The organism is Kribbella qitaiheensis, assembly GCF_042657745.1.
GTDB lineage: Bacteria > Actinomycetota > Actinomycetes > Propionibacteriales > Kribbellaceae > Kribbella > Kribbella qitaiheensis.
The window spans coordinates 56,663-111,299 of record NZ_JBHSKE010000059.1; the positions used below are offsets into that span (position 1 = coordinate 56,663).

A 54,637-nucleotide genomic window follows, 5' to 3' on the forward strand; every position below is an offset into this window, starting at 1 on the left:
TGAACGGGCTCTACGCGACGATCAGAAGCCGCGCGTCGGTGGCGAAGGTCGTCACGGTCGGCTACCCGCGGCTGTTCAACGGCACCGACTGCAACGCGGGCACCTTCTTCAGCGCCGCTGAGATGACCCGGCTGAACCAGACCGCCGACCTGCTCAACGCGAAGGTGGCGGCCTCGGCGAGCGCCGCCGGCTTCACCTTCGTCAACCCGACCTCGGCCTTCACGGGGCACGCGGTCTGCGGCAGCCCGGAGTGGATCAACGGTCTGTCCAACCCGGTTACAGAGTCGTACCACCCGAACACGACTGGGCAGCAAGGCTTCGCGAATCTGGTCGACGACCACCTGAACTGAGGATTTCGACCCCTTCGACCTGCGCGGCGCCCCTGAACGTGATGTTATGCAGGGGTGCCGCACAGGTCAGTCCGCTGGCTTCTGGCGGCTCGGGTCCAGGCCAACGGCCTAGATCGTCCGGTGTCCGAGGCCGGCCCCGGAGGGGTGGCCGACGTCGTACGCCGGACGGCGGGGCTCCAAGCGCAGAGCTGGCGCGGAGCCGCATACGCCGTCCGAGCGCGATCCACCGCGACCACCTGGTCCGACGTCATCCACGCGCAGCAGACAGATCGATCGGTACTGCGCGGCTGGTTCATGCGCGGCACCCTGCAACTGGTGGCCGCCGAGGACGCCGGTCCGTTGCTAGGGCTCCTCAGCCCCAAACTGATCAAGGACACCCACCGCCGGTACGGCGAACTCGGCCTGGCCGGGGATCTCCCCGATCGAGCGGCTGAGGTGCTCGAGACCTACCTGCTGGACAACGGCCCGACCGGCCGCGCCAGGCTCGGCGCAGTACTCGTCGAGGCCGGGATGATCCAGGAGCCGACCGGACAGGCCGTGTACGCGTGCATCAGGCACGCCGGGTTGCTCGGGAAGGTCTGTTACGGCCCCGGGCATGATGCCAACGAGACCTGGGTCGCCGTTCGGGACTGGCTCGGTGAACCACTGACACTCGAGGGCTCCGCGGACGACCTCGCCCGGCGCTACCTCACGGCGTACGGGCCTGCCACTGTTCAGGACTTCGCGACCTGGTCCGGTCTGCCGATCCCGTCGGCCCGGAAGGCACTGAACGCGGTGGCCACCACCGAGTTCGTGGTGGAGGGAGAGTCGCTGGCGGCGGTCGAGGATCTGCCCGGTTCCGACGATCTCCGGCTGGTAGGGGAGTTCGACGCTTACCTGCTCGGCTACAAGGACCGGCACTACGCGTTGGCCGAGGAACACCGCAAGCACATCCATCCCGGCGGCGGCATGTTGCGCCCCGCGGTCATCCACGGCGGCGTCGTGATCGGCTCGTGGAAGCACGATGGAGCACAGGTCGAGCTGTTCGACGAGTCCGCTGAGCCGGAGGGACTGGGGGCAGAGCTCAGGGATCTCGCCCGCTTCCGTTAGTGGTCCGCCGGGCCTTGTTCTTGCGTCGTATATGCTCAGAACGGTATATATGGAGCCATGAGTGAAACGCTGACCAGCGAGCACGGCCGGACCGTACTGCGGATGGAGCGGCGGCTGACACATCCGCCGGAGAAGGTCTGGCGGGCGCTGACCGATCCGTCCGAACTGGCCGCGTGGTTCCCGACCGCGGTCGAGCTGGATCTGCGGCTCGACGGGAAGATCTCGTTCACGTTCGAGCAGGGTGAGGACGACTTCGTCGAGGACCCCGACAACAGCGGCGTGATCCGCGCCTACGACCCACCCCGGCTGCTCGAATACACCTGGGGCGCCGAGATCCAGCGCTGGGAACTCGCCCCGACCGACGGGGGCTGCCTCCTCACCCTCACCGCCACGTACGACGACCGCCCGGGCTCGGCAAGCTTCACCAGCGGCTGGATCCTCTGCCTCGACGCGCTGGACAAGGCCCTCGGCGGGGCCACCATCCAACGCGAGACCTACCCAGCCCTCCACGAACACTTCATCAAGCAGTACTCCCTGGACCAAGGCACCCTCCACCCCGACGGCTCAATCCACTACGAACGCCAACTGGTCGCCCCCAAACAAGACGTCTGGGCAAAGCTGGCGGACGCCACTCCGGCGGGGTTCGTCGACAACCCACCCCCTCCCGGATTCGTTGCTGAAGGCATCGAAGCCGGGAGGGTGCTGACGGCTGAGGCGCAGGTGGAGTTGAGTTACCCGTGGCAGCACGGTGTGGTCACCTGGCGGCTTCGTGATGGGAACGGGGGAGCGCGCCTGGTGGTCACCCAGACGGGTCCGGCCGAGGACTACCTGCCCGCGTGGCGCGACCTGATCGAATCGCTGGCCGCCGACCTACTCGTCGGCGGCGACTGAACCGACATACTGGTCGGCCGCTACTGCACCGACGTACTGGCGGAGGTGGTCGGCGGTCAGGGAGGCGCTGCTTTCGACCAGGTCAGCGGGGATGCCCGTGAAGACGATCTGGCCGCCGTCGTGGCCGGCGCCCGGGCCGAGGTCGATCAGCCAGTCCGCGTGCGCCATCACGGCTTGATGGTGCTCGATCACGATCACCGTGTTGCCGTCATCAACGAGCTTGTCCAGCAGACCCAGCAGCTGGTCGATGTCGGCAAGATGCAGTCCGGTGGTCGGCTCGTCCAGGATGTAGGTGGTCCCGTTCTTGCCCATGTGGATGGCCAGCTTCAACCGCTGCCGCTCGCCACCCGACAAGGTGGTGAGCGGGCTGACCGAGCCCGAGATACCCCAATCCCACCGCGGACAACCGATCGAGAGTCGCCCGCGCCGGCCCTTTGGCGAAGAACTCCCGCGCCTCCGTCACCGACAGCCCCAGTACTTCGCTGATGTTCTTGCCACGCAACCGATACGCGAGCACTTCCGACGTGAACCGTGCCCCGTTGCAGTCCTCGCACACCGACGCCACCTCGGCCATCATCGCCAGGTCCGTGTAGATCAGTCCGAGGCCCTTGCAAGTCGAGCACGCGCCGACCGAGTTGGCGCTGAACAATCCCGGCTTCACTTTGTTCGCCTTCGCGAACTCGGCCCGGATCGGATCCAGCAACCCGGAGTACGTCGCGGGGTTGCTCCGCCGTGACCCGCGGATCGGCTCCTGCCCGGCGACGATCACTCCTTCACGCCCGGCCAGCGATCCGTGAATCAGCGAGCTCTTGCCCGAGCCGGCGACACCGGTGACGACAGTCAGCACCCCGAGCGGAACGTCGACACTCACGTCCTGCAGATTGTGCAACGTGGCACCGTCGATCCTCAGACTGCCGATGGGTTGCCTGACCTCGTCGCGCAGCCGCACCCGGTGATCGAGGTACCGCCCGGTGAGAGTGCCGGACTTCTTCAACCCCTTCAGATCGCCCACATAGCAGAGCCGCCCACCCGCCATCCCGGCACCGGGCCCGAGGTCGACCACGTAGTCGGCGATCCGGATCGTCTCCGGCTTGTGCTCCACGACGAGCACGGTGTTGCCCTTGTCGCGCAGTTGCAGCAGCAGTTCGTTCATCCGCTGGATGTCGTGCGGGTGGAGTCCGACCGTGGGCTCGTCGAACACGTAGGTGACGTCGGTCAGCGAGGAGCCGAGGTGCCGGACCAGCTTGACCCGCTGCGCCTCACCCCCGGACAGCGTCGACGACTCCCGATCGAGGCTGAGGTAGCCGAGCCCGATGTCCACCATCGAGTCGAGAGTCTCCCGCAGCCCTTCGAGCATCGGCCCGACCGACGCGTCCTTCAGGCCGCGGATGAACTCGGCCAGGTCGCTGATCTGCATCCCCGAGCACTCGGCGATGCCGTAGCCGTCGATCCGTGCGGCCAGCGCCGCCTGGTTGAGCCGCGCGCCGTCGCACTCCGGGCAGACGGTCAGCTTCACCGCCCGATCCGCGAATGCTCGGATGTGACTCTGCATCGACTCGCGATCCTTCGCAAGGTATAGCCGCTTCACCTTCGTGACGAGTCCCTCGAAGGTGAGGTTGCTCCTGCCGATCCTCACCTTCATGGCCGGCTGGTTGAGGAACTGCTCCCACTGGTCGGCCGGATAGTCCGTCAGCGGCAGGTCCGGGTCGAACAACCCGGACTTCGCCATCAGTTGCCAGTACCACGTGTCGACGCCGAACCCGGGCACCTTGATCGCGTCCTGGTTGAGCGACCTGTCCCGGTCGACGAGTTCGTCGACGTCGATCTCGGTCGCCCTGCCGAGGCCCTCGCAAGTCGGGCACATGCCCTCGGCCCGGTTGAAGCTGAACGCGAACGGCGGCCCGGCGTACGGCGTACCGATCCGGCTGAAGAGGATCCGCAGCATCGTGTACGCGTCGGTCGCGGTGCCCACGGTGGAGCGGGCGTTCGCGCCGATCCGCTCCTGGTCCACGATGATCGCCGCGCTGAGGTTGCGCAGCGAGTCGACGTCCGGCCGGGCCAGGCTGGGCATGAAGTTCTGGATGAAGGCGGTGTAGGTCTCGTTGATCAGCCGCTGCGACTCTGCGGCGATGGTGTCGAAGACGAGGGACGACTTGCCGGAGCCGGAGACTCCGGTGAAGACCGTCAACCGTCGCTTCGGGATGTCGAGGGAGACGCCGCTGAGGTTGTTCTCGCGGGCTCCCCGGACCTGGATGACGTCGTGACTGTCGGCGGCTTCGTGGCCGGAATTGTCCGGCAGAATCGTGGCAGGCATACGTTCAATTTTCTCATTGACACCGGCGTTGAGACTTTGCCCGAGCTGCTCAGGCTGAGGGACGCGCCAAACGTCTCACTAGCGGTTGAAGCTAGCGGTGCACGCGTCCGCGAACGTCGTCGAGCAGCGACTGCAGCTTCCCGGCCAGCAGATCGCGTTCCCGGGGCGACAGCGACGAGACGAGGTCCGACTCCCGGGTGAGCACCTGGTCGACCGTCCTCTCGACCAGTTCGTGCCCGGCCTCGGTGAGGGAGACGACCACCGCCCGCGAGCCGTCGGTCTCCGTACGCCGAACGACCAGTCCGGCTTGTTCGGCACGGGCCACCCGCTGGGAGATCGCTCCGGCGGTGACCAGCGTGCGCTCGGCGAGCTTCCTCGTGCTCAGCTCGTACGGCGTACCGGCGCGGCGCAGCACACTCAGCAGGTCCAAGGTGGCGGGGTCCACGCCGAGCTCGGTGAGCAGGCGGCGCCTGTCGTCGGCGAAGAGCTTGGCCAGCCGCCACAGGGGAGTGACGATGCCGATCGAGTCCGTCGGCGTGCCCGGGCGCTCCCGCTGCCAGGCACTGGCGATCTCCGCGGCGGGATAAGGACTGGGCGCATCCAGGGGATACGCATCGGCCGGCTTCCCAGTCGGCCGCGTGGCCGGCTTCTTGGTCGGCTTCTTGGCTGGCACGGGACCCATGCTACGTTTAGAGCTAAACATTTAGACCTAAACGAGGAGTACGGCGTGTCCAGAACGATCGTGGTGACCGGTGGCGCGACGGGGATCGGCCGGGCCGTGGCCGAGCGGTTCCGTGCCGACGGCGAGACCGTCGTGATCACCGGCCGGCGACCCGAAGTACTCGAGAAGGCTGCGGCGGAGATCGGGGCGCGAGCGGTGGTGGGCGACGCCGCGGATCCTGTGCAGGTGGAGGCGTTGTTGCGTGAACTCCCCGACTCTGTCGACGTGCTGGTGAACAGTGCCGGAGGCAACACCGACTTCGCTTCTCCCGACGCCGAGGGCGATCTGGGACGGCTCAAGGACAACTGGCGAGCCAACTTCGACGCCAACGTGCTCACCGCAGTGTTGACGACGACCGCCCTTGCGCCAAGGCTCGCTGCGAATGGGGCGGTCGTGCACCTGGGCTCCATCGCGGGGGCGAGGGGAGCGGGGTCCTACGGTGCGGCGAAAGCAGCGCTCGCCACCTGGAACCAGGACATCGCCGCCGACCTTGGCGCTCGCGGGATCACCTCGAACGTGGTCGCGCCGGGGTTCACCGCCGAGACCGAGTTCTTCCAGGGCAGGTTGTCGGGAGAGCGGCGGCAGAGGTTGCTGGAGGCAACGATGACCAGGCGGGAAGGTGAGCCCGCCGACATCGCCGCGGCGATCCACTTCCTCGCCTCGCCGGCCGCCAGCCACATCACGGCCCAGGTCCTGCACGTCAACGGAGGCGCCCTCACCACCCGATAGACGAGCGCGTTGACAACGTGGGTCTGCGTCGGCTCCGACCGGCTTCGGTGAGAATGGCCCCATGCGTGCCACCGTCAAGGACGTCGCCAAGTTGGCCGGGGTGTCCCCGAAGACGGTGTCGAATGTCATCAACGGGGCCGTCTTCGTCCGGCCGGAGACCCGGGAACGGGTCGAGCAGGCGGTGCAGGAGCTGGACTACGTCCCGAACCTGAGCGCCCGCGGACTGCGCAACGGCCGCTCCGGGATGATCGGCCTGGCACTGCCCGACCTGCTGCGGCCGTACTCGGCGGAGATCACGCACTTGGTCGTCGAACTCGCCCACCAACGCGGATGGGGTGTCCAGATCGAGCAGACCGCCGCCCAGCCGGACCGCGAGTTCGAATTGCTCTCGAAGGCACGCGCCAACCTCGTGGACGGCCTGATCCTGAACCCGGTGAACCTCGACGACAGCGCGGTGACCACCGCCGGACCATTGCCGGCCGTGGTCCTGATCGGCGACGTCGACCAGGACCGGGTCAGCCAGGTCGCGATCGACAACGTCGGCGCGGCGCGCGAGATGACGAAGCACCTGCTCGACCAGGGTTTCCGCCGGATCGCGGTCGTCGGTACCCCGGAGATCCCGTGCGGATCGAGCGGCAGGGGTCGCGTCGGCGGCTCCACCGACGCCGCCGGTACTGCGGCCGCACGGCTGCGCACGATCGGGTACCGCGAAGCGCTCGAGGCTGCGGGCGTCCCGCACGACCCGGACCTCGAGATCGCGCTGGACCGGTGGAGTCCGGAGGGCGCCGCCATCGTGGTCGGCCGGTATCTGGAGACCCACGAACCTCCCGACGCGCTCTTCTGCTTCACCGACACGATCGCCTTCGGCGCGCTGTCGGCGCTGTGGTCGGCCGAGGTCGCAGTACCGCGGCAGTGTGCGGTCGCGGGGTTCGACAACATCGTGGACAGCCGGTTCACCGTGCCGCCGCTGACCACGATCGATTTCGACCGGCGCCACTTCGTCGAGGCGGCGCTGGACCTGCTGGCCGAACGGATGGCCGACAAGGACGCGAAGCCCCGCCGGGTCGTCGTACCGCACCGGATCATCTCTCGCGCCAGCACCGCTCGCTAGACCACCGAATCCCACAAGATTCAGCCAGATTCCGATCGAGCTCGAGGACGCCGCGCGAGTGGACGGCGCTCGTTTTCCTCCTTTTCCAAAGGCAGATCGTCAAGGGCATCGCGACTACCGGTTTCGGTGGGCAGTAGCGGAGCGGACAACAGTTCCGGCAGGCGGGATTCCCCCTACGATCCCTTGAAAACGTCGTTACTCTGAGCGAGGCTGCTGTGATCACTCCGTAGCAGTGAGGAGTACGGGGTGATGTGATTGCCACCTGGTCCGGCGCAGCGAGGTCGTTGCGCCGTACTGGCAGTTGTGCAGCAAACCAACCGTTCCTCGGGGGAACGAAAGGGAAAGGGGGATCTGTGTCATCGATGCAAAGGCTCGCCGAGCAGTGCCGTGGTGTGAGGAGTCACGGCACCTCGCGGCTCGGTCGGGCTTCGATCCAACCAGCGGTCTGTACCGGCATCCACGAGGTGAGCTCGTCGATCCCGTCCGGTCAGCCGCGTCGCGTGGCGGTCCTGAGACTGAGCAACGGTCTGACCACCACACTGCGTCTGGGAGACGGCGTTCAGGCGCCGGACCGGGGCGCGACAGTGTTCGTCCGGGGTGGCCGGGGGATGGGCGATCAGCCCGCCTCAGGTGGGGTCACCCTCGCGCCGAGCTTCCCGAGCTGAACAACCGGCGGTAGCGCACCGGCTGTACACCCGGCTGAATCAGTGGCTCGCCGGTCTCAGGTCAAACGCCGAGCTGAGACCGGCAAGCTCCTGGATCGCCACCGCACTCATGACTCCGGGATCGGGTCCGCCAGCGCGCGGACCTCGATCGGGGAGTACGGGGCCTCGGGCAGTCGCGAGGCCAGCTCCGTCGCGCGCTCCAGGCTGCACTCGAACAGGTAGTACCCGGCGAGCACCTCCTTGGATTCGGTGAACGGCCCGTCCGTCACCGCCGGCACCCCGTCGCGGACCTGCACGACCCGCGCCTTCTCCGTGGTCAACCCCGAGGAGCCGAGCAGCTCCCCGCTCGCGCGTGTCTCGTCCAGCACTGCCCGGTGGGCCGCATACACGGCCTCCATCCCGTCGGCCGCCAACGCCTTCCAGGTGTCGGCGTTCCCGTAGATCAGCAACATGTACTTCATCCGGTCTCCTCTGTCGGGTCTGACACCTGTGACGTCGGAGCGCCCCACCCCACCTCGACACACCTCGTCACTTCTTCGCCATGATGGCCTCCCGCCAGATCAGCTTGGCGATATTCGGCCGCACCTGCGTGGTGATCACGGCCATGGCCCGCCGCACGAACGCGTCGCGGTCCACCTGCGCCAGCATGCTCGCCGCAAGATCCTCCCGAGCCGTGAACAACCCGTCCGCCTGATCCTCCTGTACTTCGTACGCGGTGGGCGCGTGGTTGTCGAACAACCCCGACGGCCGCACGATCGTCCAGTCGAGCCCGCTGTCCCGCACCAGTCGCTCCATCCGCCGCATGTCGTCGTGCGTGGTCCTGGCCATCACCCGGTTCACCAGCGGGTCGAGCACGTTGTTGAAGAAGAACGCGTTGCTCGGACGCCACCCCGGCTCGAGAATCACCGAGCTCACGACCAGCAGCCGCTTCACCCCGCGCTCATGCATCGCACCGATGATGCTCCTGGCGGCCGTCGAGTAGACGCTTACCGGTTTCCGGCTCGGAGTACCGCCGACAACCGAGATGACCGCGTCGCTGCCGGCGACCGCAGTACTGACTGCGTCGGCATCGCCGACCTCTGCCTGGACCACGGTCAGCCCTGCTCGCGGCTGAACTCTCTCGGGTCGCCGGGCCGCGGCAACAACCTGGTGACCGGCGGCCAGAGCCTGCCCGACCAGAACGCGGCCGGTCGAACCAGCCGCGCCGAAGACGACGATGCGCATCTCACTCCCTCACTGTTCCCGGACGATCCGGTGACGTCCTTGACAGTGCCTGGGGGAGGCAACGATATTCAACGGTGATGAATAAATCCCGAGGACGGCCCAGAGGAAATCCGGCTACCAAAGAGCGCATCACCGAGGTGGCCTACGACCTGTTCCTGGAGCACGGCTACCGCGGTACGACGGTACGCAAGGTGGCTGCGGCGGCCGGGGTGGACTCCGCGTTGATCAGCTACCACTTCGGGTCGAAGCAGGGGCTGTTCGGTGAGGCGATGCAGTTCCGGTGCGGGACATCGCCGGCGATGGCCCGGGCGTTGCAGGGGGATCAGGACGGGTTCGCCGATCGGCTGCTCGAGGCGGTGCTCGAGATGTGGGCGGACACCCAGCCGTTGGCCGACCTCACCCGGATGGCGCCGCAGGACGCCGACGTGATGCAGGTGCTGCAGGAGTTCCTCGAACGCGAGGTGCTGGGGCGGATTGCTGAATTTCTTCGCGGGGCTGATGCCACCGACCGGGCCACCGCGGCTGTTGCTGTCATCGGTGGCCTGATCTTCACCCGCTACCTGAATCCGCTCCGGCCGACCGCGACGATGAGCGATGCCGACGTGCGGCGGATCCTTGCCCCCGCCCTGCGGGCGGCTTTGCGGCCGGCCCGCAGGACCCAGGCGGTTTCCGTGCTGCGGTGACGCGGGGATCAGGCCCAGGATCCGTTGCCGCCGGCCGGTTGGCGGATCGTGGTGTTGATCCGGTTGAACAGGTTGGTGAGGCCGATCATCAGCACGATCGCGGCCAGTTGCTGCTCGTCGAACTGCTCGGCCGCTTCGGCCCAGATCTCGTCCGTGACGGCGTCCGGCCGGTCGGCCAGCCGGGTCGCCGCCTCGGTGACCTTCAGTGCCGCCCGCTCGGCGTCGGTGAACAGGTCCGACTCGCGCCAGGCGACCACCTGGAAGAGCCGCGCGTCGGTCTCACCGTTCTTCCTGGCGGCCTGCAGCCCGAAGTCGACGCAAGCGCTGCAGCCGTTGATCTGACTGGCTCGCAGGTGCACCAGCTCCAGCGTCTCGGCCGGTACTCCGCCCTTCTGCACCGCTTTGTAGAGATTCTGGATGCCCGTCATCGCGTCGGGCAGCAGCATCGCGGGGTTCTTCATCCGTGCAGTCATCCGTGCTCCATTTGATCCGTTTGGTCAGTCACTTCCCTGACGGATCCGGGAGCGCGGATGTGACCGCGGATCGAAGATCGGCCTGCAACCGGACCTCGACCGGCACCGACGGATCGGAGTACTGGCCGGAGAGGCAGATCGGACCGGTGTAGGACTGCGCTTGGAGTTGACGGAAGATGGCGAACCAGTCGGACAGTCCCTCGCCGGCCTGGCCGAACCACGTCTTCCATCCGCCGTCGGCCTGGACGTACTTGGCGTTCTTGAGGTTGACGATGCCGAGGCGGTCCTTGACCAGGTCGAGCGTGACCGCGGGATCATCGCCGGCGAGCGCGTCGTGGGCGGCGTCCCAGACGACCTTGAACTCGCCGGGCAGCCCGTCCAGCAACTGCAGAACACCCAACGACGATGTGACGAACTTCCCGTGATGCGGCTGCACCCCGACCTGTACGCCGTACCGCTTCACGAGCGCGACTGCATCCTCCAGCTGTTGCCTGGTCCGCCGGACCGAGGCGGCATAACCGTCCACGCCGACCGGCGCCATGATCCGGATCATCGGTACGCCCGCCTTGGCGCACGCCGAGAACGCGCTCTCGGACAGATCACTGGCGATGCTGATCGGCTCGACTCCCTCGGCGCGAAGCCGGTCGGTGAACCTCGGCAGTTCGGACTCGGCAGTGGTGGGCGTGACGTAGGCCGTGTCCCGGACCGGGATCTCGGCACCCGTGAAGCCGAGGCCGGTGACGAGCTTGCCGAGCTCGTCACCGGGGAGTCCCGACCAAGGCTTGGTGAAGACGGACCAGGTGTAGGTCGACCGGGGTGGTGGGGTGGGGAAAGAATCAGACACTGTTCAGCGGCCTCCGAGCCCGCTCATGGTGATGCCTCTGACGAACCAGCGTTGGGTCAGGAAGAAGAGCACGATCAACGGCACGGTGGTGATCGTGGCGGCCATCAGCAGCAGGTTCCACTGGGTGCCGTTGGTGTCCTGGAACACCTGCAGCCCAACGGCCGCAGTACGGGTGGCGTCGCTGTTGGAGATCACCAGCGGCCAGAGCAGGTTGTTCCACTGGCCGATGAACTTGAACACGGCCAGCGTTGCGATCGCCGGTACTGCGAGTGGCACGATCACCCGGGTGAACGCCTGCCAGCGGTTCGCGCCATCCAGGCGAGCGGCCTCCTCATAGTCCTTCGGGATGCCCATGAAGAACTGCCGCAGCAGGAAGACTCCGAGCGCGGTGAACGCGTGCGGCAGGATCATCCCCGGCCACGTGTCGATCCCGTGCAGCTTCGCCACCAGGACGAACTGTGGGATCAGTGTCACCTGCGACGGGATCATCAGCGTGGCCAGGTAGATGCCGAACAACCAGGACCGGCCGGGGAAGTTCAGCCGGGCGAAGGCATACGCCGCCAGCGCGGCGGTCACCGTCTCCAGCAGCGTCGTACCGCCGGCGAAGATGATCGTGTTCAGCAGGTAGCGGCCCAGCGGCACGAGCTCGAAGGCCCGGGTGAGGTTCTCCGGGTGCCAGCTGCTCGGCCAGAACGATGGCCGCGCGGCCATCGACTCGGCGTCGGACTGGAACGCCACGAGCACCATCATGACGACCGGGACGAGCGTCAGGGCGGTGACGACGAAGCAGGCGAAGACGAGCAGCTTGCGGGTGGCGACGGGGTTCTTGAGCAGGGCAGTGCTCTTGAGTGAGGGGACGACGTCAGTTGTCATAGTGGACGAGCCTCCGCTGCAACACGAACTGGGCTGCGGTGATGACGACGATGAACGCGAACAGGACGAGCGACTGCGCCGCCGCGTAGCCCTGGTCGTAGTTCTCGAAGCCGGTGCGGTAGATGTACATGACGAGCGTGGTGGTGCGCGATCCCGGCCCGCCGTTCGTCATGATCAGCGCCTGGTCGAAGACCTGGAACGATCCGATGATCGAGGTGACCACGACGAAGAACAGCGCCGGCGACAACATCGGCAGGGTGACACTGCGGAAGCTCTGCCAGGCGGAGCTCCCGTCCACCTTCGCCGCCTCGTAGAGCTGCTGCGGGATCGCCTGCAGCCCGGCCAGGAACACCACCATCCCGAAGCCGAAGCTCTTCCACACGCTCATCGCGATCAAGGCCGGCATCGCCCAGTTGTCACTGATCAGCCAGGCCGGGCCGTTGATGCCGAAGACACCCAGTACGGCGTTCACCAGACCGTCGTGCGGGATGTAGAGCCAGATCCAGACGAACGCCACCGCCACCGTGATCGTTGCGTACGGCAACAGCAAGAGCGACCGGAAGACCGCGATCCGGCGTACGCCCTGGTTGAGCAGCAACGCCAGTCCGAGGCTGACGGCGATCGTCAGCGGCACACTCACGAAGGTGAAGTACGCCGTGTTGCCGAGCGCCGACCAGAATGTCGGGTCCGGCCCGAGCCGCGCGAAGTTCTTCAGCCCGGCGAAGGTCGGAGCGCTGAACAGATTCCAGTTGAGCAGCGAAATGACGCCCGCGGCGACCACCGGGCCCGCGGTGAAGATCAGGAACCCGATCAGGCTCGGCAGGATGAACAGCCAGGCAGCCCTCGTCTCCTTGTTGCGCCAGCGAGGCGTTGGACCGGGCGCCGTGGTCGCGCGGGGAGCGGTCCGCGCCGGCAGCGTGTCGACAGCCATCTCGTGCTCACCCCTTCCTGGCTTCGGCTTGGCGGATGTTGTCCTGGTGCTGCTTCATCAGTACGTCGAGGCGCGGCGTCAGGCCGTCGATCACCTCGGGCACCGTGACCTGGCCGAGGAACGTGCGCGGCAGGTCCTGACCGAGCAACTGCTTGACCTGGTTCCAGTTCGTCGTGACGTCGAACGGGTGGCCGCCGGCGACCTTGCCGGCCAGGATCTGCTGCACCACGCCGAGGTTGTCCGGCGGCGGCTTGAACGCGCTGCCGGCCGCCAGCCGGGCCGGGTTGTTCCGGCCGGCCTTGGCGTAGATGTCCAGGGCACCGGTGCTGGTCAGCGTCTTGAGCAGCTTCCACGCCAGGTCCAGGTCGTCGCCGTGCACCGCGGACGGAATCGCGAAGGACGAGCCCGACACTCGCGGCGTGCTCCCGGCCGCGCCGGCGGGGAACGGGACGACGTCCCAGTCGAACTTCGCCTTGCGGACGTTGACGACCTGCCACGGGCCGTTCTGCATGAAGGCGACGTTGCCCTCCATGAAGTTGGCCATCGAGCTCTCGGTGACCAGGTTGCTGATCGGCGGCGTCACCTGGTCCTTGACGAACAGGTCGATGACGAACTGGATCGCCTCCAGCGCTTCGGGACGGTTCAGCGTGCTGACCGTGCCCTCGTCGTTCATCACGTTGCCGCCCGCGCAGTAGATCCACGAGACCAGGTCGTCGATCGCGGGCGCGCAGGTGAAGCCGTACTGCTCCGGCGGCTTCGTCAGCTCCTTCGCCAGACCCCGGAAGGTCTCCCACGACATCGGCTCGGTCCGCGACGGCAGCGGGATGCCGGCCTTCGTCAGCAGCGTCTTGTTGTAGTACATGACGGTCGGCGCGACGTCGAAGCCGATCGCGTAGGTCTGGCCGTTGAAGGTCGAGATCTTCCGGATCGCGGGATAGAAGTCGTCGAGCTCGAAGTCGGGATCGGCGGCGATCAGGTCGTCGAGCGGCCGGTGCGCCCCGCGCGCCGCGTAGGTCGGGATCAGCGTTCCGTTCAGCGCGGTCACCAGGCCGGCCGTACCACTGACGAGTTGCAGGTCGAGCTTGGTCGGGTACGGGCCGGACGGGGTCAGGGTCGGGACCGACTCGACCTTCAGCTCGTTCTCGACGTACTTGCTGAAGTCGTCCCAGACCTTCCGTTCGGCCGGGCTGCTCGACCACATCGACCAGGTGGCCGCGCCGGCCGGGGTGGACGAACAGGCGGACAGTACTGCGGGTGAGGCCGCGGCGAGACCGGCCAGGCCGGTCAGTTTCAGCAAGCTGCGGCGGGACAGCCCTGACTGGGGCGGTGGGGTCGGGAAGGTATCAAGCTCTGATCGGGGCGGTGGGGCGGGAAGGGTTCCAGACGCCGTCATGGGCGACTCCTCAGCTGAAGAGCAGGTCGATCGACTCGGCGCGGATCCGCTCCTCGTCGACCTGCACGCCCAGACCGGGCGCGGTGGGGACCGTAGCGACGGCCTTGGTGATGGTCAGTCCCTCGACATAGAGGTCGGACAGGAGTTCCGGCCCGTTCAGCTCGGCTGGCAGTGCCAGCTCGAGCTGGCTGAACAGGTGCAGTGCGGCGGCGAACCCGATCCCGCAGTCCGTCAGACCGCTGGCGAGAATCTCGACGCCGCCGGAGAGCGCGACCTGAGCGGTCTTGAGCGCGTTCCGCAGACCGCCGGACTTGCAGATCTTCACGACCACCAGGTCCGCCGCCTCGAGCTGGATCGCCCGGGCCAGGTCCTGCGCGGTGAAACTGCCCTCGTCGATCGCGATGGGCAGGTCGATCAGGCCGCGCAACCGGTGCATCGCAAGCGTGTCGGTGCTCGGAACCGGTTGCTCGACGCAATGAATCGTGCGGACGTGCGAGGTCCGGTCGAGCAGCTGCTTGAGCGCGCTCGGACGATACGACTGGTTCGCGTCCAGCCACAGCGGCTTGGCCCCGGCGACCTCGGCCACGGCCTCGATCGCGGCGGCGTCGGAGTCCAGGTCTCCACCGATCTTCACCTTGTACGCCGCATAGTCCGACGACTGCTGGGCGTGCTCCCTGACCACGTCGGGCGCGCCGACCCCGATCGCCGAGCAGAGCGGGATCTCGTCGTAGAGCTTCCCGCCGAGCAAGGCATGCACCGGTACTCCGGCCAGCTTGCCCGCGGCATCGTGCATGGCCAGGTCCACCGCCGCCCGGGCGAACGGGAAGCCGTTCGACACCGACGGGCTCAACCGCTTGGTCGCGCGGCTGTGGAACAACTCGACGTCGAACGGGGTCAGCTCGAGCAGGATCGGCTCGAGGTGCCTCTTGATCACCACCGCCATGGTCTCGGCGGTCTCGTAGCTCCAGCTGGGGAGCGCTCTCTGTTCTCCCCAGCCAACTACTCCGTCCTCCGTGGTGACCTTCACGAAGACGACCGCTGCCGCTTGATCCGGCGCCTCGTCGGGCGAACCGACAGAGCCGCTGCCCAGCACGAACCGCCGCGCGAACGGCACCGCGACCGGGAACACCTCGACCGATCTGATCCTCGACATTCCTGCTCCTCCCAGACCTTCCGGGCCGCTCAGGCCGCGATCGACCAGACGGCCGGGTCGACGAAGCTCGGGCCGCGGACACCGTCGTCGAGCCACCTCAGGACGTCGCCGACCACGTAGCCGGCCAGCGCGAGGTGACCCTCGACCGTGTCGCCGGCTACGTGCGGGGTCAGCAGCAGGTTGCTCGCGGCCAGCACGTCCGGACCGAACTTCGGCGGCTCCGGGTCGTACACGTCGAGCGCTGCGAACAGCCGGCCGTCGAGGCAGTGCTCCAGCAGCGCCTGCTGATCGATGGCCGGCCCTCGGGAGGAGTTGACGACGATCGCGTGGTCCGGCAGTTGCTCGATCAGCTTGCGCGTCACCAGCCCGCGGGTCTCCGGAACGTCGGGAACATGGATCGAGATGAAACGGCACCGCAGAGCTTCCTCGAGCTCCACCGTCCGTACGCCGAGCTGGGCGGCCCGGTCGTCGCTGAGGTAGGGGTCGTAGACGACGACGTCGCAGCCGAAGGGCTTGAGCAGAGTGATCAGCGCGCGGGCGGTGGAGCTCGCGCCGAGGATGCCGACCGACTGACCGGCCAGCTCGCCACCGCGAAGGTGGCTCTGCTTCCAGCCACCCGCACGCAGCGCCTGGTCGAACTGGGGGAGCCGTCGCGCCAGCGTGAGCATCGAGGCCAGGCAGTACTCGCCGACCGACCACGCGATCCGCGGCCCGGCCGAGAAGACCGCAACGCCCTGTTCGAGGATGACCGGGTCGATCAGCTTCTTCACCGTGCCGGCCGCGTGGGCGACGACCTTCGGTCCGTTCCCATCGGCCCAGATCGCCTTGTCGAGGTGCGGCGTACCCCAACTCGTCAGCAGTACGTCGCTGCCGGCGGCCAGCCCGGCGACCACGTCCGGAGCCAGGTCGTCGCCGGCCCAGGTGACCTCGAACCGCTGCTCGAGCAGTTCCCGGGTCTCGGCGCTGCACACGTCGGCGGCTCGTTCGGGCGTCATCACCACTGCAAGCTTGGACAACCTGACTCCTCGGGCTGTTGTGGAACTGCCTTGTGCTCGAAGGTAAGGGCTTTCCGTTATGCTCGTCCAAGCCCATTTCCGCATCGACCGATACCGTGAGGGCATCGCATGGACCTCTCGCTCCAGCAACTCCGCGGCTTCGTCGCGGTCGCCGAGGAACAGCACTTCGGCCGCGCCGCCCAACAGCTCAACCTGACCCAGCCGCCGCTGACCCGTCAGATCCAGGGTCTGGAGCGCTCTCTGGGCGTCTCCCTGTTCGACCGGACCGGCAGGGGAGTGCGACTGACGGCGGCCGGCGACGTGTTCCTCGAGCACTGCCGCCGAGTGCTCGCCCTGCTCGACATCGCCCCGGAGGCCACCCGGCGCGCGGCCGACGGTCAGACCGGCACCCTGCGGATCGCCTTCACCGCGATCGGGGCTTACGCAGTACTGGCCGACTTCCTGACCATGGTGAGCAAGCGGACCCCGGCGGTGACGGCCGAGCTGACCGAACTCGTGAGCCCGGACCAGTTCGAGGCGCTGGCGAACCTGGAGATCGATCTCGGGCTCGTCCGGCCGCCGATCCCCGAGCAGTTCGACTCGGTGCTGGTGCACTCGGAGGACCTGGTGCTCGCAGTACCGGCTGATCACAAGCTCGCCGATGGCGAAGGGCCGGTGTCACTCGCGGACGTCACCGACGACTACATCGGCTACAGCCCGGAGGGCTCGCAGTACCTGCACGACATCTGTGCCGCGATGGTCGGCATGAACCGGTACGCCGTGAGTCAGTTGGCGTCGCAGGTGCCGACGATGCTCGCACTGGTCCGGGCCGGACTCGGGTGTGCGTTGATCCCGCGCTCGATCATGGCGATGGGCGTGCAGGGAGTCCGCTACCGCGAGCTGGACGCGGCCGACGCGCACTCGGTGACGTTGCACGCGTGCTGGAGTCCGGACAGCCCGAACCCGGCACTTCAACGCCTCGCCGACTCCCTGAAGCTGAACCCGCACCTCGACGCTTGACCTAGAGCCAGCTCTAACTCGTAGTGTCGCTGGTATGAGCACCCCACAACACAAGATCGGTTCGGGCTTCGGCCATGACAGCACCGCGGACGACGTCCTCCAGGGGATCGACCTGTCCGGCAAGCTCGCACTCGTCACCGGCGGCTACTCCGGCCTCGGCCTGGAGACCACCCGCGCCCTGGCGAAGGCCGGCGCCCACGTCGTCGTACCGGCGCGTCGGCCGGAGGCGGCCAAGGAAGCGCTGGCCGATATCGCCAACGTGGAGGTGGACGAGCTCGATCTGGCGGACCTGGAGAGCGTTCGCTCGTTCTCCGAGCGGTTTCTCGCCAGCGGGCGGACGATCGATCTGCAGATCGACAACGCGGCCGTGATGGCCTGCCCGGAGACCCGGGTCGGACCGGGCTGGGAGGCTCAGTTCGCGACGAATCACCTCGGCCACTTCGCGCTGGTGAACCGGCTGTGGCCGGCCATCGTCGACGGCGGCGCCCGGGTCGTCTCGGTGTCGTCGTCGGGACACCGCCGCTCGGACATCCGGTGGGACGACCTGCAGTTCTCCCAGGGCTACGACAAGTGGACCGCCTACGGCCAGGCCAAGACCGCGAACGCACTGTTCGCCGTGCAGTTGGATGCCTTGGGCAAGGACGCCGGGGTCCGCGCGTTCACGTTGCATCCGGGCGGCATCCTGACGCCGCTGCAGCGCCACCTGCCGCGCGAGGAGATGGTCGCGTTCGGCTGGATCGACGAGCAGGGCAACCCGCTGAACCCCGGCTTCAAGACGCCCGAACAGGGCGCGGCCACGCAGGTCTGGGCGGCGACCTCACCGCAGCTGGAAGGCGAAGGCGGCGTGTTCCTCGAGGACTGCGAGGTCGCCGAACTGTCCACGGACGACGCCCCGGGAGTCCGGCCGTACGCGGTCGATCCGGCATCGGCGGCACGGCTGTGGACCGTCTCGGCCGAGCTCACCGGCGTGAACGCGTTCGGGTAGTCTGACCGCACCAGTCGTCGAACGAGCCGAGGAGGTGGGACCGATTACCGCCAGCACAGGTCGGGCGCTCCCACCTCCCATCGGCTGACCGACGCCGACCGCGGGAGTGCCCACAGGTTTCGTTGAAGGGTTCCCGTGTCACTTCTCAGCACCTCCAGCATCGTCACCACGCTCCGCGCCGCCGGCTGTGTCTTCGCCGAGGACGAGGCCGAACTCCTGATCACCGCCGCACGTGACGAAGCCGAGCTCGCCGCCATGGTCGAGCAACGCGTCTCCGGTCTGCCCATCGAGCACGTGGTCGGGTGGGCCGAGTTCCATGGGCTCCGCATCGCGGTCGACCCGGGCGTCTTCGTGCCACGGCGGCGTACGTCGTACTTGGTGGACGAGGCCATCGCGCTGAGTCGGCCGGGCTCTGTCGTGGTGGACCTCTGCTGCGGGTCCGGCGCGCTGGGCGTGGCTGTCGCTTCTGCGCAGGAGGTCGAGCTGTACTCCGCTGACGTCGAGCCGGCGGCGGTTCATTGTGCGCGGCGCAATGTGGAGCCGCTCGGCGGCAAGGTCTTCGAGGGTGACCTCTTCGATCCGTTGCCCTCGGCCCTGCGAGGCCGCGTCGACATCCTCCTGTCGAACGTCCCCTACGTGCCGACCGACGAAGTACGGCTGCTCCCCGCCGAAGCACGCCTCCACGAACCTTTGGTGACGCTGGACGGCGGCTCCGACGGTCTCGACGTACTGCGTCGCGTCAGCGCTGCCGCGCCTGGTTGGCTGGCTCCGGGCGGTCACGTCCTGGTGGAGACCAGCGAACGCCAGGCACCGGTCGCCGCGGCGATCTTCGAGGGCGACGGTCTTGCTGCGCGGATCACTACGTCTGACGAGCTCTACGCAACTGTGGTGATAGCCAGCAAGCCCTGCCCGTGAACCCTTCTGCTCACTACGGTGCGTTCTATGGACGCCGTGGAGATCAGGACAGCGACAGCCGAGGACCTCGAGAGCGTGGTCGCCTCGAGCGCCGCGCTCTTCGCTGAAGACAGTGGCACCCGCGACCCGCTTCGCAACGCTGAATGGCCCGCGGCCCACGGTGCGAAGTGGGTCGCGGATCTCCTGGAGGATCCGGACGCGGTGGTGTTCGTTGCCTCCGACCCAGCGGTCGTCGGCCACCTGGTCGGGACGTTCTCCGCGCCCTCGGACATGTGGACCGTGGCGCGCGCCGAACTGGTCAGCATGTACGTCCGCGAGACGCGCCGCACCCAGGGCATCGGCACCCGCCTGGTCGACGCCTTCACCGAATGGGCCAAGGGCCGCGGCGCCGGCCGGCTCCATGTCACCGCCTACGCCACCAACAATTCAGCCCTGCACCTCTACCACTCCTGCGGCTTCACTCCGAACTCGATCATCCTCAACAAGGACCTTTGAGTCCTCGCCTCAAGCTCACCCGCGACGTCCTGCGCCCGGCGCGGACTCCGCGGAGAGGCGGCGGGCTTCGCGGCCGAGCTTGCGCCGGTGGTAGAGGATCTCGCCGGTGAAGATCGCCAACGCGGCCCAGATGAGCGCGAACCCGGCGAGGCGCTCGAGCGGCATCGGCTCGCCGAACACGAACACGCCGAGGATGAACTGCACCGACGGCGTGAGGTACTGCAACAACCCGAGGTACGTCAGCGGGATCCGCGTGGCCGCCCCGGCGAAGAACAGGAGCGGAACCGCCGTGGCCGGACCGGCGGCGATCAGGAGCACAGTCGTCGACCAACCGTCGTGCCCGAACGCCGCGCGGCCCATGAACTCCAGCCACACCAGATAGCCCAGCGCGACCGGCAGCCAAGCTACCGCCACCGCGGCCAGGCCGAGCGCGAGTCTCTGCGGCCGCCGCAGCCGCTCGCGAAAGAGCACCACCCCGATCACGACCGTGACCAGCGGGCTGATGAAGTACCCGAGCGACGTCTCCACCACCCGCTCGTGGTTGACGCCCCAGATGTAGAAGTACCAGTTGACCGCGATGACCACCGCGGCCGCGGCGAGAAACCGCAGCGCGGCGGGCCGCTGCCTCAGCGCGCGCCACCAGCCGGCGCGCGGACGGACCCAAAGCAGCAGCGCGATGATCCCGAGCGCCCACACGAACCGGTGGGCGAGCACCTCGACCGCGCCGGCGCCCTCGAGCAGCCGCCAGTACAGCGGCAGCAGCCCCCAGATCCCGTAGGCGGAGGCACCGAAGGGCAGGCCTCGGTTCAGTGACGCGTGACTGTCGGAGTCGGGCACCCCGGCGCGCGCGGGTAGGTGGGCGACCTGGTTCATGTCACTACGCGGTACTTGAGGTGCGTGACGCCGGGCGCCTCGACGGCACGGACCTGCTCGAGTTGCACCTCCGCGTCCCCGCGGCTGGGAAAGAGGCGGGCACCGTCGCCGAGCAACACCGGAACGACGTGGAGTTCAAGCTCGTCCAGCAGTCCCGCTGCCAGGTACTGCTGAGCGATGTGGCCGCCGCCCCAAAGCATGACGTCCTTTCCGCCGGCGGCCTCCTTTGCCTGTTCGAGCGCGGACTCGATTCCGTCGGTGACGAAGTGGAACGTGGTCCCTCCTTCCATCTCCACGGCATCACGCGGGTGATGGGTGACGACGAACACGGGGTAGTGGTAGGGCGGGTTGTCGCCCCACCAGCCCGTCCACTGCTCGTCACCCCAGGCGCCGCCGCCGATAGGGCCGAACATGTTCCGGCCCATCACCGCGGCGCCGATGTTCTCGCGTGCTTCCTCGACTATCCGTGCGCTCTCGTTCACCTCGCCCCCTTGCTCGCCGTGGGACTGGCGCCAGGCGGCCAGCGGAATCACCCAGTCGTGGAGCCGCTCGCCGCCCTCGCCGAGCGGGTTCTCCTCGCTCTGGTTCGGGCCGGCGACGAAACCGTCCAGCGAGATCGAGATATGACACCTCAGCTTGCTCATCGCGCCTCCTCAGTAGGCGGCCGCTGTGGCCGCGGAACCTTGATACCTAGAGCATGGATCGACAGATAGATGACGTCGTCGGTGAGTCACCACCTGTCTCGCCTGGAAGCCGCGACCGGCGTCAAGCTCATTCAGAAGGTCGGTCGTGGGATCCGATTGACCCCGGAAGGGCAACTCTTGGCCAACCGGGCCACCGAGATCATCGGACGGGTCGAAGCCGCGACCAACGAGCTGGAAGCGCAGGTCGGCTTGCAGGCCGGGCGGGTCCGCCTGGCCGCCAACGCGTCGGCGCTGAGCACGATCGCGCCCAAGGCCGCCGCCACGCTGGCCAAAGCACACCCAGGACTCGAGCTGAGCCTGATCGACCGGCACCCGGTCGAAGCGCTACAGATGCTGCGTCACGGCGAGATCGACGTCGCACTGATCTTCCGGTACGCCGACGCCCCGGTGGAGGAAGAGGGATTTCGCCTCGTCCACATCGGCGACGACCCGATCTACCTCATCAGTCGAACACCCGACGACAGCATTGCCAACCATCGCGACTCCGCCTGGATCGGCGGTTGCGAGCGGTGCCAGGAAGAGCTGACCATCGTGTGCCGGCAAGCAGGCTTCACCCCACGCATCGGATCACTCAGCGACGACATGGTCGTCGTGCAAGCCCTCGTCGCCGCCGGCGTAGGCGTCACGACCCTGCCCGGCCTTGCGCTCCAAGCCCACCGCCTACCCGACGTCCACACCACCGAAATACCCAACTACCGCCGACAGATCTACGCCGTCACCTACGGCGAGCCGCCAGACCCGCCCGCCACCATCGCCTTGATCCAAGCCATCCGGGATTCCGTCCGATAGCGGCGCTGATCAGACGCGACGGAGGACGTGGAGGAGGTAGTCGCGGCGGTTCAGCGGGTCGTGGTCTGTGCGCGGCCGGTCGGGGATTGGGCCGGTGACCGGTTGGTGGCGCTCGAAGGACGACTCGAGAACGCCCTCGCCGCGGGTCAGAGCGGGAAGTTGCTGCTCCAGCTCGTAGACCGCGGCCGCGGGGATTTCTCCTTCCAGGACAGAGGTTTCGGTGCCCAACGCCGGAACCTGCGGGATCGCGCGCAGCCGGGACAGAGCCGCCAGTACCGCGCGGACGGTGTCCGTCGGGATCTCCAGCTCGAAGCGGTGCATCGGCTCGTACACGGTCGTACCGGCCTGCTGGAGAGCCGTCATCAGGACCAGCGGGGTGAGGTTGCGGAAGTCCCCGGCCGTACTCGACATGCTCTTGTCGAAGACGGCGTGCGCATGGCTCTGGCGCGCCGAGTAGCCCGAGTGCGTCATCACCACGGTCGCGTCGGGAATCTGCCAACCGTGGATCCCTTGCTCGAGCGTCTCGTACACGGTCTCCTCGACCGCCTTGATGAACGCGTACGGCATGGAGCCCAGCTCGACCTCCAGGCTGAAACTCACGCCCGAGTTCACCGGAGCCGGCTCCACCCGCAGGCCGACCGTGGCCAGGAACGGGTTCCCGTCCTTCTTGTTGAACTCGACCGCCGCGCCGACGCCGTCCACCCGCTCGATGCAGATCGTCGTCGTCTCGCGGAAGGTGACGTCGATGCCGAAGTCGTCGGCGAGCGTGGTCTGGATGACCTCCTTCTGCACCTCGCCGTACAGCGACACGAAGGTCTCCTGCCGGATGTCGTCCTGGCGCAGGTTGATCAGCGGATCCTGTTCGGCCAACTGGGAGAGCGCGACCTGCAGATTCCCCTTGTCCGACGGCCGAGTCGGCGTGATCACCGTCTCCAGAGTCGGGGGAGCGAAGTACGCGCTCTCTCCCGCTCCGATTCTGTCTCCGCCCTCACCCTTCCCCGCCCCGCCGTTCCCAGGCTTCCCGGCAACGCCGGCGTCGGTTGGCTCGCCGGCCGCGCCGAGCTTGTCGCCGATGCGGATCTCGCCGAGGCCCCAGAGCTTGCCGATCTCGCCGGCGACCACCTCGGGGCGTGTCAGCACGGAGCCGTTGTCGAAGACGCTGACCGAGGTGACCTTGGCCTCCTTGCCGCCGTGGAACCGCAGCCGGTCCCGGGTCCGGATCGCGCCCGAGAACATCCGGACGAACGCGATCTTCTCGCCCGCCGGACCCCGCTCGACCTTGAAGACGGACCCGTCCACCGGGCCCTCGACATCGCCTTGCCCGGCCGGCAGCAGTTCCCGGATCCCCGCGATCAGCGCGTCCGTCCCGGCACCGGTGATCGCCGAGCCGAAGTACACCGGATGCACCAGCGCCTGCTGGGTCTGCTCCGCCAGCCGCGCCCGGAGTACGTCGTACGAGAGCGCTTTCTCGTTCTCCACGTACGTCGCCAGCATCTGGTCGTCCCGCTCAGCGAGCAGATTGAGCATGGCGAAGGTGAAGCCCGCGTCGTCCCGCCCGTACGGCGTGAACGCGGCGCCGGGCGTGCCGAGTCCGTCGGTCGACCCCATCGGGATGACCGCGGCCGATAGCCGGTCCGCGATGCTCGTCAGCAACGAGCAGTACTGCGCTCCGGCCCGGTCGAGCTTGTTCACGAAGATCAGCGTCGGGATACCGAGGCGCTGCAGGGTGCGCATGAGCACCCGGGTCTGCGCCTGGACACCCTCGACCGCCGAGATGACCAGCACCGCGCCGTCGAGCACGCTGAGCGCCCGCTCCACCTCGGCGATGAAATCCGGGTGACCGGGAGTGTCGATCAGGTTGACGGTGATGTCGTCGACGGCGAACGAGACGACCGCGGACTTGATCGTGATTCCGCGTTGCCGCTCCAGCGCCAGCGAGTCGGTCTGGGTGTTGCCGTCATCGACGCTGCCGACCTCGTCGATGACCCCGGCGGCGAAGAGGAGCCGCTCGGTCAGGCTGGTTTTACCGGCGTCTACATGCGCCAGGATCCCCAAGTTCAGTGTTCTCACGCAGCTTCATGTCCCTTGAACAGGTGGATGTGCCTTTCTGGGTCGACATGAAGTGAGGTCGCATGACTGCGCTCCTTGAGAACGTGAACGGCCGGTTCGGCCTGCTGGTGATCCGTCCGCGAGTACAGCAGAGAGCACGAACCGCGAGCAAACAGTTTTCTCCCGGTCGCGGTGGATTGAAGGGGTTGATGAGTCGGACTAGGGTCCGGTAGTTTCGTATGTGGACCACGGTCCGAATAGTGGATGGGACCCGGGAGGGAACTGATGGATCGTCTGGCGGGTGGCCGGATCGGCGTCGTGTTCGGGAGCCTGACGCCGCCCGAGGAGCTGGCTCGTGGAGCGGCGCTGGCGGAGGAACTCGGGTTCAACGACGTGGGTTCTCCGAGGATTGCTTCTTCACCGGGGGAGTGTCGGGCTTCTCGCGGGCGGGTTCGGCGGCGACTGCTGCCTTGCTCAACGGCTACGGCATAGAGCGGAGCCCAGAGCTCGAGTGGACGCTTGCCTTCTACCGGGTCGTCTGGTCGGCGATGGCCTTGCACTGGGAACACGAGGCCGCTGGCGACTGGTTCGTGCCACACCTGAATGCGATCAAGGCGGACCTGCCGCTCGTGAGGCTCAGTCGATGAGGGTGCCGATGTGTTCGCCGGAGCTGATCGCGGCCGCCGCGCCCTGGCGGTCGATGTCGAAGACGTGCAGCGGGAGCCGGTGGTCGCGGGCGAGGATGAACGCGCTCTGATCCATCACACCGAGGCCCTTGTCGATGACCTGCTGATAGCTGAGCCGGTCGAACCGCTGAGCGCCGGCGACCTTGTTCGGATCCGCGTCATACACCCCGTCGGCCCCGTTCTTCGCGACGAGCAACGCGTCGGCGCCGAGCTCGATCGCGCGCTGGACGGCGGGGTAGTCGGTCGTCGTGAACGGCTGCCCGTTCCCGCATCCGAGCAGGACGATCGAACCCTTCTCCAGGTGCCGGAGGGCTCGCAGGCGGATGTACGGCTCGGCCAGGTTGTCGATCGGGATGGCGGTCATCAGCCGCACCTCCTTCTCACCCATCGCCGCCAGCCGGCCGCGCAGCAGGACGGCGTTGATCACCGTGCCGAGCATGCCGATGTTGTCCGCCTCGACCCGGTCGATTCCCCAGTCCTCGGACTGGTTGCCGCGGAACACGTTCCCGCCGCCGACCACCACCGCCAGCTGTACTCCGGTTTCGCGCGCGGCGATCACCTCCCGGGCGAGATGCGTGAGGCTGTCGCTGTTGAAGCCGAACTGGGCTGATCCGGCGATGGATTGGCCTGACAACTTGAGCACCAGCCTGCGGTACATCGCTTCTCCTGTCGTTGGACTCGCCACATTCTGTCCGCAACCACGCGCGACGGCTCCCGATTAAAGTGCGCTCCCTGCACTGCGGCACTACGCGTCCGGGGTGATCACCTCGGTGAGGGAAAGGTAGGTGCGGTTGCTCGCGGCGGCGGCTCGTTGCTCCCGGCCGGTGGCTTCGATGTAGTTCTGACTGGTGGCGAGACTCGCGTGGCCGAGCAGCCGCATGATCTCCGACGCGGTGGCGCCGTCCTCGGCGAGCCTGGTGGCGAAGGTGTGGCGGAGCGCGTGCAGGTTCGCGCCGACCGGGACGCGGTCGTGCAACCCGGCCCAGCGGTAGCACGACTTCACCAGATACTCGAGGCCGCCGCGGCCGATCGGTTCACCGGTTCGGTCCAGTAGCAGCTTGGTGGACCGGCCGAACCTCTTGCTGGGAAAGCGGCGCGCGCAGGATTGGACGTACGACTCGATGATCCTCTCCATGATCGGCTCGACCGGGATCGAGCGGTCGCGGCTGCCTTTGCCGTGGATGTGGAGCCGCATCTCGCCGGGGCGGCCGGCCAGCGAATCGGCCGTCAGCGTGCGCATCTCGGCCGAGCGCAATCCGGCGACTAGCCCGAGCGCGATCACCAGCACGTCGCGCTCGGGCCAAGGGTCGCGCGCCTGTCTGGTGCCGTCGGCCGCGGAACGCAGGAGCTTCTCCGGAGTGTCCTCGCCACGGAGAGGCTTGGGGGAGAGGGGAGGGGTCTTGGGCCGGGCGACCGCTCCCATCGGGTTCCCCGCGAGTAGTCCATCGGATACGCAGAAGGTGAGGAACTGGTTCCACGTCGACCAGGCCCGGAGTACCGAACTCTTCGCGTGGTTGTCGGCGAAGGCCCCGAACGCGGCTCGCAGTACGGGTGCGGTCAGGTCTTCGACGTCGAGGGTCTCCGGGTCCTCGGACAGCAGCGCGGTGATGCCGGCCAGGTCGCGGCGATAGGCGTCGGTGGTGTGGGGGGAGTCTTTGCGGGGACGCCGGGCAGCGAAGAACGCCGATTGTGCTGCGAGAACCTTCATGGGGAACTTCTACCGGTCACCACCGACAGTTCCGGAGGTGTCTGACTCCCCCGCGTACCTTATTTGCATAAGGCAACTATTGCATCGGCCGAAGAGTCAGAACTGCTGCATAATGGTGATTATGCATGACAGAACGCCGGCCGCTCTCGGCGGCGAAGTCTACGCCGGACCCTCTGGGGGACACGTTCCAGGAGAAGCATCCACAGCGGCGGATTGAGAGTTTCCATGACGATCTTCGTACGGGCCGAGCTTACGACGCTTCCTGGCGCGCGGGACGGGTTCGTCACGCTGGCGAAGGCGCTGGCGGCCGCGACGGACGACGAGCCGGGGACGCTCAGATACGACTGGTACGTCGAGGCCGATCCGGTCCGGTTCGTCGTCATCGAAGAATACGCGGATTCGGCGGCGGCGTTCGCTCACAACGCTCACTGCGAGGAACTGCTCAGCCGCATCGGTGAGTTCGCCAAGATGACGCTCCTGCAGGTGCACGGACAACTCAGCCCGGAACTCGAGTCCTGGCTGGCATCCGTACCGATCGCCAGGACGTTTCCACCGCTGGGTTGACGCCTGTTCACCCCTCTCAGCGCCTCCTGTGCAAATGGCCGATAAGCGACATTATGTCAACTACTAGCCCGCGGGAGGACGACGCCCACGGCCTCGAGCTCGACTTCACCGACCTCGCCGGAAACCTCCAGCGCTTCGCTCAGCTCGTCCTCGCCGCCGCCGTTGCCGATTCCTGGCAGCGATCTGGGCAAGCTCTGACTATGCGGACGTAGATTCGTCCGCATTACGTGCCTACGATCGGCGGCATGATGACAAATGGCTACTCGATTCAGCCGTTGACTGCTCACACGTGGAACGCGTTCGCCGGCCTGGTGGAGCGGCACAACGGGATCTTCAGTGGGTGCTGGTGCATCTACTTCCACCCCGACTGTGCCGAGCGGGGGCAGGGTTACGAGGGAAACCGCGCGCTGAAGAAACGGCTGGTCGAGGCCGGACAGGCTCACGCGGCGCTGGTGATGGTTGGCGATGAGGCGATCGCGTGGGCGGAGTACGGCACTCCGGATGAGCTGCCGACCATCCATCACCGCAAGCAGTACCTCGCCGAGGCCGACGTCATTCCCGACTACCGCATCACATGCGTCTTCGTCGACAAGCGTCACCGCGGACAGGGCTACGCCAAGGTGGCTCTGGCCGGTGCGCTCGATCTGATTGCAGCGCAGGGTGGCGGTGTGGTCGAGGGATACCCGCACGAGACCGGTGAGAAGAGGATGAGCAACTCGTTCGTCTACAACGGCACACGCACGATGTACGAGCAAGCCGGCTTCGGGTTCGTTCGCTCCAAGGGGATGAAGAACACCGTCATGCGCCGCACGATCCAGCCGGCCTGAACCTGCCCAACCGCCCGACGCCGCTCACGTGGTTGGGGGTCATTACGTCGGAACCTAATTCGCAGGCTGTCCAGTACTAGTCTGCGTCCCGAACCGTTGGCTTCTCTCGTGCGCGAGCACCTCGCCACGCGGCCGAACCTCGGCGCCGGCGCCGGACCCGACAGTCCGTGTGGCTCTCCCCCAGCACCGTCGCAGGCCGGCACCTTCATCCGACACGGTCATGGATCGCCTCCGCGACCTCGGCGTCAACCTCCTCGGCGCCCGCAACCGTGCCATGATCCATCGCTCGCGGACATACATCTGGACGCCCTGCGATTGGCTCCAACACCGGGTTCGCTCCTGGCGCGCGCGAGATAGCCATGCTCTTTCGCTCTTTCATAGGAGTATGGGACACACCGGCAAATTCTCCTTCAGGTTACATTGAGGACGATATCCTTCAATTCAATCAGAGTTTCGATTCGATAGCTAGCCCGTGAGAAATCCTGCGCTTTTGTGAAGTCGTTGTAGACAATGGCACAGTCAATACCGGCCGCCACCGCCGAGTTCAACCCTCTGGATGAATCCTCTACAACCAGTGTCTCTTCTTTGGTGGCTCCGAGGCGCATTAAGCCGGTCAGGTATGGTTCCGGGTGCGGCTTGGTGAGCTTGTAGTCTTCGCGAACAAGGACGAAATCCATGAATTGTCTAACTTGGCGCTTTTCGTGGATAATTTCAAAATCCACACGTTTTGCAGTCGTCACGATGGCCATGCGGACGTATTTTGACAGCTCAGCAAGAGCGTCAACGACGCCCTCAATCTCAATGGCTTCTGTTCTAAGATATTCCTGATAGTAATCATTGCGAACCTTACGCCGCCTGCTGATGGTCTGTTCATCAATACCTGCCGCCCTGGCCTGGGCCCAGGTACCCAATCCCTGGCTCATGTCCCGGAGGTATTGATCCTTGTCCAAGGTCAAACCAATGTCCACCAGGGCGCGTTCTCCAGCTTTGTAATACCAGAATTCGGTATCCACCAGAACGCCATCATGATCGAAGAGTATGTACTTCTTCACTCTCTTGGTCCTTTCCTAGGAGAGAGGGCAGCGAGGCAGCATGCGAACCTGAGCGCGCGAATCTAGTGCACGGCCCAACGCTATACGAGTGAACTTGATACGCAGGCTGTCCAGTAAAGCCCGATGAACTCCTCACCGGCAGCAGCGAGTCACTCCCCCTACCGCGTCGCCGGGATGCTCCTGCTGCTGTACGCCCAGCCGCTGGTCAAGGTCGCCGTACCTATCTGCCCGCTCATGTCGAGTTGCGGACGCTCTGATCGCGTCACGACAAGGGGCAAGGACGTCCGACACGCCTCGATGTTGTCGAGCCGGATGTTGTCTCTGCGTCGCTGTTCCCAGTTGTCCCTGGTCAGTCGCCACCGGTTCAGCAGGGCGGGTTCGCCTTGCCGTGTGGCCCAGTCTGAACCATTGGGCTCGTAGCCGAGATCTCGCGAGATCGCGTTGGAGCCATGGTTGTCCACGAAGGCGTCGCTGCTCGCTTCCTTCGCCCCGAGCCCGTCGAACGCGAGGTGCAGGATCGCTGCTCGCATCTCATGTCCGAGCCCGCGGCCGCGCTGATCGTCGACCAGCCATGAGAAGCTCGTGACCGTGCCGAAGGTGGAGAAGTTGACCCCGATGAGGTCCTGCATCCCGACCGGGTGCCCATCCACGACGACCACGAAGTAGAGCCGCCAGGCGTCGGGCTCGACCTTCCCTCTGCCGCGCTAGATCGCCCGTAGCCACTCGGCCACGCGCACGTCCTACCTTCCGGGCTTGGTGGTGGCCGACGAGGTCAGCTGGTCCGGCGGAAGTCAGTGACGTCCGGAAGCTTTCGGAAGCCGGCCGAGGCATAGGCCGCTACGGCGCCGACGTTGCTGCTCGGTGTGCACACGGTCGCGCTGGACGCTCCCATCTCTCGCAGGGCGGCAGCCGCCGCCAGGGAGATGGCGGTCCCGTACCCGTGGCCGCGGTGATCCCGGTGGACACCCAATGGTTCTAGCAGGCCCGGCCGTCCGCGCCCGGCCGACCAGACCGTCACGACGGCGACCGCGGCCTCGTGCGCGTCGTAACCGACCAGGCACCGGGCCCGACTGTACGGCGAGGCCGCGGCCATCGTGTGCCAGCGCTCGAGGGTGAACGTCGAGTTGGGGAACACCGCTTGCTGCACGGCGACCCGTGCTGGGGCGGTGTGCGCGTCGGCGACCTCGACCCGGAGGTCGCAGTCCTCCACCTTGTCCGTGAGGTCACGGCGCAGCGGCGTCCACGGCTCGTCCGCGACCCAACCGCTCTGGCGCAGGAGTTCTCGAAACGCAGTGCCGGACCGGGCCTCGACATTCGCATTGCCGGCGGGCAGCACCCCACGCGCCGGGTCCGATAGATCGGCCAGAAGCTGGGCGGCGAACGGATCGTCTCGATCGACGCTTGGTGCGATGCCCATACGGATCAACCCCGCATCGTCCACGAGGCCAACGGCCAAGATCTGCCGATCACGACGCCACACCCGAACAGCCCTGGCCAGCGCCTTCGCGCCCAGGCTCCAATTCCACCCAAGGTCACCTGGATGAAGCTGGACTTGTCCGCCATCCTGCTGCCAGGACGCTACCGCCTCGGCGACCTCGTCCAACGAGGCAACAGTCGCGGTCTGCAGCGTGATCGACATGCGACGATCCAACTCCACACGCCGCGACGGCGCACATGGTTTTTCACCGCCCTGCTGCCCGACCCAAGAAGTGCGCCCAACATCCGTGGCGCTACGCCGGCCGACGCATCAGTGGCCTCTAGGCCGTGTCTGACGAGTCTGGTGGGCCAGCTGAGGATCGCGGTGAGGACGACACCGCCGCGGTAGGCCAAGGCGTGCTTGTCGTAGCGGCTGGCCAACCGCGCCAGTACCTCCGGTCAATCAGGTGGCAAACTCACTTCGTGAGGATCAGTCAGGCGAATGCGGACGACGTCGCAGACTTGGCCCGGCTGTTGTGGCTCGACACCCTTGATGAGGAACCAGCACAGCGGTCCGTTGACGCATTCGCAGCGGAGCTCGCGAAGTGGTGGGCCGGCCACCAGGACTCGCACCGAGCGTTCGTCGCTCGACTCCGCCGACCGGAGATCGTCGGCATGGCCTGGGTAGCGTTCGTGCCTCGCGTGCCGAGACCTGGAGCGACAAGTCGGCTATCCGCAGACATCCAGAGCGTCTTCGTCATGCCGAAGCAGCGAGGCCAGGGAATCGGCTCGGCGCTCGTGCAGGCTGCTTCGGAGCATGCGACACACCTCGGCTCCGTTCGCGTGACGGTCCACTCTGGTCGCAAGGCAGTGCCGGTGTACGAACGGCTGGGCTTCGAGTCGTCCCGACAGCTCCTACAGCGACCGCCGGACTAGCAGGTCGCACCTCGCGCAGCTCACATGTGCTCCGAGTGGCGCGGCGCCAACTGCGGTGTCTCCCGCACGTCAACCAGGTGTTCTGCACACTCGATCACTGGAATGTCGAAGGCCTATTGTCGGACAGCAGCAGTCAGCCGATCCTCGGCGATGTCTCTCGTAATTCGATTGTCCTGTCTTGTTACGGTGCCTGCATGTCTTCTGAGCGCCCCTACTGCCGCGGTCGACACCGGCCGCCTCGGGGATGTCGTCCCGCGCGGTTGCCGCGCTGCTGGACCGGCTCGAAGCGCTATCCGTCGAGTGTCACTCCATCATGGTCGTACGCCACGGTCACGTCGTCGCCGAAGGCTGGTGGGCGCCGTACTCGGCCGAACGCCCGCACCTTCTCTACTCGCTGACCAAATCGTTCACCTCGATCGCCGTGGGGCTCGCGATCGCCGACGGGCTGCTCTCGCTGGACGATCGGGTGGTGGACGTGTTGCCCGACCACGTTCCGGCCGACATCTCGGAGCAGGGACACCGCATCACCGTGCACCACCTGCTGTCCATGACGGCCGGGCACAGCACGGACAGCCTCGCCGAGGCCTGGCAGCTGGAACCGGACGATCTGGTGAAGGGCTTCCTGCGCGTACCGTTCACCGAACCTGAGGGAACCCGGCACACGTACGACAATGCGACCACTTTCATCCTGGCGCGGATGGTGGAACGGGTCACGGGCCGCGGCCTGCCGGAGCTGCTCGACGAGCGTCTGGTTAAGCCGATGGGCGTCGACCACGCCGAATGGGACCGGGTGGCGAGCGGTGCCGCCTTCGGATTCCACGGGCTGCACCTCACGACCGAGGCCGTCGCCGCCTTCGGCGAGTTGCTACTGCGCGGAGGCGTCTGGGGCGACCGCCAGCTCATCCCGCGTGAATGGGTGGAGCTCGCGACCAGACGGCATGTCGATACCCTGCAGCTCGAGGACGACTCTGCTAGCCCCGACTTTCTTTGCGGGTACGGCTACCAATTCTGGATGTCGCGTCACGGTTACCACGGCAACGGCGCCTTCGGCCAGCAATGCGTGGTCGTCCCGTCCCACGATCTCGTGGTCGTCGTGACCGCCGCCGTCGATCAGGGGCACGCACTGCCCAGTGTTTTTTGGGACTGCCTGTTGCCCGGCCTCGATGACGCGGGAAACGCCCAGGACGACGAGATGCTCGCCGATCGGCTGCGGCGGCTGTCATTCGCGCCGGTGCCGGGTTCGGCCGCCCCGGAGCGTTCCGTCAAGGCAATGCTCGACGCCTCCGCCGAGGATTCGGCTCTGCCAGACGGAACCACGGTGATCGTCGATCCCGTGGACGGTGGCTGGCTCGTGCGATTCGGGTCGTTCCTCAACGTCGAGGTCGGCCACGGCGAATGGCGGGAAAGTTCGCCGCTCGGCCGCCCTGTCGTCGCGACTGGAGCGTGGCAGGGCGACACGTTCGTCGCCGAGCTTTACGTCATCACCACCCCGCACCGGGTCCGGCTGGTGGTCGACGCCGACGCGGGGACAGCAGCGGCGACGTGGAGCACCGTGCCCCTGACCGGCCCGAGACTGGCGTTACATCTGCAGTCACCGCTGATGACACGGCCCGACGTCGCGTAGGTGATATTGGCTAGGCTCGCCTGCTCCTCTTGAAAGAAGTCCGCGAGGTGGTGTCGCATCGGGGCAACGGTGTTCGTAGAAGGGGTGAGCGGCTGCCCACGACGGCGGCCCAAACCACAGGAGATGAGCTGAGATGCAGTACTTGGTTTCCGTGATCGACGACAAGACCAACTCCGGCACCCCGGACGAGATGGTTGCCATCAACGCGTTCAACGACCGGATCGAGGCCGAGGGCCACTGGGTTTTCGCCGGCGGCCTCGCCTCGCCCAGCGCGGCCACTGTCATCGACAACCGGGGTGGGGAGCCGGTGTTCACCGACGGGCCGTTCGTGGAGTCGAAGGAGTATCTCGCCGGCTTCTGGGTGATGGAGGCTCCCGACCTCGACGTGGCGCTCAAGCTCGCCGCCGAGGGGTCGAAGGCCTGCAATCGGAAAGTCGAGGTGCGGCCATTCCTGGGCGACTGACCGACGTACAGGAAGCGATCACCCAGGCCCACCGCGAGGAATGGGCGCGGGTGGTCGCCGCTGTGACCAGGCGTTTCGGTGACCTCGACATCGCCGAGGACGCGACGGCCGAGGCGTTCGCCACCGCCGTCGAGCGGTGGGCGGCCGACGGCGTACCCCCCAATCCCGGTGGCTGGCTGACCACCACCGCCAACCACAAGGCCATCGACCGGCTCCGGCGCGAGAACAAGCGGGACGACAAGCAGAAGGAGGCTCGGATGCTGTACGACGACGACCCGCCCGAGCCTCTGGGCGCCATCGACGACGAGCGGCTCCGGCTGATCTTCACCTGCTGTCACCCGGCGCTCGCGATGGAGACCCGGATGGCGCTGACGCTGCGCATGGTCGGCGGTCTGACCGTGCCCGAGATCGCTCGTGCGTTCCTGGTGCAGGAGACCGCGATGGGCCAGCGGATCACCCGCGCGAAGGCCAAGATCAAGGCTGCTCGCATCCCTTATCGGGTGCCGTCCGCGGAGGATCTGCCGGCCCGCGTCTCTGGCGTACTCGCCGTCCTCTTTCTCGTCTTCAACGAGGGCTACCTGGCGACCAGCCCCGACACCGATCCCGTACGTCACGACCTCACCGCCGAGGCGATCCGGCTCACTCGCCTGATCCGTGCCCTCCTGCCGGAGGACGGTGAGGTGGCCGGGCTGCTGGCATTGATGCTCCTCACCGAGGCCCGCCGTGCCGCCCGGATCTCGGCGAGCGGCGAACTGATCACCCTCAAGGAGCAGGACCGTGGGGCCTGGGACGCCGCACTGGTCGCCGAGGGCCATCGACTGGTGCGCGAGCGCCTGGCCACCGGGGTGGCTCCGGGTCGTTATCAGGTCCTCGCAGCGATCAACGCCGTGCACACCTCCGCCCGCGACATCCGTGACACCGACTGGTCGCAGGTCGTCGCTCTCTACAACCAACTCGTCCGCCTCGACCCCTCACCGATCGTCGCCCTCAACCGGGCCATCGCGGTCGCCGAGCTTGACGGCCCGGAGGTGGCGCTGGCGGCCGTCGATCGTCTTGAGGACAGGTTGGCCGGCTATCACGCCTACCATGCGACACGCGCCGACCTGCTGCGCCGGCTTGGTCGCAGTCAGCAGTCGCGGGCGGCGTACGACAAGGCCATCGAGCTCGCGGGCAACACCGCCGAGACCGCCTACCTGACACGCCGTCGCGACCAGCTGGGTTCGTGCACCTAGTGGCAACCGGCTTCGTGGGCTGCCTTCTCGACCCTTGACCGGGGTGCCGCCCACTCGGCGTCGTCGCGATCCGAGGTCGTGCAGATTAATCGCGTTGCGTGGCAATCACCGTGCGCTTAGCGTTGCTCACCTCATGGCAGAGAGTCTGTGGCCGTGAGCCGGCAAATCGGAGATGGAACCTGATGACTTCTAACCTCAGCGCGCTGTGCTTCGATGCGAACGACCCGCACCGTCTCGCGGGCTTCTGGGCCGGCGTTCTGGGCTGGAAGACGGCCGACGACCCCCGAGGCGATGCCATCGCGCTGCTGCCGAACGACGACACCGGGTTCCGAATCCGCTTTCTTCCGACCCAGGAGGAGAAGTCCGGCCCGAACCAGATGCACTTCGATCTGACGAGCGCTTCCCTGGAGGGCCAGGAGCAGACGGTGGCGAGGGCGCTCGAACTCGGTGGCCGGCACATCGACATCGGTCAGCTTCCGGAGGAAGGTCAGGTGGTGCTCGCCGACCCCGAAGGCAACGAGTTCTGCGTCATCGAGCCGGGCAACAACTTCCTTGCCGACTGCGGATTCATCGGAGCGCTGTCGAGCGACGGATCGCAGCAGGTCGGGTACTTCTGGAGCGAAGCGCTGGGGTGGCCGTTGGTCTGGGACCAGGACCAGGAGACCGCGATTCGCTCACCGCACGGCGGTCCGAAGATCAGCTGGGGAGGTCCGCCGCTGAGACCGAGGACCGGGAAGAACCGGCTGCATTTCGACCTCACTCCCGGTGTCGACGGTGATCAGCAAGCGGAAGTCGACCGTCTCGTCTCTCTCGGGGCGACTCGACTCGACCTCGGCCAGGGCGAGGTCAGTTGGGTGGCGATGGCCGATCCCGACGGCAATGAGTTCTGCGTGTTGAACCCCCGCTAGCCCGGCCGCGCCGCTCCCCCAACGTCGGCTCGACTGACTTTGGCCTCAGTTCGCCAGGGCTTCGGCGATCATGCGGTGGCCTTGCTGTTCGAACGATTCGTCGTGGACCCGGTAAGCCCAGGCCGCAGTACTGATCGCTTCGCGGATCCGGTTGCGATGCCACGCTTCGGGCTGCCTTGGGTCTGCGCCGTATCCGTCCAGGAATGCCTGCTCGAGCTCTGGATCGGCGCGGAACTGTTGCGCACTGAGCCGGGCGAAATCCGTCAGGGCCGGCCGTAGATCGGCCCGCCCGAAGTCGATGACGCTCACCACGCCGTCGTACACGAGCCAGTTGCGCGGCTGCCAGTCGCCGTGGGTCGGCACGAGCGTGGTGGCCGGCGTCGGCCACGCCTCCACCTCCGCACGCAGCCGTGCCGCGATGTCCGGTGCGATTCGGTGCGGTTGGTCAAGCCACCAGAGAGTCCTCTCTCGTTCTCGCGCTTCGAAATCGGCGTCCTCGACGGCGAGCTGCTCGTGGAGCAACGCCAGCAACTCGCCTGCCTGGCGGTAGCTGTCCGGACGCCACTCGTGGTCACTCCCCTCGACCAACTCCCCTGGCAGGAAATGCGTGACGATCAGCTTGGCGTCCTCGTCGCCGTTCACCAGTCGCGGCGCCCGACCCGTCGTCGTCCACGGCCGGAGCCACTCGCGGTGCGCGCGCAACTCCCGCGCCAGGTGGCGATCGTTCTCGTCCCCCGCCTTGGCCCCGTAGCGACCACCGTCATACAGCAACTCGAGAACGGTGGTCCCCACCAATCCCCAACTGTGGTTCTTCACGACCTCGGCCCCCGGAAGCCACTCCCCCAGAAGCTCCCTCTGCCGCTGACTGAGCTGATCGATCCCGGAAGCCACCGAAGCAGGATAGCCATAAGTGTTCAGGTGGTGAGCAGTTTGTTTGGGAGGATGGGGGTATGCGCGCTGACCGGCTGGTTGCCACTCTGCTTTTGATGCAGGCCCGGGGCCGGGTGACGGCTTCCGAGTTGGCGGCTGAGCTGGAGATTTCGGTGGCGACGGCGCGGCGGGATCTCGAGGCGTTGTCGACGGCCGGTATCCCGGTCTATCCACAGCCGGGTCGGAACGGTGGCTGGTCGCTGCTCGGTGGCGCGCGGACCGATCTGAGCGGGTTGAATGCGACCGAGGCACAGGCGTTGTTCCTGCTCGTCGGACCTGCCGCGTCCGTCGCGCCGGAGGCGAAAGCCGCGCTGCGGAAGCTCGTACGGGCGTTGCCGGACACGTTCCGGGCGGATGCCGAGGCCGCGGCCGAGGCTGTCGTCATCGATCCCGCGCGCTGGGGTGAGCATGTCAGGGAACGGCCGGAGATGGTGCGGATCCTGCAGGACGCCGTGGTGCGACGCCTCAAGGTCCAGCTGCTGTACGCCGGCCGCGGGCGCCAGGTCAGCGAGCGGCTGATCGATCCCTTAGGACTCGTCGACAAGGACGACATCTGGTACCTGATCGCCGGCACCGAGAAAGGTCAGCGCACCTTCCGGGTCGAGCGAATCACCGAGGCGACGCTCACCGACCTTCCCGCCGAGCGACCGAAGGATTTCGACCTCTCCGCGGCTTGGGCCCGAGTGGTGGACGAGATGGAGCAGAACCGCTCCTTGCTGGCAGCAACCGTCCTGATGGAGGAACGGTTCGTCTGGGTGATGCAGGACCGGCTCGGCCGCCATTGCGAGGTGGTCGGCTCAGCCGACGACGGCCGGGTCGAACTGCGCGTGACAGCGCCGAACGCCCTCGACATCGCCCGGCACCTGGCCGGCTGGGGCGGCATGATCGAGGTGCTCGGTCCCCCGTCGGTCCGAGCCGAACTCGCCCGCCTGGGCCGGGAACTGGCCGAGCGCTACGGCAACGCGATCGTATGACGGTTGGGGTTCGGGTGGTGCCTGGGGGTCCGGGTGGTGAGAGATCCGCGGGATCGGGCCGGAAAGTCGCCGGGGATGGCCTTCCGGCGTGAGTAGGGTGCGGTGTTCGGTTGTGTCCCAGATCGAGTAACAGGAAGTCTTCGTGACCACTACGCCCCCTCAACCGCCCCAGAACCCGTACCCGGCGCAGCCCCCCGCCGAGGGATACGGTCCCCCGCCGGTCCAGCCCGGCCAGTTCCCGCAGTACGGGCCACCGCACGAGCAGCAGCCCAACTACGGTGAGCAGTACGCCGACCCGCAGTACGGCGGGCAGCAGCAGTTCCAGCAGCCTGGGCAGCAGTTCGCGCCGGGTCAGCAGGGTCAGTACCAGCAGCAAGGCACGTTCCCTCAGGATCACGCGGCGCAGGGTCAGTTCCCGCAGGGACAGTTCATGCCTGTTGCCCAGGACACGCTTCAGTGCCGGTTCTGTGGTGGGATGCCGGCCGTGCAGGCGACCGTCCGCGGTCACCAGGGCCTGATCATCCTGATGCGCTTCCTCAAGCTGGAAGGGCCGTTCTGCCGCACTTGTGGTGTCGCCACGATCCGCGACATGACCGCGAAGAGCATGTGGCAGGGCTGGTGGGGCATCGGCTCGATGATCGTCAACCCGATCATGATGCTGGTGAACCTCGGCACGTACTCGAAGTTCAAGAACCTGCCGGAGCCGGCTCCGGGTGCGCCCGGCCGGCCGATGGATCCAGGCAAACCGCTGTTCAAGCGCCCGGTGGTCCTCGGTCTGCTGCTCCCGATCGCGCTGATCGCCGCGATCGTGATCGGCAACCTGGGCAACCCGTCGTCAGCGGATGCCGGTGACTGCGTCCAGAACAAGGGCACGGTGGCCGACCCCAACGTGAAGGTGGTCGACTGCGGTTCCACCGACGCGGAGTTCAAGGTCCTCGGCAAGCTCAGCAGTACGGCGAACTCCGACGAGTGCGAGCAGTTCCCCGGCTACACGGTGGCCTACACCGAATCGCGCGGCTCGTCGGGGTACACGCTCTGCCTCGGACCGAACTGAGCCAACCCCGCTCTGACACAACCTTCCGGGCCGACGCGGGATGAGCCGGTCCGGAAGGTGCTCAGCGGTTGGCGGTGACTCGGGCGTAGTAGGCGCGGGCCTCTTGAGTGCGGCCCGCGCCGAGCACCCGCAATGCCTCGGCGAGATCGGGGTACTGCGCCTCAAGCAACTCGGCGGCACCTTGCAGGTCGGCGGCCGAGGCGACATCCCGGAGCAACGACTGGATGGCGACGACCGGGTCCCCCGGAGCCGGCGGCTCGGCGGGACTCCCCTGGTCCACGGTGAGCGTGGATCGCTGCGCGGCGCGGATGCCTTCCAGGCGGCGCTCCTGCTCGGCGGCCGGCAGGGCGTCCCAGCCGGACTCCCCCACCATCGCTTCCAGTTGGAGCAACCTCGACAGCACTGTCGGGTTGCTGATCTTTGCCCGCTGCCCCGACATCAGTTGGGACAGCATCGGCGCGGACAGGCCGAGCACCCCCGCGAGCTGCGCCTGCGAGAGGCCGAGCCGGCCCAGGAGGCGCCGGAAACGGTCGCCCAGCGGCTCGCCGTACCACTGCAGTTGCAGGTCGAGGTTCCGCGCGTGCGCATCGGTCACAACGCCTCCATGATTACTGTTTGCAAATTGCACATGCAAACGCTAGTTTGGTCGCAATGAAGCCTCAAGCTCCTGGAGACGCCATGATACGACGCCTCGCCGCCCTGGCCGCGGTATCCGCCCTGACCGCCGCATTCTCATTCGCGAACGCTCCCGCCGCCACCGCGGAAGGTGAGCTCTCGCCGGTGATGGTGGTGCTGGACTCGTCCGGCTCGATGACCGCGCGGGACGCCGGTGGCAGCGGCACCCGGATGGACGCGGCCAAGCGGGCCGTCACCTCGATGGTCGCCGGGCTGCCCGACCAGGCGCAGGTCGGCCTGACCATCTACGGCGCCGGGACGGGCTCGAGCGGCTCGGAGAAGGCGGCCGGCTGCAAGGACGTCCGCGTCGTCCAGCCGGTGGCAACCGTCAACAAGCCGGTGCTGACCAGAGCGGTGACCGCGGCGAAGGCCAGCGGCTACACCCCGATCGGCCATTCGCTGCGAGTCGCGGCTGCCCAACTGCCGAAGGAGGGGCAGCGGTCGATCGTGCTCGTCTCCGACGGCGAGGACACCTGCGCTCCCCCGCAACCCTGCGAGGTGGCGAAGGAGCTGCACAAGCAGGGTGTCGACCTCCACGTCCACGCGATCGGTTTCCGCGTCGACGCGAAGGCTCGCGCCCAGCTCGCCTGCATCGCACAGAACACCGGCGGCACCTATCACGACGCCTCGGACGCGGACTCGCTGCTCGGAGTACTGGGCCGGGTGACGGAGCGGGCGCTGCGACACTACGAGCCGACCGGCAAGCCGATCACCGGTACTGCGGACCCGTTCACGGCACCGACGATGACGCCCGGGCAGTACCTCGACACCCTCAACGCCGAGGAGGAGCGGTTCTACTCGGCCGAGCTGAAGACCGGCGACACGGCGTACTTCGCGGCCACGGCGGTCTTCCCCCGGGGCAACCCGCGTGACCTCGAGGTGGTCGACATCAGGATCACCGGTCCCGACGGCGCGGACTGCTACGAGTTCCAGCGCGAGCTCAACACCCGCGCGAGGGACGGTGGTTCGCTGACCACGATGCTGAGCTGGAACGGGACAGTCGCCGGCTCCTCGAAGCCCAAGGGCTGCAGCGTTCCCGGCAAGTACACCTTTCGGGTGACTCGCGATGCGCGTGGTGGCGGGGCCGATCGAGTGCCGGTGGAGCTGCAGTTGCGGGTCGAGCCGCCTGTGGCTGGGAGCAGAGGTGAGCAGGCGCAGACGAGCCTGGTGACCTTCGCGCAACCGCCTGCGGGTGCGGTGCGGCCCGTCCGCGGTGGCGGTTCCTTCAACGAGGCGACGACTCTCGACGGCTCCGGCCGGTACGGCGAGACGATCTACTACGGCGAGGAGCTGTTCTACCGGGTGAAGCTGGACTGGGGTCAGGGTCTGGCGTACAGGGTCACCTTCGCCGCTCGGCCGGACGGGGCGACCACGAACATCCGCACCGGCCTGTTCAGCCCGGTCCGGGCGGAGATCAAGTTCGACACAACCGCCTACACCGGGACGACGCAGATCCTGCCCTCCAGCGGGAAGCCGATCGCGACTCCGCGGGCGGTCTACCTGAACCGGAACGCGAACAACTCCGACTTCCGCAAGGCCAGCGTCGACGGCTGGTACTACATCATCGCGAAGCTCGGAGTGGCCAGCGGCGACGCCCCGGCCGGCGGAGTACCGGTGACGATCGACGTGGCGGTCGCGGGTGACAAGGTGGCCGGACCGGAGTACGGCACGTCGACGGGCGAGACGCCTTCCACTCCGACGCCAAGTGCCTCGTCAGAGCCGACGCCGTCGGGTTCGACCACGAACGAGGCCGGCGGCCAAGGCGACGACAACAAGGTCCAGCCGGTTGCGGACGAGTCCTCCTCGTCCCTGCCGTGGATCGCCGGCGGTGCCGTCCTGGTGCTCGCTCTCGCGATCGTCGCAGCGGCCCTGATCATCCGCAGCCGCAAGTCGTCAGCGCTGCAGCCGGTCAACGGACCCGGGTACGGCGGTCCCGGTCAGAACGGGCCCGGCTACAACGGACCTGGCTACAACGGACCTGGGGCGAACGGCCCGGGCTACAACCCGCCGCCGCAAAGCGGGCCTGGTCCGAACGGACCGCAGAACGGGCCGGGGCAGGGCTGGTCCTAGGCCTTGATCCATAGATAGGACGAACCTTGCTGACGGCACTCGACCCGGGTGCCGTCAGCAGTCGTTTCCTCCGCCCCCGCTTCTTGCCATCCACACGGATCCCGGACCTTGAGCTGCGCATTCGGAGAGCGCGTGACAGGCCCGGTCGGCACGGTCGACGGCGTCTCACTGACCGACACGCTAGGCGACACCTTCGACGGCGATCCCCCGCCTTCCTCATCCCCATCGAGCAACAACACCCCAACAACCCCAGCCACAACCAACCCCACAAGCCCGACACCACCCAGCACCAGGCGCCGCCGCGCCAGCCTCCCCGCCGCGTGCGACGCACCCGGCGACGTGGACTGCGGCGGCGTCGGCCTCGGCCTCGGCGGGGGCGTCAGACGATCCGCGGGTGGTGTTGCGGATGCTGCCGCGGGTTGCGTGGGCAGGTTGGTGTGGGGCGCGGGGAGGGGTGGGAGTTGGTCGAAGACTTCGATCAGTTCGCCGTCTGGGGTGTGGGCTGGGATTTGTAGCGCGGTGGCGAGGACAGGCGCCAGGGATTCGAGGGCGGCTTCGGCTGAGTCCGGGCGTCGGGCGGGATCGGACTGGATCAGGGATTCGACGACAGCCCAGACCGTGCTGGTCGTGTTCGAGCGCGAAGGTAGTGGGCCAGTCGCCGGAGGCTCCTCGCCCGTGAGGAGTTGCCAGGCGGTGACCCCGGCTGCGTAGAGGTCCTGCTTCGTGGACGGAGGTTCGCCTGCGAGGGCCTCGGGAGCTACGTAGCCGGGGGTGCCCACGACAGCGCCGTGCTGGGTGAGGCGTGGCTCCCCGAGGGACAGCGCGATGCCGAAGTCGCTGAGGCGGAGTACGGGAATGCCGGTACCGCTGGTCTCGAGCAGCAGGTTGGCGGGTTTCACGTCGCGGTGGACGAGGCCGGCCGCGTGGACCTGTTCGAGGGCGCGGAGGAGCTGGGCGAGAAGCTCGGCGGCGTAGCGCTCGGGCAGGGCACCGAAGTCGGCGACCAGGCTGCTCACCGAACCACCACCGACGAGGTCCATGGCGAGGAGCGCCTGGTCGTCGTCGGCCGCCCAGGCGTACGGGCTCAGCACGTTCGGGTGGTCGAGTCGCAGTCCTTGCTCGCGGACGAAACGGAGGAGGGCACCGGCGTGGCGCTGGCGCAGTACCTTCGCGGCGCAGAGGCGTTCCAGGCGGCGGTCCCACGCGCGCCAGACAGTACCGGTCCCGCCTGAACCGATCGGGTCGATCAGCTCGAACCGCCCGGCGAACACGTCTGGCACCAGCGGTCCTCCTCTCACCCGGCCCGCGGCATACCTTGCCAGCCCACGGGTCCCCGGGCGAGTTCACCCGCCGCGGGGTCCACCGGGTGAGAGAGGTTAGTTGTAGTAGCCGTCCACCGGGACGCGCGCCTCGTCGTACAGGTTCGGGCCTTCCTGTGGGACCGCGCGGAAGGGACCGCCGGGCTTGAGGGCGTTCAGCTGGTCGCCGGACAGTGCGTAGACGACGTGGCCCAGGCCGGAGCGTTCGATGGCGCCGGCGCACATGCCGCAGGGCTGGCAGCTCGTGTACATGGTCGTGCCGGCTGCCGTCTCCGGGTCCAGGTTGGCCGCGGCCCACTTGGCGAGCTTGAGCTCGGGATGGGCGCTGATGTCGTTGTCCGTGATCGAGGTGTTGTGGTCCTCGGCGATCACCGTGCCGTCGGGGCCGGCGAGTAGTGAGCCGAACGGCGGGTTGCCGGATTTGCGGGCCGTTGCCGCGAGCTCGATCGCTCGGCGTAGGAGGTCATCCCGTGCTGTCACTGCTGCTCCCATCATTGCTGTTTCCTGTGTTTCCAAGCGGCCGCGACGGTCGCGAGCGCCTGCCATGCATGTTCGGGTCGTTCGGTCTCGTCCGGGTCGCCAACGAAGGGATCCAGTACGACGGCCTCAGCGCCGAGCAGGCGCAGTTCGTCGAGGTCCCCCATCACCTGGTCGATCGAACCTTCACCGGCGACTCGTACGTCGTCAGCCAACGGCCTCTCCGTGAGGCGCAGCAGGATCCGTGGCGCGAATCCCGGCACCGGCCGGCCTTCCTCGTCCGCGAGGGCCTTCAGCCGATCGAGCGCGCCGCGCATCCAGTCGACCCGCTCGCGCAACGGATGCCACGCGTCGCCGTACCGGACCGTACGGCGGAGTCCAGCGTCGCCGCGTCCGCCGACCCAGATCGGGATGTCGCCGCTGCGGTAGTCGGCGTCGTTCTCCCACGCCTTCCGGATGTCGCGAAGAAGCTCGTCGGTGAGCTTCCCGCGGCGAGTGAAATCGACGCCGAGCGCCTCGAACTCCTGCCGCGCCCAGCCGACGCCCATACCCAGCACGAGCCGGCCGCCGCTCAGCTGATTGAGGTTGGCCGCCATCCGGGCCACCAGCAGCGGGTGCCGGTACGGCGCGATGAGCACGGTGGTCCCGAGGCGAATGGTGCCGGTGACTCCGGCGAGCCAGCTCAACGTGGTGAATGGCTCGTAGAAAGGCGCCGGGTACTGCTCCGCCACGTCGAGTGTCACCGCGACATGGTCGGACACCATCAGCAGGTCGTAGCCGAGTCCCTCCACCGTGCGGGCCCAGTCGCGGAGCCTGCCGGGGTCGGTTCCGGGGCCGAAGTTGGGGACGTTCACACCGATTTCCACGCCACTCAGGCTATCCAGCCGGAACACCCAGCTTGAAGAGATTCCTCGCCGAAAACCCGGTGTTCGGCCGTGGATTCCCCGGTATCTTGGCCGGATGACCGAGACTCTCGATCCGACCGACTGGGCCATCCTGGTCGAGGTCCAGCGCGACGGCCGGATCTCGCTGACCGAGCTCGGCCGCCGGGTGAACCTCAGCGCCTCGGCGACCACCGAGCGGGTGAAGCGGCTGGAGTCGATCGGCGTGATCAGCGGGTACCGCGCGGACGTGGACCTGACGAAGGTGGGATTCCCCGTCCTGGCCGTAGTACGGCTGAAGTATCCGGGGAACAAGCACGGCCCGCTGCACAAACTGCTGGAAGAGCGGTTCGAGATCCTCGAGTGCCTGCGGACCACGGGCGACGACTGCTACACGCTGAAGGTCGCCGCCGGGTCGATGGCGCATCTGGAGCACCTGGTAAACGAGCTGACCGAGTTCGGCAGCACCACGACGAACCTCGTCTACAGCGAGACCCAGCCGTACCGCGGACCGCAGGCGCCACCGCCGGAGCTTTGATGGAGGTCCTCGGCATCGAGGTCTCCCCCGCACTCCTTCAGCAGTGGGTCGAGTGGCTCGCGCCGGATCGGCAGCCGTTCTACCTGACCGCCAAGCAGATCGCGTCGTGGGGTCTGACGCAGGATGACGCCGAGCCTGACCGTCAGCAGCGGGACACCTATCGCTCGTACGGAGTCGATGGGCGACTGAGGTCTGTCTGGCTGGACGAGTCGACCTTCATGGACCTGCCTCGCAAGACCCGGGCCGGTCTGATCCGAGCGCAGGTCGTCCATGAGCGTGGGAGTGTGCCGACTGTCAGGGCGTGGCGCGAAGTGTTCGGGCCGGAGATCCGCCTGCAGGCCGACGGGCATCGCTTCGTCTGGTGGAAATCGCTGCTGCGCGACTCGGCCGCTGTCGTACTGCCTCGTGTCGTGAGCGAGGATCTCGGCCCGAGCCGCCACCGCGAAGTACCGGAGTCTGTTTGGGCGTCGGCTGGATCGCTCGTCCCGCGTGCTCGCGAACTGGCTGGCACGTTCGCCGGAGGCAGCGGGCCGAACTGCTTCGGCACGGTGATGGCGGCCGCGGGTGTCGAAGGAGCCGCCGACACCTGGATGCAGCGGGAGCCCTTCGACGAGTGGCTGGCGGACAGGACCACCCGCGGCGGGCGCGACGACGTGCCGGGCACTGTCCTCGTCTGGCGCGACGACAACCGCCTGGTCCAGCACGCGGCGATCACCATCGGCGCCGGCTGGACCCTTCACAAGCCGTCCCAGTCCTGGACGTCCCCGCGCAAGATCCGCACCGCCCCCGAAGTCCGCCGCTCCACCCGCACCCCCGGCTGGCACCTAACCCGCCACACCCTCCACCCCTGACACCACCCGCCCTAGGATCACTCCATGTCTGCCCGAGAGCCCGTCACCTTCGCGTCCGCCGGCCAACCTGTACTCCGGAGGTGGGTGGGCATCAGATGAGGATTTTGGTGACGGGTGGGTCCGGAGAGTTGGGGCGGGAGATCCGGCGGGTGGCGGGGCACGAGGTTGTTGCTGGGTACAACAGTGTGCCGGTGGAGGGTGGGGTGCGGATTGATGTGCGGCGGCGGGATGAGGTGGAGGCTGTTGTTCGGGAGGTGCGGCCGGACGCGATCATCCATACGGCCTATCTGCAGTCCGACTGGGTGACGACGGCCGACGGGGCCGCGAATGTGGCGATCGCGGCGCGTGGGATCCGGCTGGTGCACGTGTCGAGTGACGCCTTGTTCTCCGGAAAGGACAGCCCGTATGACGAGGAGGCGGTCCCGGATCCGATCACGCCGTACGGCGCTGCGAAGGCGGCCGCCGAGACCGCGGTGAAGGCGATCGACCCGAGCGCGGTGATCGCTCGTACTTCGCTGATCCTCGGTGGCGGGCGGATCGAGCGACAGGTGCGAGCGCTCGTCGAAGGTGGGCCGGGTGCGCTTTACACCGACAACATCCGGTGCCCGATCCACGTCAACGATCTCGCCAACGCACTGCTCGAACTCCTCGAGTCAGGTCATGCCGGGATCGCGCACGTAGGTGGAGCAGACGCGGTCAGCCGCCATGAGCTCGGCCAGTTGATCGCAGTCCACGAAGGACTCGATCCGACGAAGCTCCCTACCGGCTCGAACCCCTCGGACATCCGCCTGGACAGCACGAAAACCCAACGCCTCCTCAAAACCCCGCTTCGAGGAGTCCGAGAATTCCTCACCCCACCCGTTTAGCTGCGACGACGTGCCTACCTCGCCTGGCGGACACGCGTTCACCAAGATGGCCCGGTTCTTCGACTCCGCGAGAAGCCGCTGAGGCTCCAGCGTCGTCCGGTGCAGCCGTTCAAGCGGACGGCCACCACTCAGTAACCTCGCCGGCAGTTCGTCGGTCGGCCTCCGCCAGACGGCGCGCGACGGGGTCGGCCGCCTGACCAGCCCGGGCGGGCCGCCTGACGGTCCGGGCGAGCCGCGGTTGGTGAGTGCTGGCGGTCCGGACACCACGTCCGAGCACCGGACGAGCACCGCGCGAGCACCCGGCGAGCACCGAGGGAGCAGCGGCTCCAGGCGAGCAGCAGCGCGGGCGCCCGTCTCGCGGGCCGTCGTGGTGGGTCTGGACACCATCCGGGGACCTCGGACAGGAAGTAGCTTGTTCCAGGTCCCGCTTAGGTGTTCGGGGTCACCGCTCGTACCACTGCAGCCAGCTTCAACTACCCCGGCATCGTGATGCTCGGAGAACCCGTGTCGCCGACGATCGCGCCGGTGATCTACAGGCCGGTCGTGTGGCCGGGAGCCAGCTCCGGAGAGCGTGGGGGTCAGCGCCGGGGGTGGCGGGGGTGGGGTCAGGTCCAGGGGGCGGGGGTGGTGGGGTCCCAGATGGGGCGGACTTCTATGGCGCCGTAGCGGGCTGAGGGGTGGCGGGCGGCGTGGGCTACGGCTTCGTCCAGGGTGTCGCACTCGAGGATGCAGGTGCCGCCGATCAGTTCCTTGGTCTCGGCGAACGGGCCGTCGGTGATCGATACCTCGTCGCCTTCCTCCATCGGCCGGACCCGGACGGTCCGGGCGCTCGCGGGGGCGTGCAACCCGGTGCCGCCGTCCTTGAGGACTCCGCGCTCGAGCAGTTCCTCGGTCCAGCCCTCGCAACCGTTCGCGAAGGCGTCGTCGGGGACGAGCGAGACGTCGGCGCAGATCAGCAGCAGGAACTGCATGCTCACTCCTTCCTGTCGACCAGCCGGGCGCTGATCGGCGTACCGATCTCCACCGTGCGGCTGACCGTGCAGAGCCGGTCGTGCGACATCTTCAACGCCCGCGGCAGCGCCTCACGCGCCTTGTCGCCGTCCTCGCCCTCGGGGAAGCGGATGGTGAACTCGACCACGAGGTCCTCCATCCGGTTGCCCTGCTCGGGGTCGCGGAGCTTGTCGCCGCGGACCACCGCGCGGAACTCGGCCGGCTCAGCCCGGCGGCTGGTCACAGTGTCCACGTCGATCGCCGAGCAGACGCCGATCGAGGCCAGGAACAGCTCCACCGGGGTGAAGTCGGTGTCACTGCCGGACCCCACCGAGATGCTGCCGCCGCGCACGTTGCGCACCTCGTACTTGTTGTTGGCCGTGCGCTCGAACTGCACCTGGCGGAGAGAGTCGTCGCCCATGTTCATCACAATCTGTTGCCATCGGCAACGTAAAGGGTCAGCTTCAGAGGATCAGCTTGCGAGGTTGTTCAGGGCCTCGTCGACCGGGGTGTCGCCGGCGATCAGTTCGAGCGTGCGGCCGATCGAGGCGGGGTTGGAGCAGAGTCCGGCCAGCACGAGCGCCACGTCGTCGCGGCTGATCCGGCCGTAGCCGGTCTTGTCCTCGAGCCGCACCTTGCCCGTACCCGGGTCGTTGGTGAGCCCACCCGGCCGCACGATCGTCCAGTCCAGGTCCCGGGACCGCAGATCGTCCTCGGCCGCCTTCTTCGCCTGGAGGTAGATCGTGAACTGGTCGTTCGGGTCCAGGTCGCCGAAGTTGTCCGCGCCCATCGAGCTCACCTGCAGGTGCCGCCGTACTCCGGCCTGCCCGGCCGCCTCCGCCAGCAGCACAGCGGCGCCCTTGTCGACCGTCTCCTTCCGCTCGACCCCGCTGCCCGGGCCCGCGCCGGCGGAGAAGATCGCGACGTCAGCGCCGGACAGTACCGCGACGACCGAGTCGAGGTCGGCCTTCTCGAGATCCAGTACTGCGGCCTGGCCGCCCGCCGCGGCAATGTCGGCCTCGTGCGCGGGGTTCCGCACCAGGCCGACCACCTCATGCCCGTCAGCGGCCAGGATCTTCGTCAGCCGCAGGGCGATCTGTCCATGTCCACCAGCTATCACGACTCGCATGATCCCGAGCCTAGGTCACCACGCGTTCGATCGTGAGGGTCTAGTCGCCGGAGTGCCGCAGGATCGGGCGTAGGGCCTCGAGCACGGTTGCGTCCTCGATGGTGGAGGGGACGGGTTCGTCGCGGCCGTCGGCGATACCGCGCATGGTCTTGCGGAGGATCTTGCCCGATCTGGTCTTCGGCAGGGCCTCGACGACCGAGACCTCGCGGAAGGCCGCTACCGGGCCGATGTCTCGGCGTACGGCGGCGACCAGTTCCTCCCGCAAGGTCTCCGGGTCGATGGTGGCACCGGCCTTCAGTACGACGAGCCCGCGCGGCAGCTGTCCCTTGAGTGCGTCGTGGACCCCGATCACGGCGCACTCCGCGACCGCGGGATGTGCGGCGAGCACGGCCTCCATGCTCCCGGTGGACAGCCGGTGGCCGGCGACGTTGATGACGTCGTCGGTCCGCCCCATCACGAAGACGTAGCCGTCGGCATCGATGTAGCCGGAGTCACCCGTCAGGTAGTACCCGTCGTACCGGCTCAGGTAGTTGTCGATGTAGCGCTGGTCGTCGCCCCACAGCGTCGGCAGCGCACCCGGCGGCAGCGGCAGCTTGATCGCGATCGCCCCCTCCTCCCCCGCAGGCTGCTGAGCGCCCTCGGCGTCGAGGATCTGCACGTCCCACCCCGGCAGCGGCACGGTCGCCGACCCGGGCTTCACCGCCAGCGGCTCGAGCCCGCGCGGGTTGGCGACGATCGGCCAGCCGGTCTCCGTCTGCCACCAGTGGTCGACGACCGGTACGCCGAGCTTGTCGTGCGCCCAGTGGTACGTCTCCGGGTCGAGCCGTTCTCCGGCCAGGAAGAGCGTCTGGAACCGGCCGAGGTCGTACTTCGCGATTTCGCCGCCGTCGGGATCGACCTTCTTGATCGCGCGGAACGCCGTCGGAGCGGTGAAGAGCGCTTTCACGCCGTGCTGCGAGATCACCCGCCAGAACGCGCCGGCGTCCGGGGTACCGACCGGCTTTCCTTCGTAAAGAACTGTGGTCGCGCCGACGAGCAGGGGCGCGTAGACGATGTAGGAGTGGCCGACGACCCAGCCGACGTCGGAGGCGGTCCACCAGACGTCGCCCGGGCCGATGCCGTAGACCGCGCCCATCGTCCAAGCCAGCGCGACGGCGTGGCCGCCGTTGTCGCGGACGACGCCCTTCGGCTTCCCGGTCGTGCCGGAGGTGTAGAGGATGTACAGCGGATCCGTGGCGGCGACGGGCTCCGGCTCGACCGGCGTCACCCCGGAGATCGCGGTTTGCCAGTCGAGATCGCGCTCTCCGAGTTTCCCGGGCGCGATCTCGCGCTGCAGCAGCACGGTGCGGTCCGGCTGATGAGTCGCGAGCTCGAGGGCAGCGTCGATGATCGGCTTGTACTCGACCACCCGCGTCGGCTCGATCCCACAGGACGCCGCCACGATCACCTTCGGCGTCGCGTCGTCGATCCGGGCGGCCAGTTCCTTCGGCGCGAACCCGCCGAACACCACCGAGTGGATCGCCCCGAGCCGGGCGCAGGCGAGCATCGTGATGACGGCCTCGGGCACCATCGGCAGGTACACGATCACCCGGTCGCCCTTGCCGACCCCCAACTCCCTGAGCGCGCCCGCGAAGAGCGCGACCTCGCTCAGCAGCTCGCGGTACGTGTAGCTGCGCGTCGTCCCAGTGACCGGTGAGTCGTAGATCAGCGCCGTACGGTCGCCGTTGCCGGCCTCGACGTGCCGGTCGAGCGCGTTGTACGACGTGTTGAGCTCGCCGTCCGGGAACCACCGGTACAGCGGCGCGGCCGAATCGTCCAGCGCCCGGGCCGGTGGTCGCGTCCAGGAGATCGCGCCGGCCGCCTCCAGCCAGAAGCCCTCCGGATCCGCCAGGCTGCGGCGGTAGCTCTCGTCGTACGCACCCATCTGCCTGCCTCCGTCTCGCGATGAAGCCACCGGCAGTCTTACCCATCCTCGACCCCCGCAACAGCCCCACCACGCGAGCCACCCGGGTCTGAACCGGCATTCACCCCGAGCCACCGGTGGACGGTGGCTGTAAGGCGCGTGGCAGGGTTGAGGCATGACTGTGACTCGTGACGATGTGCAGCGCGCTGCCACGCGGATCGCCGGCCGGGTACGGCGTACGCCCGTGCTGCAGGTTTCGCCGACGCTGACGCTCAAGCTGGAACTCCTGCAGCACGTCGGGTCGTTCAAGCCGCGCGGCGCGTTCAACCGTTTGCTCTCGGCCAAAGAGCAGGGCCTGCTCACGGGCCAGGGCGTCGTCGCCGCTTCGGGTGGCAACGCCGGGCTCGCGGCCGCCTATGCCGCGCGCGAACTCGGCGTACCGGCGCGGATCTTCGTCCCGGTGAACGCGCCCGCCCCGAAGGTGGCCCGGCTGCGGACGCTCGAGGCGGACGTGGTGCAGGTCGGCAATGAATACGCCGAGGCGTACGAGGCCGCGGCGGTGGCGTGCGAGGAGTCCGGCGCCTTGCTGGTGCACGCCTTCGACCAGCCTGAGGTCGTGGCCGGGCAGGGCACGATCGGGCTGGAACTGCTCGAGGATCTCGACAACTTCGACACGGTGCTCGTCGCCGTCGGTGGAGGCGGGCTGATCGCCGGGATCGCCACCGCCATCGGTGATCGTGCACGGGTGGTGGCTGTCGAGCCCGAACTGGCTCCCACCCTGGCCCGGACGCTGGCGGCCGGCGAACGGGTCGACGTACAGGTGGGTGGGCTTGCGGCCGACTCGCTGGGTGCTCGCCGGCTGGGAGAGCTCGCGTTCGAGGCGGTCAAGGCCAACTCCGTCCAGTCGGTACTCGTCGACGAGGACGCCATCGTTGCTGCGCGCAACGAGTTGTGGCACGAGTACCACCTGGCGGTCGAGCACGGCGCGGCGGTGAGCTATGCGGCGTTGCTGAGTGGCGCCTACCAGCCGGCCGACGGCGAGCGGGTCGTCGCAATCATCTGTGGGGCGAACACAGATCCATCGACGCTCGGCTGACCTGGGTCAGCTGAGACGCAGCGTGATGAATGGGATGGTGTCTCCCGGCAGGACGTAGCGCTCGAACTCGACGAAGCCGTGCGACTCGGCGAACCGCAGCCCGTCGGTGTTGGACGCGAGGATGATGGTCTCGATCCCGTCGGCGTCGAGCTTCCTCGCCTCGGCCAGCTCGTGCTCGTAGAACTGCCCGCCGAGGCCCTGGCGGCGGTGGGCGGGGAGGATCCGGACGATCACCGTCGCCGCGGTCGTGTCGTCGTTCGGCGGGCGGACGGTCGAGCAGCCGACCAGTTCGTCGCCGGCGAAGGCGACGGCCAGACGGTTGCGCCGGACGCGTTCGCGGACCTCGTCGAGGGACAGCGGGTCCGTCGGGATGATCGTGTTGTGGACGTGGCGCCACTGTTCGAGGCTGGCGTCGTCACTCGGCTGTTCGATCCGCAGAGTCGGCACCGCGCAAGCGAACAACACCAACTCTAGTCAGTCAAACTCGTGGTGTGGCGGTGTGTTTCGGGCGGTCGTCGGCGAGGACCCAAGCGGCGAAGATGCCGGCCAGGCCGCCGAACAGGTGGCCCTGCCAGGAGATGCCGTCCTGCGGCAGCAAGCCGCTGAGCAGGGCGCTCCCCCAGACCAGGACGACGACCACGCCGATCAGCACCTGGCTGATCCGGCGGTTGAAGATGCCCCGCGTGATCAGGTAGGCGGCGTACCCGAAGACCAGTCCGCTGGCGCCGATCGTGATCGTGTTCGGCGGCGAGATCAGCCAGGTGCCGAAGCCGCCGAGGGTGACGATGATGGCGGTCACGGCGAACAGCCGCTTCGCCCCGCTGACCGCGATCAGCAGGCCCAGGGTGACCAGCGGCAGCGTGTTCGAGATGAGGTGCCCGAAGCCCATGTGCAGGAACGGCGCGGTGACGATGCCGAACAGGCCGTCCGGCTGGCGGGCGATGATCCCGTACTGATCGAGTTCGCCGTTCAGCGCGGTGTCGATGACCTCGCTCACCCACATCAGCCCGACGAGCAGGATCAGCAGCTTCACGCCGCTGCTGATCTTCGCGCCGTCCACGACGCTGCTGCCGCCGCGCCGCGCGGGAGTCGAGGAACTCATGTCTCAACCATGCCCGATCCGGCCAAACGACCCCGGCCGACCGGCGTTTCCCGGCGGCGTGTCAAGCGGCCGGACCGATGTCAATAGCTGCAACGACCGTGAGTGATGCCACTGTGGCCGTGCGTGTCGGGCCTGCGTCCGACACACTGGGAGGCCGGTCGCGAAACCGCCCGGCTCACACATCGCAATTCCGGAGGGGGATTCGCGTTGCCGATCGCCATCTATGTCCTGGGGCTCGCCATCTTCGCCCAGGGCACGTCCGAGCTGATGCTCGCGGGCCTGCTGCCCGAGCTCGCGACGGACCTGGAGGTGTCGATCCCGGCCGCCGGCCTGCTGATCTCCGCCTTCGCGATCGGCATGCTGCTCGGCGCTCCGATCCTGGCCGTGGTCACCCTGCGCTGGCCCCGGCGTACCTCGCTGCTCGTGTTCCTGGCGATCTTCGCGCTCACCCACGTCGCGGGCGCGCTCACGACGAGCTACGCCGTACTGCTCGCCACCCGTGTGGTCGGCGCCTTCGTGTACGCCGGGTTCTGGGCGGTGGCGGCCGTCACCGCGGTCGGGCTGGTCCCGGCGAACAGCCGGGCCCGGGCGATGAGCGTGGTCGCCAGCGGCCTGACCATCGCGACCATCGTCGGCCTCCCAGCAGGTACGGTGATCGGTCAGCACCTCGGCTGGCAAGCGGCGTTCTGGGCAGTGGCGTTGATGTCGGTCCTGGCGATGGCGGGAGTGCTCGCCACGATCCCGCCCGGACGTCCTGATCCCGGGACCGCGCCCCGGATTTTCTCCGAGCTCCGCGCGATGTGGAACCCCCGGCTGTGGTTGTCGTACTGCACCACCGCCCTCGTCACCGCCGCGATCCTGGTCATCTTCAGCTACTTCGCTCCCCTGCTGACCGAGACGACCGGTCTCCCGTCCGGTGCGGTCCCGGCCGTCCTCGCCCTGTACGGCGTGGGCTCGCTGATCGGGATCACCATCGGCGGGCGGAACGCCGACGCGACCCCGTTCCGGACGTTGTCGGTCGGGATCACCGGGGTGGTCGCCCTCTCGGCCGTACTGGCGATCTGGGCGTCGGTGCCGGTGGTCGCCATCGGCGCGATCTTCCTGCTCGGCGGTTTCGGGTTCGCCACCAACCCGGCGCTGAACGCCCGGGTGTTCAGCCTGGCCGAGGAGGCGCCGACGCTGGCGACCGCGGTCAACTTCTCGTCGTTCAACGTCGGCATCACCATCGGCCCCTGGCTCGGCGGCCTCGCCATCGACGCCGGCGCCGGCTACCGCGCGCTCGGCTGGATCGCCGTGGCGCTCGGACTGGTTGCCCTCGGCACCGTCGTCCTCGCCGCCCAGCTCCCGCTCCGCCGGACGGCGACGACCCATCCCACGAGGATCAGTTGACCGGGCCGCTCTGGTCGAGGTGGCTCGGGTCGAAGTCGGACTTGCGCTTGAAGACGTACTTGTTCAGCAGCCAGGTGATCGCCCAGAGGACGACGCCGATCACCATCAGCCAGCCGGCGATCTTGTAGTCGTCCGAGGCCCGGCCGGACAGCGGGCTGGCCAGGTAGACGCAGAGGATGCAGCCCAGGATCGGCAACGCGGTCGGCGCGTGGAAGTGCTTGTGCTCCACCTTGTCGCGGCGCAGGACGAGCACCGCGACGTTGACGATCGCGAACACGCACAGCAGCAGGAGGGCCGTCGTACCACCCAGGGCAGTGAGGTCGGCGTACCCGATCAGGAAGAACGCCAGCAGCGTGGTGAACAGGATCGCGACCCACGGAGTACGGCGCTTGTGCAGGATGCGGCCGAGCGGACCCGGCAGCACCTTCTCGTGCGACATGCCGTAGAGCAGGCGGCTGGCCATCAGCATGTTGATCAGCGCCGAGTTCGCCACCGCGAACATCGTGATCCACGCGAAGATCTGCAGCGGGAAGTCCGGCGCCCCGGCCTCGACCACCTTCAGCAGCGGGGTGGCGCCCTTGTTCAGCTCCTCCGGCGAGACGAGCGCGACGGCCGAGATCGCGACCAGCACGTAGATGACGCCGGTGATGGTCAGGCCGATCAGCATGATCTTCGGGAAGATCTTGACCGGGTCCTTCGTCTCCTCGG

At 67.6% G+C, this 54,637-nt stretch carries 57 protein-coding genes and 1 pseudogene (2 of these 58 cut by a window edge); 26 read left to right on the top strand and 32 right to left on the bottom strand.

Going from position 1 to position 54,637, the window contains the following annotated elements; translation table 11 throughout:
• From ACFPJ1_RS34655 to ACFPJ1_RS34665, 3 genes are all read left to right on the top strand, one after another.
• A protein-coding gene (locus ACFPJ1_RS34655; RefSeq protein WP_380110520.1) for an SGNH/GDSL hydrolase family protein crosses the window boundary here: on the top strand, positions 1–350 show its 3' portion. The gene continues 439 nt to the left of window position 1, outside the view; 350 of the gene's 789 nt are visible here — the last part of the coding sequence; its start codon lies beyond the left edge, outside the window; its stop codon occupies positions 348–350.
• Between the two features lie 120 nt (positions 351–470).
• The gene (locus ACFPJ1_RS34660; protein ID WP_380110521.1) at positions 471–1,439 is read left to right on the top strand and encodes a winged helix DNA-binding domain-containing protein; all 969 of its coding nucleotides are present in this window, start codon (positions 471–473) and stop codon (positions 1,437–1,439) included.
• A 57-nt stretch (positions 1,440–1,496) separates the two neighbouring features.
• A complete protein-coding gene (locus ACFPJ1_RS34665) occupies positions 1,497–2,330 on the top strand; it encodes an SRPBCC family protein (protein WP_380110522.1) in 834 nt (277 codons plus the stop codon).
• On the opposite strand, the pseudogene ACFPJ1_RS34670 reads toward ACFPJ1_RS34665, so the two are convergent.
• A pseudogene (locus ACFPJ1_RS34670) lies at positions 2,310–4,644 on the bottom strand (ATP-binding cassette domain-containing protein). The gene ACFPJ1_RS34665 and the pseudogene ACFPJ1_RS34670 overlap by 21 nt on opposite strands.
• Before the next feature lie 91 nt (positions 4,645–4,735).
• Positions 4,736–5,317, bottom strand: a complete 582-nt coding sequence (locus tag ACFPJ1_RS34675) for a MarR family winged helix-turn-helix transcriptional regulator (protein ID WP_380110523.1) — start codon at positions 5,315–5,317, stop codon at positions 4,736–4,738.
• A 54-nt stretch (positions 5,318–5,371) separates the two neighbouring features.
• On the opposite strand from ACFPJ1_RS34675, the gene ACFPJ1_RS34680 reads away from it, so the two are divergent.
• Complete coding sequence (locus ACFPJ1_RS34680) at positions 5,372–6,094, top strand: SDR family NAD(P)-dependent oxidoreductase (RefSeq protein ID WP_380110524.1); 723 nt, start codon at positions 5,372–5,374, stop codon at positions 6,092–6,094.
• A gap of 61 nt (positions 6,095–6,155) precedes the next feature.
• Positions 6,156–7,205: a LacI family DNA-binding transcriptional regulator gene (locus tag ACFPJ1_RS34685; protein ID WP_380110525.1), complete on the top strand. Its 1,050-nt coding sequence runs from the start codon at positions 6,156–6,158 to the stop codon at positions 7,203–7,205.
• Positions 7,206–7,977: 772 nt separating this feature from the next.
• Here the strand turns inward: ACFPJ1_RS34685 and ACFPJ1_RS34690 are convergent.
• Positions 7,978–8,331: a YciI family protein gene (locus ACFPJ1_RS34690; RefSeq protein WP_380110526.1), complete on the bottom strand. Its 354-nt coding sequence runs from the start codon at positions 8,329–8,331 to the stop codon at positions 7,978–7,980.
• Between the two features lie 67 nt (positions 8,332–8,398).
• Positions 8,399–9,094, bottom strand: coding sequence for an NAD(P)-dependent oxidoreductase (locus tag ACFPJ1_RS34695; protein ID WP_380110527.1), 696 nt, complete (start codon positions 9,092–9,094; stop codon positions 8,399–8,401).
• A 77-nt stretch (positions 9,095–9,171) separates the two neighbouring features.
• Between ACFPJ1_RS34695 and ACFPJ1_RS34700 the strand changes: the two genes are divergently transcribed.
• Positions 9,172–9,777, top strand: a complete 606-nt coding sequence (locus tag ACFPJ1_RS34700) for a TetR/AcrR family transcriptional regulator (RefSeq protein ID WP_380110528.1) — start codon at positions 9,172–9,174, stop codon at positions 9,775–9,777.
• A gap of 8 nt (positions 9,778–9,785) precedes the next feature.
• Here ACFPJ1_RS34700 and ACFPJ1_RS34705 read toward each other — a convergent pair whose 3' ends face one another.
• Genes ACFPJ1_RS34705 through ACFPJ1_RS34735 form a run of 7 tightly spaced genes read right to left on the bottom strand, consistent with a single transcriptional unit; the run spans position 9,786 to position 16,460 of the window.
• The gene (locus tag ACFPJ1_RS34705) at positions 9,786–10,250 is read right to left on the bottom strand and encodes a carboxymuconolactone decarboxylase family protein (RefSeq protein WP_380110529.1); all 465 of its coding nucleotides are present in this window, start codon (positions 10,248–10,250) and stop codon (positions 9,786–9,788) included.
• A gap of 28 nt (positions 10,251–10,278) precedes the next feature.
• Positions 10,279–11,094, bottom strand: coding sequence for a sugar phosphate isomerase/epimerase family protein (locus ACFPJ1_RS34710; RefSeq protein WP_380110530.1), 816 nt, complete (start codon positions 11,092–11,094; stop codon positions 10,279–10,281).
• Between the two features lie 3 nt (positions 11,095–11,097).
• Positions 11,098–11,967, bottom strand: a complete 870-nt coding sequence (locus tag ACFPJ1_RS34715; protein ID WP_380110531.1) for a carbohydrate ABC transporter permease — start codon at positions 11,965–11,967, stop codon at positions 11,098–11,100.
• Entirely contained in the window at positions 11,957–12,898 is a 942-nt protein-coding gene (locus ACFPJ1_RS34720; RefSeq protein ID WP_380110532.1) for a carbohydrate ABC transporter permease, read from the bottom strand. The genes ACFPJ1_RS34715 and ACFPJ1_RS34720 overlap by 11 nt, the downstream gene beginning before the upstream one ends.
• 7 nt (positions 12,899–12,905) lie before the next feature.
• Positions 12,906–14,291 (bottom strand): ABC transporter substrate-binding protein, encoded by a 1,386-nt coding sequence (locus tag ACFPJ1_RS34725; RefSeq protein ID WP_380110533.1) that lies wholly within the window; start codon positions 14,289–14,291, stop codon positions 12,906–12,908.
• Between the two features lie 10 nt (positions 14,292–14,301).
• Positions 14,302–15,444 (bottom strand): mandelate racemase/muconate lactonizing enzyme family protein, encoded by a 1,143-nt coding sequence (locus tag ACFPJ1_RS34730; protein WP_380110534.1) that lies wholly within the window; start codon positions 15,442–15,444, stop codon positions 14,302–14,304.
• Between the two features lie 29 nt (positions 15,445–15,473).
• The gene (locus ACFPJ1_RS34735) at positions 15,474–16,460 is read right to left on the bottom strand and encodes a hydroxyacid dehydrogenase (protein WP_380110535.1); all 987 of its coding nucleotides are present in this window, start codon (positions 16,458–16,460) and stop codon (positions 15,474–15,476) included.
• 108 nt (positions 16,461–16,568) lie between these two features.
• Between ACFPJ1_RS34735 and ACFPJ1_RS34740 the strand changes: the two genes are divergently transcribed.
• From ACFPJ1_RS34740 to ACFPJ1_RS34755, 4 genes are all read left to right on the top strand, one after another.
• A complete protein-coding gene (locus tag ACFPJ1_RS34740; RefSeq protein ID WP_380110536.1) occupies positions 16,569–17,459 on the top strand; it encodes a LysR family transcriptional regulator in 891 nt (296 codons plus the stop codon).
• A 34-nt stretch (positions 17,460–17,493) separates the two neighbouring features.
• The gene (locus tag ACFPJ1_RS34745; protein WP_380110537.1) at positions 17,494–18,444 is read left to right on the top strand and encodes an SDR family NAD(P)-dependent oxidoreductase; all 951 of its coding nucleotides are present in this window, start codon (positions 17,494–17,496) and stop codon (positions 18,442–18,444) included.
• A gap of 135 nt (positions 18,445–18,579) precedes the next feature.
• On the top strand, positions 18,580–19,359 hold the full coding sequence (locus tag ACFPJ1_RS34750) for a putative protein N(5)-glutamine methyltransferase (RefSeq protein ID WP_380110538.1): 780 nt from the start codon (positions 18,580–18,582) through the stop codon (positions 19,357–19,359).
• 27 nt (positions 19,360–19,386) lie between these two features.
• Positions 19,387–19,854 (top strand): GNAT family N-acetyltransferase, encoded by a 468-nt coding sequence (locus tag ACFPJ1_RS34755; protein ID WP_380110539.1) that lies wholly within the window; start codon positions 19,387–19,389, stop codon positions 19,852–19,854.
• A gap of 15 nt (positions 19,855–19,869) precedes the next feature.
• Here the strand turns inward: ACFPJ1_RS34755 and ACFPJ1_RS34760 are convergent, their stop codons facing one another.
• Together ACFPJ1_RS34760 and ACFPJ1_RS34765 are read right to left on the bottom strand one after the other, a co-directional pair.
• Positions 19,870–20,727 carry an EamA family transporter gene (locus ACFPJ1_RS34760; RefSeq protein ID WP_380110540.1) on the bottom strand — a complete coding sequence of 286 codons (858 nt, stop codon included), beginning with the start codon at positions 20,725–20,727 and terminating at the stop codon, positions 19,870–19,872.
• A complete protein-coding gene (locus ACFPJ1_RS34765) occupies positions 20,724–21,371 on the bottom strand; it encodes a dihydrofolate reductase family protein (protein ID WP_380110541.1) in 648 nt (215 codons plus the stop codon). Before ACFPJ1_RS34765 ends, ACFPJ1_RS34760 begins: the two co-directional genes overlap by 4 nt.
• Positions 21,372–21,440: 69 nt before the next feature.
• On the opposite strand from ACFPJ1_RS34765, the gene ACFPJ1_RS34770 reads away from it, so the two are divergent.
• Positions 21,441–22,220, top strand: coding sequence for a LysR substrate-binding domain-containing protein (locus tag ACFPJ1_RS34770; RefSeq protein WP_380110542.1), 780 nt, complete (start codon positions 21,441–21,443; stop codon positions 22,218–22,220).
• A 9-nt stretch (positions 22,221–22,229) separates the two neighbouring features.
• Here ACFPJ1_RS34770 and ACFPJ1_RS34775 read toward each other — a convergent pair whose 3' ends face one another.
• From ACFPJ1_RS34775 to ACFPJ1_RS34785, 3 genes are all read right to left on the bottom strand, one after another.
• Positions 22,230–24,290: a GTP-binding protein gene (locus ACFPJ1_RS34775; protein WP_380110543.1), complete on the bottom strand. Its 2,061-nt coding sequence runs from the start codon at positions 24,288–24,290 to the stop codon at positions 22,230–22,232.
• A 615-nt stretch (positions 24,291–24,905) separates the two neighbouring features.
• Positions 24,906–25,613, bottom strand: a complete 708-nt coding sequence (gene pyrH / locus ACFPJ1_RS34780; RefSeq protein ID WP_380110544.1) for a UMP kinase — start codon at positions 25,611–25,613, stop codon at positions 24,906–24,908.
• 87 nt (positions 25,614–25,700) lie between these two features.
• Positions 25,701–26,663 (bottom strand): tyrosine-type recombinase/integrase, encoded by a 963-nt coding sequence (locus tag ACFPJ1_RS34785; protein WP_380110545.1) that lies wholly within the window; start codon positions 26,661–26,663, stop codon positions 25,701–25,703.
• A gap of 225 nt (positions 26,664–26,888) precedes the next feature.
• Here ACFPJ1_RS34785 and ACFPJ1_RS34790 point away from each other — a divergent pair, with 225 nt between their 5' ends.
• The gene (locus ACFPJ1_RS34790) at positions 26,889–27,227 is read left to right on the top strand and encodes a putative quinol monooxygenase (protein ID WP_380110546.1); all 339 of its coding nucleotides are present in this window, start codon (positions 26,889–26,891) and stop codon (positions 27,225–27,227) included.
• A 56-nt stretch (positions 27,228–27,283) separates the two neighbouring features.
• On the opposite strand, the gene ACFPJ1_RS34795 is transcribed toward ACFPJ1_RS34790, so the two are convergent.
• Positions 27,284–27,418 carry a hypothetical protein gene (locus ACFPJ1_RS34795; protein WP_380110547.1) on the bottom strand — a complete coding sequence of 45 codons (135 nt, stop codon included), beginning with the start codon at positions 27,416–27,418 and terminating at the stop codon, positions 27,284–27,286.
• A 54-nt stretch (positions 27,419–27,472) separates the two neighbouring features.
• Between ACFPJ1_RS34795 and ACFPJ1_RS34800 the strand changes: the two genes are divergently transcribed.
• The gene (locus tag ACFPJ1_RS34800) at positions 27,473–28,054 is read left to right on the top strand and encodes a GNAT family protein (RefSeq protein ID WP_380110548.1); all 582 of its coding nucleotides are present in this window, start codon (positions 27,473–27,475) and stop codon (positions 28,052–28,054) included.
• 410 nt (positions 28,055–28,464) lie between these two features.
• On the opposite strand, the gene ACFPJ1_RS34805 is transcribed toward ACFPJ1_RS34800, so the two are convergent.
• From ACFPJ1_RS34805 to ACFPJ1_RS34815, 3 genes are all read right to left on the bottom strand, one after another.
• Positions 28,465–29,106, bottom strand: a complete 642-nt coding sequence (locus ACFPJ1_RS34805) for an HAD family hydrolase (protein ID WP_380110549.1) — start codon at positions 29,104–29,106, stop codon at positions 28,465–28,467.
• 158 nt (positions 29,107–29,264) lie between these two features.
• Positions 29,265–29,765 (bottom strand): GNAT family N-acetyltransferase, encoded by a 501-nt coding sequence (locus ACFPJ1_RS34810; protein ID WP_380110550.1) that lies wholly within the window; start codon positions 29,763–29,765, stop codon positions 29,265–29,267.
• 113 nt (positions 29,766–29,878) lie between these two features.
• A complete protein-coding gene (locus ACFPJ1_RS34815; protein WP_380110551.1) occupies positions 29,879–30,745 on the bottom strand; it encodes a GNAT family N-acetyltransferase in 867 nt (288 codons plus the stop codon).
• Positions 30,746–31,005: 260 nt separating this feature from the next.
• On the opposite strand from ACFPJ1_RS34815, the gene ACFPJ1_RS34820 reads away from it, so the two are divergent.
• From ACFPJ1_RS34820 to ACFPJ1_RS34840, 5 genes are all read left to right on the top strand, one after another.
• Positions 31,006–31,458 carry a GNAT family N-acetyltransferase gene (locus tag ACFPJ1_RS34820; protein WP_380110552.1) on the top strand — a complete coding sequence of 151 codons (453 nt, stop codon included), beginning with the start codon at positions 31,006–31,008 and terminating at the stop codon, positions 31,456–31,458.
• Positions 31,459–31,702: 244 nt separating this feature from the next.
• Positions 31,703–33,082 carry a serine hydrolase domain-containing protein gene (locus ACFPJ1_RS34825; RefSeq protein ID WP_380110553.1) on the top strand — a complete coding sequence of 460 codons (1,380 nt, stop codon included), beginning with the start codon at positions 31,703–31,705 and terminating at the stop codon, positions 33,080–33,082.
• Positions 33,083–33,215: 133 nt separating this feature from the next.
• On the top strand, positions 33,216–33,545 hold the full coding sequence (locus ACFPJ1_RS34830) for a YciI family protein (protein WP_380110554.1): 330 nt from the start codon (positions 33,216–33,218) through the stop codon (positions 33,543–33,545).
• Complete coding sequence (locus tag ACFPJ1_RS34835) at positions 33,542–34,777, top strand: RNA polymerase sigma factor (protein WP_380110579.1); 1,236 nt, start codon at positions 33,542–33,544, stop codon at positions 34,775–34,777. Before ACFPJ1_RS34830 ends, ACFPJ1_RS34835 begins: the two co-directional genes overlap by 4 nt.
• 182 nt (positions 34,778–34,959) lie before the next feature.
• Positions 34,960–35,685, top strand: coding sequence for a VOC family protein (locus ACFPJ1_RS34840; RefSeq protein ID WP_380110555.1), 726 nt, complete (start codon positions 34,960–34,962; stop codon positions 35,683–35,685).
• 45 nt (positions 35,686–35,730) lie between these two features.
• On the opposite strand, the gene ACFPJ1_RS34845 is transcribed toward ACFPJ1_RS34840, so the two are convergent.
• The gene (locus ACFPJ1_RS34845) at positions 35,731–36,576 is read right to left on the bottom strand and encodes a phosphotransferase family protein (RefSeq protein ID WP_380110556.1); all 846 of its coding nucleotides are present in this window, start codon (positions 36,574–36,576) and stop codon (positions 35,731–35,733) included.
• A 59-nt stretch (positions 36,577–36,635) separates the two neighbouring features.
• On the opposite strand from ACFPJ1_RS34845, the gene ACFPJ1_RS34850 reads away from it, so the two are divergent.
• Both ACFPJ1_RS34850 and ACFPJ1_RS34855 read left to right on the top strand, forming a co-directional pair.
• The gene (locus ACFPJ1_RS34850; RefSeq protein ID WP_380110557.1) at positions 36,636–37,589 is read left to right on the top strand and encodes a helix-turn-helix transcriptional regulator; all 954 of its coding nucleotides are present in this window, start codon (positions 36,636–36,638) and stop codon (positions 37,587–37,589) included.
• A gap of 142 nt (positions 37,590–37,731) precedes the next feature.
• Positions 37,732–38,643, top strand: a complete 912-nt coding sequence (locus ACFPJ1_RS34855; protein ID WP_380110558.1) for an LppU/SCO3897 family protein — start codon at positions 37,732–37,734, stop codon at positions 38,641–38,643.
• 61 nt (positions 38,644–38,704) lie between these two features.
• Here the strand turns inward: ACFPJ1_RS34855 and ACFPJ1_RS34860 are convergent, their stop codons facing one another.
• Positions 38,705–39,238 (bottom strand): helix-turn-helix domain-containing protein, encoded by a 534-nt coding sequence (locus ACFPJ1_RS34860; RefSeq protein WP_380110559.1) that lies wholly within the window; start codon positions 39,236–39,238, stop codon positions 38,705–38,707.
• A gap of 83 nt (positions 39,239–39,321) precedes the next feature.
• On the opposite strand from ACFPJ1_RS34860, the gene ACFPJ1_RS34865 reads away from it, so the two are divergent.
• Positions 39,322–41,388, top strand: a complete 2,067-nt coding sequence (locus ACFPJ1_RS34865; RefSeq protein WP_380110560.1) for a vWA domain-containing protein — start codon at positions 39,322–39,324, stop codon at positions 41,386–41,388.
• On the opposite strand, the gene ACFPJ1_RS34870 is transcribed toward ACFPJ1_RS34865, so the two are convergent.
• The 3 genes from ACFPJ1_RS34870 to ACFPJ1_RS34880 all read right to left on the bottom strand — a co-directional run bounded on the left by ACFPJ1_RS34870 (position 41,385) and on the right by ACFPJ1_RS34880 (position 44,050).
• Entirely contained in the window at positions 41,385–42,668 is a 1,284-nt protein-coding gene (locus ACFPJ1_RS34870; RefSeq protein ID WP_380110561.1) for a serine/threonine-protein kinase, read from the bottom strand. The genes ACFPJ1_RS34865 and ACFPJ1_RS34870 overlap by 4 nt on opposite strands.
• A gap of 96 nt (positions 42,669–42,764) precedes the next feature.
• A complete protein-coding gene (locus ACFPJ1_RS34875; protein WP_380110562.1) occupies positions 42,765–43,187 on the bottom strand; it encodes a nucleoside deaminase in 423 nt (140 codons plus the stop codon).
• Positions 43,188–43,198: 11 nt separating this feature from the next.
• Complete coding sequence (locus ACFPJ1_RS34880; protein ID WP_380110563.1) at positions 43,199–44,050, bottom strand: LLM class flavin-dependent oxidoreductase; 852 nt, start codon at positions 44,048–44,050, stop codon at positions 43,199–43,201.
• Positions 44,051–44,144: 94 nt separating this feature from the next.
• Between ACFPJ1_RS34880 and ACFPJ1_RS34885 the strand changes: the two genes are divergently transcribed.
• From ACFPJ1_RS34885 to ACFPJ1_RS34895, 3 genes are all read left to right on the top strand, one after another.
• On the top strand, positions 44,145–44,603 hold the full coding sequence (locus ACFPJ1_RS34885; protein ID WP_380110564.1) for an Lrp/AsnC family transcriptional regulator: 459 nt from the start codon (positions 44,145–44,147) through the stop codon (positions 44,601–44,603).
• Positions 44,603–45,454, top strand: coding sequence for a hypothetical protein (locus ACFPJ1_RS34890; protein ID WP_380110565.1), 852 nt, complete (start codon positions 44,603–44,605; stop codon positions 45,452–45,454). Before ACFPJ1_RS34885 ends, ACFPJ1_RS34890 begins: the two co-directional genes overlap by 1 nt.
• A gap of 95 nt (positions 45,455–45,549) precedes the next feature.
• Positions 45,550–46,320 carry an SDR family oxidoreductase gene (locus ACFPJ1_RS34895; RefSeq protein ID WP_380110566.1) on the top strand — a complete coding sequence of 257 codons (771 nt, stop codon included), beginning with the start codon at positions 45,550–45,552 and terminating at the stop codon, positions 46,318–46,320.
• A 605-nt stretch (positions 46,321–46,925) separates the two neighbouring features.
• Here ACFPJ1_RS34895 and ACFPJ1_RS34900 read toward each other — a convergent pair.
• From ACFPJ1_RS34900 to ACFPJ1_RS34915, 4 genes are read right to left on the bottom strand one after another with little or no spacing between them, the layout of a single operon-like run.
• Positions 46,926–47,291: a YciI family protein gene (locus ACFPJ1_RS34900; RefSeq protein WP_380110567.1), complete on the bottom strand. Its 366-nt coding sequence runs from the start codon at positions 47,289–47,291 to the stop codon at positions 46,926–46,928.
• Between the two features lie 2 nt (positions 47,292–47,293).
• Positions 47,294–47,731 carry an OsmC family protein gene (locus ACFPJ1_RS34905; protein WP_380110568.1) on the bottom strand — a complete coding sequence of 146 codons (438 nt, stop codon included), beginning with the start codon at positions 47,729–47,731 and terminating at the stop codon, positions 47,294–47,296.
• 51 nt (positions 47,732–47,782) lie between these two features.
• Positions 47,783–48,439 (bottom strand): SDR family oxidoreductase, encoded by a 657-nt coding sequence (locus ACFPJ1_RS34910; protein ID WP_380110569.1) that lies wholly within the window; start codon positions 48,437–48,439, stop codon positions 47,783–47,785.
• 40 nt (positions 48,440–48,479) lie between these two features.
• The gene (locus tag ACFPJ1_RS34915; protein ID WP_380110570.1) at positions 48,480–50,363 is read right to left on the bottom strand and encodes a propionyl-CoA synthetase; all 1,884 of its coding nucleotides are present in this window, start codon (positions 50,361–50,363) and stop codon (positions 48,480–48,482) included.
• A gap of 154 nt (positions 50,364–50,517) precedes the next feature.
• On the opposite strand from ACFPJ1_RS34915, the gene ACFPJ1_RS34920 reads away from it, so the two are divergent.
• Positions 50,518–51,438 (top strand): serine/threonine dehydratase, encoded by a 921-nt coding sequence (locus tag ACFPJ1_RS34920; protein ID WP_380110571.1) that lies wholly within the window; start codon positions 50,518–50,520, stop codon positions 51,436–51,438.
• A 6-nt stretch (positions 51,439–51,444) separates the two neighbouring features.
• Here ACFPJ1_RS34920 and ACFPJ1_RS34925 read toward each other — a convergent pair whose 3' ends face one another.
• Positions 51,445–51,885: a GNAT family N-acetyltransferase gene (locus ACFPJ1_RS34925; protein WP_380110572.1), complete on the bottom strand. Its 441-nt coding sequence runs from the start codon at positions 51,883–51,885 to the stop codon at positions 51,445–51,447.
• A gap of 31 nt (positions 51,886–51,916) precedes the next feature.
• A complete protein-coding gene (locus ACFPJ1_RS34930) occupies positions 51,917–52,540 on the bottom strand; it encodes a rhomboid family intramembrane serine protease (protein WP_380110573.1) in 624 nt (207 codons plus the stop codon).
• A 207-nt stretch (positions 52,541–52,747) separates the two neighbouring features.
• Between ACFPJ1_RS34930 and ACFPJ1_RS34935 the strand changes: the two genes are divergently transcribed.
• Positions 52,748–53,929, top strand: a complete 1,182-nt coding sequence (locus tag ACFPJ1_RS34935) for a Cmx/CmrA family chloramphenicol efflux MFS transporter (RefSeq protein ID WP_380110574.1) — start codon at positions 52,748–52,750, stop codon at positions 53,927–53,929.
• On the opposite strand, the gene ACFPJ1_RS34940 is transcribed toward ACFPJ1_RS34935, so the two are convergent.
• Positions 53,922–54,637 carry the 3' portion of an APC family permease gene (locus ACFPJ1_RS34940; RefSeq protein WP_380110575.1) on the bottom strand. 691 nt of this gene lie beyond the right edge of the window, so the window shows 716 of its 1,407 coding nt (coding positions 692–1,407); its start codon lies beyond the right edge, outside the window; the stop codon is at positions 53,922–53,924. The genes ACFPJ1_RS34935 and ACFPJ1_RS34940 overlap by 8 nt on opposite strands.

What these genes read in the sequence shown, in the direction of transcription:
- ACFPJ1_RS34665 (WP_380110522.1), top strand. Translation starts at nt 1,497, where the DNA reads ATGAGTGAAACGCTGACCAGCGAGCACGGCCGGACCGTACTGCGGATG.
- ACFPJ1_RS34685 (WP_380110525.1), top strand. Translation starts at nt 6,156, where the DNA reads ATGCGTGCCACCGTCAAGGACGTCGCCAAGTTGGCCGGGGTGTCCCCG.
- ACFPJ1_RS34690 (WP_380110526.1), bottom strand. Translation starts at nt 8,331, where the DNA reads ATGAAGTACATGTTGCTGATCTACGGGAACGCCGACACCTGGAAGGCG.
- ACFPJ1_RS34695 (WP_380110527.1), bottom strand. Translation starts at nt 9,094, where the DNA reads ATGCGCATCGTCGTCTTCGGCGCGGCTGGTTCGACCGGCCGCGTTCTG.
- ACFPJ1_RS34700 (WP_380110528.1), top strand. Translation starts at nt 9,172, where the DNA reads ATGAATAAATCCCGAGGACGGCCCAGAGGAAATCCGGCTACCAAAGAG.
- ACFPJ1_RS34705 (WP_380110529.1), bottom strand. Translation starts at nt 10,250, where the DNA reads ATGACTGCACGGATGAAGAACCCCGCGATGCTGCTGCCCGACGCGATG.
- ACFPJ1_RS34715 (WP_380110531.1), bottom strand. Translation starts at nt 11,967, where the DNA reads ATGACAACTGACGTCGTCCCCTCACTCAAGAGCACTGCCCTGCTCAAG.
- ACFPJ1_RS34720 (WP_380110532.1), bottom strand. Translation starts at nt 12,898, where the DNA reads ATGGCTGTCGACACGCTGCCGGCGCGGACCGCTCCCCGCGCGACCACG.
- ACFPJ1_RS34725 (WP_380110533.1), bottom strand. Translation starts at nt 14,291, where the DNA reads ATGACGGCGTCTGGAACCCTTCCCGCCCCACCGCCCCGATCAGAGCTT.
- ACFPJ1_RS34730 (WP_380110534.1), bottom strand. Translation starts at nt 15,444, where the DNA reads ATGTCGAGGATCAGATCGGTCGAGGTGTTCCCGGTCGCGGTGCCGTTC.
- ACFPJ1_RS34740 (WP_380110536.1), top strand. Translation starts at nt 16,569, where the DNA reads ATGGACCTCTCGCTCCAGCAACTCCGCGGCTTCGTCGCGGTCGCCGAG.
- ACFPJ1_RS34745 (WP_380110537.1), top strand. Translation starts at nt 17,494, where the DNA reads ATGAGCACCCCACAACACAAGATCGGTTCGGGCTTCGGCCATGACAGC.
- ACFPJ1_RS34755 (WP_380110539.1), top strand. Translation starts at nt 19,387, where the DNA reads ATGGACGCCGTGGAGATCAGGACAGCGACAGCCGAGGACCTCGAGAGC.
- ACFPJ1_RS34760 (WP_380110540.1), bottom strand. Translation starts at nt 20,727, where the DNA reads ATGAACCAGGTCGCCCACCTACCCGCGCGCGCCGGGGTGCCCGACTCC.
- ACFPJ1_RS34765 (WP_380110541.1), bottom strand. Translation starts at nt 21,371, where the DNA reads ATGAGCAAGCTGAGGTGTCATATCTCGATCTCGCTGGACGGTTTCGTC.
- ACFPJ1_RS34770 (WP_380110542.1), top strand. Translation starts at nt 21,441, where the DNA reads ATGACGTCGTCGGTGAGTCACCACCTGTCTCGCCTGGAAGCCGCGACC.
- pyrH (WP_380110544.1), bottom strand. Translation starts at nt 25,613, where the DNA reads ATGTACCGCAGGCTGGTGCTCAAGTTGTCAGGCCAATCCATCGCCGGA.
- ACFPJ1_RS34785 (WP_380110545.1), bottom strand. Translation starts at nt 26,663, where the DNA reads ATGAAGGTTCTCGCAGCACAATCGGCGTTCTTCGCTGCCCGGCGTCCC.
- ACFPJ1_RS34790 (WP_380110546.1), top strand. Translation starts at nt 26,889, where the DNA reads ATGACGATCTTCGTACGGGCCGAGCTTACGACGCTTCCTGGCGCGCGG.
- ACFPJ1_RS34800 (WP_380110548.1), top strand. Translation starts at nt 27,473, where the DNA reads ATGATGACAAATGGCTACTCGATTCAGCCGTTGACTGCTCACACGTGG.
- ACFPJ1_RS34815 (WP_380110551.1), bottom strand. Translation starts at nt 30,745, where the DNA reads ATGTCGATCACGCTGCAGACCGCGACTGTTGCCTCGTTGGACGAGGTC.
- ACFPJ1_RS34825 (WP_380110553.1), top strand. Translation starts at nt 31,703, where the DNA reads ATGTCGTCCCGCGCGGTTGCCGCGCTGCTGGACCGGCTCGAAGCGCTA.
- ACFPJ1_RS34830 (WP_380110554.1), top strand. Translation starts at nt 33,216, where the DNA reads ATGCAGTACTTGGTTTCCGTGATCGACGACAAGACCAACTCCGGCACC.
- ACFPJ1_RS34840 (WP_380110555.1), top strand. Translation starts at nt 34,960, where the DNA reads ATGACTTCTAACCTCAGCGCGCTGTGCTTCGATGCGAACGACCCGCAC.
- ACFPJ1_RS34850 (WP_380110557.1), top strand. Translation starts at nt 36,636, where the DNA reads ATGCGCGCTGACCGGCTGGTTGCCACTCTGCTTTTGATGCAGGCCCGG.
- ACFPJ1_RS34865 (WP_380110560.1), top strand. Translation starts at nt 39,322, where the DNA reads ATGATACGACGCCTCGCCGCCCTGGCCGCGGTATCCGCCCTGACCGCC.
- ACFPJ1_RS34885 (WP_380110564.1), top strand. Translation starts at nt 44,145, where the DNA reads ATGACCGAGACTCTCGATCCGACCGACTGGGCCATCCTGGTCGAGGTC.
- ACFPJ1_RS34890 (WP_380110565.1), top strand. Translation starts at nt 44,603, where the DNA reads ATGGAGGTCCTCGGCATCGAGGTCTCCCCCGCACTCCTTCAGCAGTGG.
- ACFPJ1_RS34895 (WP_380110566.1), top strand. Translation starts at nt 45,550, where the DNA reads ATGAGGATTTTGGTGACGGGTGGGTCCGGAGAGTTGGGGCGGGAGATC.
- ACFPJ1_RS34900 (WP_380110567.1), bottom strand. Translation starts at nt 47,291, where the DNA reads ATGCAGTTCCTGCTGCTGATCTGCGCCGACGTCTCGCTCGTCCCCGAC.
- ACFPJ1_RS34905 (WP_380110568.1), bottom strand. Translation starts at nt 47,731, where the DNA reads ATGGGCGACGACTCTCTCCGCCAGGTGCAGTTCGAGCGCACGGCCAAC.
- ACFPJ1_RS34910 (WP_380110569.1), bottom strand. Translation starts at nt 48,439, where the DNA reads ATGCGAGTCGTGATAGCTGGTGGACATGGACAGATCGCCCTGCGGCTG.
- ACFPJ1_RS34915 (WP_380110570.1), bottom strand. Translation starts at nt 50,363, where the DNA reads ATGGGTGCGTACGACGAGAGCTACCGCCGCAGCCTGGCGGATCCGGAG.
- ACFPJ1_RS34920 (WP_380110571.1), top strand. Translation starts at nt 50,518, where the DNA reads ATGACTGTGACTCGTGACGATGTGCAGCGCGCTGCCACGCGGATCGCC.
- ACFPJ1_RS34930 (WP_380110573.1), bottom strand. Translation starts at nt 52,540, where the DNA reads ATGAGTTCCTCGACTCCCGCGCGGCGCGGCGGCAGCAGCGTCGTGGAC.